Raw genomic sequence first — 57671 nt, 5'->3', positions numbered from 1 at the left:
TGCGGGTATCCTGGGCGTGGGGCTGGGCTGGCTGACGGCGGCCTTCGTCGAGAACGCGCATGTGACGCTGCTGGTCGGCGTCATCTCGCTCGCCTTCGTCGCCGACAGGTTCCGTCCCGGGCGCAGGGGAGGCGGGGCACTGCCGCATAATCTGCCCTCGGGGATCTTCTGGGGCACGTTGTCCGGCTTCACCAGCTTCGTCAGCCACACTGGCGGGCCGCCCTATCAGATCTACATGGTGCCGCGCGGCCTTGCCCCGGCGCTCTTTGCGGGCACGGCGGTCATCTTCTTCACCACCGTCAACGTGGTGAAGCTTGTTCCCTATTTCCTGCTGGGCCAGTTCGACACCACCAATCTGGCGACCGCAGCGGTGCTGCTGCCGCTGGCGCCTCTGGCAACGCTGGCCGGCTGGCGGCTGACGCGGGTTGTCCGCCCGCAGCTTTTCTACGGCGTGGTCTATGCCGTGATGGCCGTTGTTGGCACCAAGCTGGTCTGGGATGGCCTGTCTGCGCTTACTGGCGCGGGCTGATCACGGCTTGATACAGCCGCTGTTCCGGAACGGCACGGTGCCTGTCCCGGAACGGGCCTGAGAAGGGGAAAGGGAAAAGCCGGCTCTCAGCCAGCCTTGCCGAAGGCCGCGAAGATGCGGTCGATCTGCTGGGCCACCGGGTTTTCGGCCGGAACCGGCTCCGCCGGCTTTTCTTCCACCGGATAGAGCATGGCATCCAGATGCTGCACCCGCTCCTGCAGGCGCACGGAGCGCAGGATCAGGTCCTGCAGGCGCAGCGGCAGGGCATCAAAGGAGTTGCCGGAATTGGCACTGCTCAGCCGGTCGAGGCGCACGCGATTCTTGTCGGTGCTGGCCTGATCGGACGACATCTCGCCTTCGTTGACCGCGCGCTGCAGCAGCAGCCAGGAGGCGAGCTGCATGAGGCGCGTCGTCAGGCGCATGGATTCGGTCGCATAGGCGAGCGAAGCGGGACGCTCCAGCCGCTTGGATTCGCTGCGGCCGTCGCCATCCAGATAGGAGGCCGTCTCTTCAACAAGGGCCATGCCCTCGTGGAACAGCGCCTGGAACTGCTGGGATGCGGCAAGGCGGTCTGCGAAGCTGACCGTTTCCGGCACGATGCTGAGCTTCCTGGTTTCGTCCGTCATGGGTTAACGCCTTCTCATTTGACCCCGGTCCTTGTCCGGACCAGCCATCCGCTTCTGTTCCGATTTGAAACGTGCGGATTTCTTGACAGGATGAAGAGCAACTGCCGTGCCAGCCGCGTTGCCCATGGCGCTGCGGTGAACCGAATCCCTGCTTACAATGTCACGATGGCGAAAAAAAGAGCCGCGCGCGCGCGGCTCGAAGTCATTAACAGGGAGGCGTCAAACAGAGTGGACAGGAGCCACTCAGGAATCCAGATAACTGGACATACACAGTTATCGTCTGGAAGGCTTAATATCGTGTAAATGAATAAAATTTTAATTATGCCGTTCCGTTAGCCACCTTTAACGGTCTGGTGATGCTGGGATTTTTTCTCACTTCATGATGATGACGGCTTGAACAGCGCATCAGCTGCTGCGCGAACACCGCTTCTGGCGTCAATTTCCCGCTGAAGACGGACGATCTCTGCTTGCAGGTTGGTGATCTCGGTCTGCAACTCGGCCACGGACAGGCGCGAGAGATCACTGCCCGGAACAAAGACCGCCGAAGCTGCCTTTGGTGCAGCCCAGATGTTGTCGTCACTCATCAGCCTTCCCCTCTTCTTTCTGCCGTGCCTTGCAGGCGCAGTGGCACAGGCTGGCACGGCTGGTGTGGCCCATTCCGGAACAGGTCCCGATCTGAAACCCTCCCGCCGCGCGGCTGCCGGCGGACAAGAATAGGACAGGGCGCAGCGTCTGTCAGTCTTTCAGGAGAGACCTTGCATGTGAGGGGAGGGCAGCCTCGCGTGCGATTTCCGGGAAAACCGGTTTCCACTTTCGCCGGACAGACTCTACAGTGCCGGGCGAGAGTGTGAACCGCTTCAGACAGATACAGGGAGATTGCCATGTCCAGCATTCCGCCAGGCCTGCCGCAGGAAATGACCGTGATGGCGATTCCGGTTCCCGGCGGGCCGGATGTGCTGGCGCCGGAGAAGCGGCATCTGCCGGTGGCCCAAAAAGGCGAAATCCTCATCAAGGTCGAGGCGGCGGGCGTCAACCGGCCGGATGTGATGCAGCGCATGGGGCTCTATCCGGCCCCCAAGGGCGCGTCCGACCTGCCGGGCCTTGAAGTGGCCGGCACGGTGGTGGACCGTGGCCCGGGCGCTGAGCGGTTCAACATCGGTGATCAGGTGACCGCGCTTGTGGCGGGCGGCGGCTATGCCGAATACTGCAAGGTGGACGAGCGCCACGCGCTGCCGGTGCCTTCCGGTCTTTCCATCGTGGAGGCAGCGGCCCTGCCGGAGACCTTCTTCACCGTCTGGAGCAATGTGTTCGACCGCGTTGGCCTGAGGGCAGGCGAGCGGTTCCTTGTCCATGGCGGCACCTCCGGCATCGGCACCACGGCAATCCAGCTGGCCAAGGCCTTTGGCGCCGAAGTCTTCACCACCGTGGGCTCGGAGGACAAGCGCCAGGCGGTGCTGAGGCTCGGCGCGGATCACGCCATCAACTACAACACCCAGGATTTCGTCGAGGAAATCGGCCGCATCACCGGTGGGGCGGGCATTCATGTCATCCTCGACATGGTGGGCGGCGATTATGTCGAGAAAAACTGGCAGGTGGCGGCCATCGAGGGGCGCATCTGCCAGATCGCCAATCTCAACGGGGTGGCCACGGAGGTGAACTTCAACCGCCTGATGATGAAGCGCCTCATTCACACCGGATCGACCCTGCGCCCGCGTGACAATGACTTCAAGGCGGCGATTGCGGCGGCGCTTGAGGCGCATGTCTGGCCGCTGATCGCAAACGGCGCCATCCGGCCGGTGATGGATTCGACTTTTCCGCTGGAGCGGGCGGCCGATGCGCACCGGCGGATGGAAAGCTCCGGCCATATCGGCAAGATTGTCCTGACGCTGTAGGCGGTGATGGTGATGCCGTCTGACGTTGCGGCAGGAAATCTCGAGATTCTTTGAGGCAGGCGCGCTTGCGCGTTTGCCTTTTAAGCCGTCTCAGCCTATATTGAGGTCAATCTCCCATTCATTCGAACATGGAATACCGCTTTTTCGCCTTGCCGGGCGAGGAAGCCGACAGGAGGATTTTGCACCGATGTCGAACACGCCTCTCATGCCGAAGGCCACTGCTGTCTGGCTGGTGGACAACACGGCGCTGAGCTTCACTCAGATCGCCGCCTTCTGCAAACTGCACCCGCTGGAAGTGAAGGCGATCGCCGACGGTGAAGCCGCGCAGGGCATCAAGGGCCTGGATCCGGTGATGACCGGTCAGCTCAGCCGCGAGGAAATCGAGCGTGCGCAGCGTGATCCGAACTATCAGCTGAAGCTGCAGGGTTCGAAGGTCGTCGTGCCGGAAAGCAAGCGCCGCGGCCCGCGTTACACTCCGGTGTCGCGCCGTCAGGACCGCCCGAATGCGATTCTCTGGCTGGTGCGCAACCATCCGGAGCTGAAGGATGCGCAGATCATGCGCCTCGTCGGCACCACCAAGCCGACCATCGCCGCCATCCGCGAGCGCACCCACTGGAACTCGTCCAACCTGACGGCATCCGACCCGGTGACGCTGGGCCTCTGCAGCCAGCTTGAGCTGGACATGGAAGTGGAAAAGGCCGCCAAGAACGCCCCGCCGCGTCCGGAGACCGATTACACCGAACTGTTGGCTCCGGTGGAAGACACCACGAGCGAGGAAGCCATCGCCGCCGCCTTCACCCGCGACCGCCCGCAGCGCGAAGTGGAAGAAGTCATCGACGCCGATGCGGTCTTTGCCAAGCTCAATGCGCTCAAGGGCTCGAAGAAGAACGGCGACGAGGAAGAAGACGACTACCGCTTCTGAGCCGTCAGCGTTTCGCGATCATGCAAGGCCGTCCCATTGGGGCGGCCTTTGTTGTTTGGGAGCGGATAAGGCCGGATCAAGTTCTGCAGTTAGGGGGCTCGGCATGTTCTTCGGCGGCTCATCCACGCTCTCCCTGTCATCCTCACGAAGGTGAGGATCCAGTATCCCCGGTGTTATACCAAGGCTCTGAGATGCTGACGCATCACGCCTTGAAAATGCTCAAGCGCCGCAAGGGTTTGAGCAACTCTCGATGAGTTAAGCTCATCTAGAGTCGGTATTACGCCTTTAACTTGGTCAAGCCATCTGCATTGCCGGGAATACTGGATCCCGGCCTTGCCGCTGTGCGGCAAACCGGGATGACACCGGAAAGGCTTCCCGGGTTGTTGCAGGCAGTTGCGTCTGGTCAATTCGGCAACAATGAGACGGGATCTTCCTCTCCGCCCCTCACCGTTCCGTCAGCTTCAGCTCGATGCGGCGGTTGCGGGCGTTAATTTCGGGGGTATTGCCCGGCTCCAGAGGCTGGAACTCGCCGAAGCCGGCGGCCACGAGGTGCTTGGGGTCGACGCCCTTGCTGATCAGGTAGCGCACCACCGAGGTGGCGCGGGAGGAGGACAGCTCCCAGTTATCGCGCAGGCGTCCCGTGCCGGACAGCGGCACCGCATCAGTGTGGCCGTCAACGCGCAGCACCCACTGGATTTCAGCCGGGATCTGCCCCTCAAGTTCCAGCAGCGCCTCAGCCAGCTTGTCCAGTTCCACCCGGCCATTGGGATTGATTTCGTCGGAGCCGGAGGGGAACAGCACTTCCGACTGGAAGACGAAGCGGTCGCCCACCACGCGGATATCGGAGCGCTGGGACAGAAGCTCGCGCAGGCGGCCAAAGAAGTCAGAGCGGTAGCGGTTCAGCTCCTGCACCCGCTGCACCAGCGCTGCATTGAGCCGCTGGCCAAGGCTGGCGATGCGGGCCTGGCTTTCGCTTTCCTTGGCCTCGGAAGCCTCCAGCGCCGCATTGGCGGCGGCCAGCTGGCGGCGCAGGGCGGCGATCTGCTGGTTCAGCAGCTCCACCTGCGCCAGCGCGCGCTGGCTGACCTGCCGCTCCTCGTTGAGGGTGCCCTCGAGGGCTGCAAGCTCGCCGCCGGCGCTGGCGGCGGCGCCCTCGCGGTCAGACAGCAGGCCGGAGAGCCTGTCGCGCTCGCTGGTGGCTTCGCCGAGGCTGGCCTGCAGCGTGGCTACGGTTGTTTCCAGATCACGCTTGGAAGCCCGTTCCAGCGACAAAAGCTCGGTCAGCTCGCTGATCTGCGCATTCAGGCGGCTCAGCACCGAATCCCGGCCGGACAGCTGCTGGCTGAGCACGAACTGGGCGATGACGAAGATCGACAGCAGGAAGATGAGCACCAGCAGCAGCGTGGTCAGCGCATCCACGAAGCTCGGCCAGTAGTCGATGTCCTGATTGCGCCTGCGGCCGCGAAAACCCGCCATGGATCACTCCTTGGCGCGGTCGAAGGCCGCTGCGATGGAGGAGAGGAGGTTCTCCACCCGCTTCTGCTGGGCGCTCTGTGTGTCGGCCCATTCGCGCATCATCTGCTGCTCGGAGCGCACGTGCTTGACGAGGCCCTGGATGCCTTCGGCAAGGTTTGCCATGGCCTGATTGGCGGCCTTGCTGCCGCCTTCCTCCACCGCGCGCTGCAGCCGCTCGATGGCCAGTTGCAGCTTGTCCGTATCAGGGGCGGCGGCAACGGGTGCGCGCGTCTCTTCCTGCTCGATTTCGGTGACGGTGGACAGCCAGTCTTCCAGCTCCGTGTAGAAGCGGTTCTGCGCCTGTCCGGCCTGAAGATCGAGGAAGCCGAGAACCAGCGAGCCGGTGAGGCCGAAGAGCGAGGACGAGAACGCCGTGCCCATGCCGGAAAGTGGCGCCTGCAGGCCTGCCTTCAGGTCCTCGAAGATAACGCCGGTGTCGCCGGACACCACATCCAGAGACTGGATGGTGGAGCCGACGGCACTTACCGTCTGCAACAGGCCCCAGAAGGTGCCGAGCAGGCCGAGGAATACGAGCAGGCCGGTCATGTAGCGGGCAATCTCGCGCGACTCATCAAGGCGCATGCCGATGGAATCGAGAATCGAGCGTGAGGTGGTCGGCGTCAGCGCCATTTCGCCCACCTTGTTGCCCAGCAGCGAGGCCATCGGCGCCAGCAGCACCGGCGGACGGCGCACTTCGATGCCCGGATCCCCGATGCGGAAGCTGTTGACCCAGGCAATCTCGGGAAACAGCCGCACGACGCGGGCAAACGTCAGCATGATGCCGAACAGGCCGGTGAGCACAATCATCCCGTTGAGGCCGGGATTGCTCATGAAGGCTGTGGCGATCTGCTGGTTCAGGATGAAGGCGACGAAGGCAACGATCACCAGGAAGATGATCATGAACGAGAGATACGCCTTGGGACTGGACAGGCTGTAGGGATCGAAATCGCGTGCCATGAACCGTCGAGCTTCCGCCTGTTGCTGTTGGCACCAGTGATAGCGCGATTTACCGTTTGTTGAAAACCGTTAATCGCGCGTTAGCAAAAGCTTAATTGAAAAGCAGAAGGCCGGAGAGCGGTTTTGCCCTCCGGCCTTCGACGGATAAATCCCGGGTTCCCGCGCGTTCCTGGGGGCAGACTCCTGCCCCACCATCTTCGTCCTGCCATGGCTTGACCATGGCATCCACCCCGTGACTTTAAGGCTTGAAAAGCCGGACATCAGGCCTGCCCATTGCCGCCGAAGTCCGGGAGAGACAAGGGCATGGATGCCATGGTCAAGCCATGGCAAGACGGAAGGGAAATATTGGAGGTGGCAGAAAAAAACAGCGCAGAAGCATAGGGCTTCTGCGCTGCGTGTTCATGCCGGGCGGGCGTGCGGGTTGCTGTAAACGCCTGCTGTGTTACTCGGCTGCGCTCTTCAGCAGCTTCTGCAGCTGGGCCTTGATGAACTCGTTGCCAGCGACCACCGAGCCGGTCTCCAGCATCGTGTCCTTGCCGTCAATGTCGCTGACATAGCCGCCGGCTTCGCGGATCATCAGGATGCCGGCTGCAATGTCCCAGGGGTTCAGGCTGTGCTCCCAGAAGCCGTCGAGGCGGCCCGAGGCGACATAGGCAAGGTCGAGCGCGGCAGCGCCGATGCGGCGGACACCGGCGACTTCCGGCATCACGTAGCGCAGTTCCTTGAGGGCACGGCCATGGTCGCCGCGGCCAAGGAACGGCAGGCCGGTGCCGATCAGGCTGTCCGGCAGGGCGGTGCGGGCGGCAACGCGCAGGCGCCGGTCATTGACGAAGGCGCCACGGCCGCGCTCGGCCGTGTAAAGCTCGTCCATCACCGGATTGAAGATGACACCGGCAACGATCTGGCCCTGGCGCTCCAGCGCGATGGAAATGGCGAAGACCGGAATGCCGTGCAGGAAATTGGTGGTGCCGTCAAGCGGATCGACGATCCAGCGGTGCTGGCCGTCTTCGCCGGGCGTCTCGCCGGATTCTTCCATCAGCAGGCCATAGGTGGGCCGTGCCTTGGTCAGTTCGGCGCGGATGATCTCTTCGGCGCGGCGGTCGGCGGCAGACACGAAGTCGCCGGGGCCCTTGCGCGAGACCTGAAGGTTTTCGACTTCGCCGAAGTCACGCACGAGCGAACGTCCGGCCTTCATTGCTGCCTGGACCATTACGTTGAGGATTGCTGTACGTGCCATGATCTGTCTTGCCGGGTCTTTGGAATGGGGAGCCCGGCACTCCACGGGGAGCGCCGGGCGTAAGGATTTTCAGAAGTAAGATCAGTCCGCGCGGCGGACGTATTCGACCGTGCCGGTGTCGACGATGATCTTCTCGCCAGCGGTGATGAACGGGGGCACGAGCACGCGCACGCCGTTTTCCAGAATGGCCGGCTTGTAGGACGAGGACTGGGTCTGGCCCTTCACCACGGCATCGGCCTCGGTGATCTGCAGGGTGACAAACTGCGGCAGGGTGATGCCGATCGGCTTCTCTTCGTGCAGTTCCACGGTCACCATCATGCCGTCCTGCAGGAAGGCGGCGCGGTCACCGACGAAGTCCTTCTGCAGCTCAAGCTGCTCGTAGGTTTCGGTGTCCATGAAGATCAGGACGTCTTCCTGGATGTAGAGGAACTGGAAGTCCTTCTGCTCCAGACGGACGCGCTCGACCTTGTCTTCCGAACGAAAGCGCTCGTTCAGCTTGCGGCCGTCGATGAGATTCTTCATTTCCACCTGGGCGAACGCGCCACCCTTGCCGGGCTTGACGTGGTCCACCTTGACGACCGCCCAGAGCGTCTCCTGATGCTGGAGAACATTGCCGGGCTTGATCTCGTTACCGTTGATCTTCATGAAACGACCGATTGATTAGGGCGTGAAACCTGACGGTGCATCCACGCTCTGCCGGATAAGGACGGCGAGCGGGCACCAATGACGCGCCTGTCCAACACAAAACGGGCGCAAATTCAAGGAAAAACCTGCAAAGCGGTTACTTGTCAGGGGGTGGCTCTGTCCGGATCCAGCGGTTTGGGGATCAGCGTGGCGGTCAAGGCGCCTGCGCGTTCCATGGCCTTGGTCACGGTTTCCTGGTCCAGCGATCCCACGTAGCCATCCAGTTCCAGATCGGAAAGGCCAAGCGCGCGCGCCACATAGTGCCAGGCGGCGGCCTCGGTCTGATCGACGGGCCGGCCACGGCCGAAGGCATAGACGCGGGCAAGCCGGTTCATGCCCACCGGATTTCCGGCCCGCGCGGCCCGCTCGAACCAGTCTGCAGCATCCGCCTCGTCCGGTTCCACGCCGCGTCCCTGAAAGCGCAGGATGCCGTAGTAAACTTGTGCCGAGGTGTGTCCGCGCCGGGCCGCCCGGCCCAGCCAGTTGGCGCCCTTGATCGGGTCGCGAACTTTCTCGCCGCCTTCCAGGAACTGGAGGCCGAGGGCATATTGCGCTTCCACGTCATCCTTCTCAGCGGCCTGCAGCAGCAGCTGGGAGGCGCGCTCCTCGTCATAGGGGCGGCCTTCGCCTTCCTGATAGAGGATTGCCAGATTGTAGATGGCGCCCGGAATGCCCGCATCAGCGGCTTTCTGGAAGAGATCGGCCGCTCTTTTCTTGTCGGCCTCAACCCCTTCGCCCAGCAGATACATCTGCCCTAGCCGGTAGGCCGCATTGGCGTCGCCGGAATTGCTTGCGACCTGATACCAGTCCGCAGCCTTCTTCCAGTCCCGCGCCACGCCAAGGCCGGTTTCATGCATCACGCCCAGCAGGGTCTGCGCCGCCCGGTCGCCTTCCTCAGCCAGCGGGGTGGCAACGGCAAGCGCCGTCAGATACCAGCCGCGCTGGAAGACGCCATAGGCGAAATCGGCATCAATCGGCTCACCCGGTTCCATCAGCGGCGGACCCGCCTCAATCAGGCTGACAAGCGGTTCCGGCTCGTAGCGGGCAAGGGCACGTGCAGCTGCATCGGCTTCGGTGGCGGGCTCTGCGGCCGTGCCTTCAGCGCCATCCGCAGCAGCAGGAGGCTGGCCTGCTGCTGTCTCGCCTGCCGGGGCCGGGGCTGCTGGAGTTTGGGCTGCCGGAGTTTCGGCAGCTGGCGGCGCGGATTGCTCCTGTGCCGGGGCTGCAGGCGTTGCTGGAGCCGCCGTCTGGGCAAAGCTGCTGCCCGTGGCTGCGCAGAGCGCAGCCAGCGCCAGACCTGCCAAAGCCAGACCCGGTGCGCCGGGCCTCAGGCCACGGCGCAGGGGCGGGCGGGCAGATGCCTCCGCCGTTTCGGGAAACTGGCTTCCGGTCAGGGTCCGGCGCGGCAGGGTCATTCCTCGTCCTCTTCAAACGGGTGCTGATCGAGAATCGCATTGGCAAGGCGCACGGCTTGCGCCGGGCCTTCCGGATGCTGCCAGATGGCATCCTTCAGGGCAACGAAGTCGGCCTTGGTGTCCGCCGTTTCGCCGAGGGTGGCCAGATCATTGCCGCCAAGGGCAACGCAAGGCGTGGAGAACAGCTCCGCCCACCATTCGGCGCGCTCCAGCGTCTTGGCATGGGCGCCGGGCTGCTCCTCAAGGTCCAGCCGGCCGAAGAACAGATAGTCCACGCCGCTTTCGGCGATTTCCATTTCCTCGTGTTTCATCTTGGTGCCGCCCGCGCCGACAATGCGCGCCGGCTGCAGGCTTTCCATGGCCAGCTTGATGTCCTCGAAGGAGCTGTCGATATGGGCGCCGTCTGCGCCCGTGCGGCCGGTCACCTGCGTGTCGCGGTAGATCAGCGCGGCGGCTTCCGCCTTCTGGATCATGGGCACCAGCTTTGCAGCCGTGTCCTGCAGGGCCTTGGCGGTCGCCTCGGGCTGATAGATGAGCACGCAGGCCACATCCCCGCCCGACAGCGCGGCTTCAAGGCGCGGGGCAAAGGCTTCGAGATCGAAAACGGGCGGCGTAACCAGATAAAGGCGCGGGCGGTTCAAGGCGGTATCCGTCTGTTCGGCCCGGCATGCGGGCACATGGTACATACCTATGTCCCTAAAGACGGCAAAAGCACGACGCAAGCGCAGAGATGGGTTTTGTATCTATCTTGAGATTGCTAGTTTTGCCTCATCTTCGATTCCTGAGGTTGCGCATGTTTGAGCAGAAGACGGTTTTCGTTATTGGTGCCGGTGCTAGCCGTGAAGTTGGCATGCCTTTAGGAGAGGAGCTTAAAGGAAAAATATCTGAATTTCTTCGATGGGATAGATCTTATTCTGGTGGCTTTAGGGAAATGTGTGAGCGGTATGTCTCTCAACCGAACCAGTATCGTGATGCTGCTTTGTCTATTACGAGGGGGTTGCCACACGCGATATCCATAGACAATTTTCTGCACACTCATGCAGAAAATGAAGAAATAAAAACTGTCGGAAAAATGGCGATTGTCAAGTGTATTCTTGAATCGGAAAGCGTTAGTTTGCTTAGTCAATTTAAATATTCTAATACAGATACAATTAACCCACATGATTTGCCAGATTTTTCTAAATTTTGGTGTGAAGCTTTTTTTAAAATGGCGAACGAATTTGTTTCCTCAGATGATGTCGCTGACATATTTTCAAATGTAAGTATGATTGTATTCAATTATGATAGATGTATCGAGTTTTATATATGGAAGGCCTTGCAAAGGTATTTTCTTATTTCTGAAATTGATTCTTTGAATATTGTTAAATCAATGAATATTGTACATGTGTATGGATCTGTTGGGGATATTGTAGGTAACTGGGGTGGGGATACGCGATTTGGTCTAGATCTTGACTTTCATTCTTTGCAAAAAAGATCACTTGAGGTGAAGACTTTTACAGAGCAAAAAGATAGTAGAAAGTCTCAAGAGATTCAGAGTATATTGAAAAAATCTGAAGTTATTGTCTTTCTTGGTTTCTCTTTTATGGAGATAAATCTAAAAATTCTGGAAATAGACACTTCATCAAGTGCCCGTGTTTACGGAACTTCTTATGGAATTTCTGATCAAAATCAAATCTTTATAAAAAGAAAGCTGTGTGAATTATTAAAACTTTCGTCGAATCCAATTGTTAGTCTTGAAAATGAAAAATGTGGAAATTTTCTAGAGAACTATCGGAGCCCCATACTTCATGGTTGAGCGGCTTGTGTAATTTTATCGCATGTCTGGGATGCCGGACTAGATTTTTCGCCGGTGCTACGCAAAACCAAGGCCGGAGCGACGCCCCGGCCTTGGTTTGATCCTGGAGTAAGGTTCGAAAGCCTTACGAGATCTTCGGATCCAGTGCGCCGGACTTGTAGCGGGCGGCCATTTCCGTGAGGGTGAGGACGCGCTTGATCTTCGAGGCCTGACCGGCGGTGTTGAAGTCTTGCAGACGCTCTTTGCAGAGCTTGGTCATGGCATCACGGGCGGGCTTGAGATACTTGCGCGGATCGAACTCGCCCGGGTTCTCGGCAAGGATCTTGCGGATCTGGCCGGTCATCGCCATGCGGTTGTCGGTGTCGATGTTGATCTTGCGCACGCCATTCTTGATGCCGCGCTGGATTTCTTCCACCGGCACGCCCCAGGTCTGGGGCATCTTGCCGCCGTACTGGTTGATGATGTCCTGCAGGTCCTGCGGCACCGAGGAGGAGCCGTGCATCACCAGATGGGTTTCCGGCAGGCGGCGGTGGATTTCCTCGATCACGTGCATGGCCAGGATCGCGCCGTCCGGCTTGCGGGTGAACTTGTAGGCGCCGTGGCTGGTGCCCATGGCGATGGCCAGCGCGTCAACCTTGGTCTCGCGCACGAACTTCACCGCTTCTTCCGGGTCGGTCAGCAGCTGGTCGTGGCTCAGCTGGCCTTCGGCGCCATGGCCGTCTTCCGCTTCGCCCATGCCGCTCTCAAGGCTGCCGAGCACGCCCAGCTCGCCCTCGACGGAAATGCCGCCCAGATGGGACATGTCCGTCACGGCCTTGGTGACGCCGACGTTATAGGCCCAGTCAGCCGGGGTCTTGCCGTCGGCCTTCAGCGAGCCGTCCATCATCACAGAGGTGAAGCCGGCCTGGATGGCGGTCATGCAGGTGGCCGGTTCGTTGCCATGGTCGAGATGCACGCAGACCGGGATGTGCGGATAGATTTCCGTCACCGCGTCCATCATGTGCTTCAGCATGACGTCATGGGCATAGGAGCGGGCGCCGCGCGAGGCCTGGATGATGACCGGGGAATCGGTCGCATCGGCGGCTTCCATGATCGAAAGCGCCTGTTCCATATTGTTGATGTTGAAGGCCGGAACGCCATAGTCGTGTTCCGCAGCATGATCGAGCAATTGACGAAGTGTAATGCGTGCCATCGAAATCTCTCCTGTTCCAGATCCATGCGAAGCCCTGACCCGGCTCCGGACCTGCCTGCTCAAACACTGCGCGTGGTCCGCCTGTTCCATCGGTCTTGCCAATTGAACGAAGCGTTTTCCCGCGCTGGCCGTGCAACGGCGGCGTGGGCCGCAGATAAGTTTCGCACTGCGACAAAACCGTGGCCGTTCTAGCAAAATTCAGCGGTTTGGGAAGATGGGGCCGGAGCCCATAAATCAATTTAAATGCCGGTAAACGCAGGAAAATTCGAACATTTTTAATTTGATGCCCGAATTAAATAGGTGCCTTGCAGGGCTCACGGGCAAGAGGCGGCGCGCCAATACTGGACCGGCGCGCCGCAAGACTTGATGAACTGTCAGGCTCAGGCCTGCAGGGCTGTTACGCCCGGCAGATCCTTGCCTTCCAGCCACTCGAGGAACGCCCCGCCAGCGGTGGAGACATAGGAGAAGTCACCGGCTGCACCTGCGTGGTTGAGGGCAGCCACCGTGTCACCGCCGCCTGCGACGGAGAGCAGCTTGCCTTCCTTGGTGCGGCTGGCCGCATGCTGGGCAGCGGCGACGGTTGCCTTGTCGAAGGGCTCGATCTCGAAGGCGCCGAGCGGGCCGTTCCACACCAGGGTGGAAGCCCCGTCGATCTTGGCCTTCACCGTCTCGATGGAGGCTGCACCCACGTCCAGCATCATGGCATCGGCGGGGATAGCGTCGAGGCTGACGGTCTCGTTGGCAGCGCCTGCCTTGAACTCGCGTGCGACGACCGCATCCACCGGCAGCACGATCTCGCAGCCGGCCTTTTCGGCAGCAGCCAGGATCTTCAGCACGGTGGGGGCAAGGTCATGCTCGCACAGGGACTTGCCGACATTGACGCCCTTGGCGGCGAGGAAGGTGTTGGCCATGCCGCCGCCGATGACGAGCATATCGACGCGGGTGACGAGGTTTTCCAGCAGGTCGATCTTGGACGATACCTTGGCACCGCCGACAACGGCCAGAACCGGCCGCTTGGGCGAGCCAAGGGCCGCACCAAGCGCTTCCAGCTCGGCCTGCATGGAGCGGCCGGCATAGGCGGGCAGCAGCCGGGCAAGGCCCTCGGTGGAGGCATGGGCGCGGTGGGCGGCTGAGAAGGCATCGTTCACATAGAGGTCGCCATTGGCAGCCAGAGCGGCGGTGAAGTCGGCGCCGTTCTTTTCCTCGTCCTTGTGGAAACGGGTGTTCTCCAGCAGCAGCACGTCGCCGTCCTGCATGGCGGCGACGGCACCGGCCGCAGCCTCGCCAATGCAGTCGGCGCAGAAGGCGACCGGGCGGCCGATGACGGCAGCAACCGCCGGGGCCACCGGCGCAAGGCTCATCTCCGCCACCACTTCACCCTTCGGGCGGCCGAAGTGGGCCAGCAGGATGACCTTGGCACCCTTGTCCGACAGCTCGCGGATGGTGGGGGCGACGGCGCGGATGCGGGTGTCGTCGGTGATCTTGCCGTCCTTCATGGGGACGTTGAGGTCCACACGCACAAGGGCGCGCTTGCCTGCGATTTCGCCGGCATCGTCAATTGTCTTGAAGGTCATGGCTGGGCGTATCTCATCACGGTGAAAACAATGGCGCTTCCTGCTCCCCATGTGGTGAGTAGTGCAAGCGCCAGCTGAAACATTGTCGGCATTGCCGAAAGTCTGTCCGCCAGTCCGGAAAGGCGTCCCTCAATCCCTGAAAGTCTGCCATCAAGTTTGGCGGCATTAACCTCCAGGCTGGTCAGGCTTTTTCTGAAATCCTTGTTGTCCTCGGCAATCTGGCGGATTGCAGGCTCAAGTCTGGAAAGTGCCGCCTCGATACGGGAACAGGTCTCTTCGAGAGCAGCCACGCGCTGTTCCATCGTCGGTCCTCCTGATCCCCCTCCAGACTGGGGTTCCTTACCCGGTGGAAAGGGGACAATGCTTGCCATCAGGATTCACCCTTGTCCGGAAGCATGTTGATCAGAATCTTGGTCAGATGCTGCTCAATGTGCCCGCAACGCCTGCAAACAAGCGTCGTGACCGGGCGTATGCCTGCACGTTCTGAGGCCAATATTATATCCGGGACTTCACCGAAGCTGAAGCCGGGAGGCGACAGATCTTGAGACATATAAAAACCATCATGGCTGCATCGAAGACAGCGGAGATTGGGAAACCGGTCTGATATCAAATCAACCAGTTGCCTGAAGTCTTCCACCGGCTTCGATGCGTCGTCCATGACCTTACCCCTTTGGGGGAAAGTTATCAGATGTGCTTGGCGAGTGCCACAGCGGTGTCCGACATGCGGTTGGAGAAGCCCCACTCGTTGTCGTACCAGCTCATGATGCGCACCAGGGTGCCGTCCATGACCTTGGTCTGGTCCATGTGGAAGATCGAGGAGTGGCTGTCATGGTTGAAGTCCATGGACACCAGCGGCTCGTCGGTGAAGCCGAGGATGCCCTTCAGCTTGCCGTTGGCAGCGTCGCGGATGGCGCTGTTGATCTCTTCCACGGTGGTGGAACGCTTGGCGATGAACTTGAAGTCCACCACGGAGACGTTCGGGGTGGGCACGCGCACGGACACGCCGTCCAGCTTGCCGTTCAGCTCCGGCAGCACAAGGCCCACGGCCTTGGCGGCACCGGTCGAGGTCGGGATCATGGACATGGCTGCAGCGCGGGCGCGGTACAGGTCCTTGTGCATGGTGTCCAGCGTCGGCTGGTCGCCGGTGTAGGAGTGGATCGTGGTCATGAAGCCCTTCTCGATGCCGATGGCGGCATTGAGAACATAGGCAACCGGAGCCAGGCAGTTCGTGGTGCACGAGGCGTTGGAGACGACGAGGTCGGCAGCCGTCAGCGCATCGTGGTTCACGCCGTAAACGATCGTCTTGTCAGCGCCGTTGGACGGAGCGGAGACGAGAACGCGCTTGGCGCCAGCGGCGAGGTGCGCTTCAGCCTTCGGCTTGTCGGTGAAGATGCCGGTGCATTCCATGGCGACATCGACGCCCAGCTCGCCGTGCGGCAGCTCCTTCGGGTCGCGGATCGCGGTCACCTTGATCGGCTTGCCGCCGTTGATGCGGATGCTGTCGCCTTCCACGGCGACGGTCGCCGGGAACTTGCCGTGCACCGAATCATGACGCAGCAGATGCGCGTTGGTCTCCACCGGGCCGAGGTCGTTGATGGATACGACTTCGATGTCGGTGCGGCCGGACTCGACGATCGCGCGCAGCACGTTGCGGCCGATGCGGCCAAATCCATTGATCGAAACCTTGGTCACCATGTGAATAACTCCCATACATGCGTGGCGCCGTTATGGAGGACGCCTTTCGCCAGCCCAGACCGGGCCGGCCTTGCGAAAGGGCAGGAGAGGGCCTGCCCGGGCTCAGGAGCCTCCGCCGGGCGGCGGAGGCGAGAGTTCTGGTGTCTTCCGGCGGCAGCCAGGCCCCATGGCCCGCTGCACCGGGGCCGGATCAGGCGCCGAGGCGCGCCTTGGCAGCGTCCACAACCGCCGTATCGGTGATGCCGAAGTGGGCATAGAGCTCCTTGTAGGGGCCCGATGCGCCGAAGCCGTGCATGCCGACGAAGATGCCGTCGTTGCCGATGAAGCGGTCCCAGCCGAGGCGGATGCCGCTCTCGACCGCGATCTTCACCTTCGAGCTGCCGATGACGGAGGCCTTGTAGTCGTCCGACTGGGCTTCGAACAGCTCGAAGCACGGCACGGAGACGACGCGGGCGGGGATGCCGTCAGCCATCAGCTTTTCGCGGGCGTTCATGGCGATTTCGACTTCCGAGCCGGAGGCGAAGATCGTCACATCCGCAGCTTCTTCGCTGCCCGCCAGTTCATAGGCGCCGCGTGCGGAGAGGTTCTCTTCCTCGAAGGTCTTGCGCTGCGAGGGCAGGGCCTGACGGGTGAGGGCGAGCACCGACGGGGTCTTGTCGGCGGTCAGCGCAATCTGCCAGCACTCCAGCGTCTCGGTCACGTCGGCCGGGCGCAGGAAGTAGAGGTTCGGGATGGCGCGCAGGGCGGCGTAATGCTCCACCGGCTGGTGGGTCGGGCCGTCTTCGCCAAGGCCGATGGAATCGTGGGTCATCACGTGGATGACGCGCTGTTCCATCAGGGCAGCAAGGCGCAGGGCCGGGCGGCAGTAGTCCGAGAACACCAGGAAGGTGCCGGAATAGGGGATGAAACCGCCATGCAGGGCCATGCCGTTCATGGCAGCGGCCATGCCGTGCTCGCGGATGCCCCAGTGCATGTAACGGCCGGAGAAGTCATCCGGCGTCACGGCCTTGGTCTGCGGGGTCTTGGTGTTGTTGGAGCCGGTCAGGTCGGCAGAGCCGCCGATCGTCTCCGGGATCACCTCGTTGACCACGTTCAGCACATGCTCGGAGGCCTGACGGGTGGCGAGCGAGGGCTGCTCCTCGAACAGCTTGCGCTTATAGGTCAGCATCGCTTCATCGAAGCCGGCCGGCAGGTCACCGCGGTTGCGGCGCTCGAATTCGGCGCGGGTTTCCGCATCCTTGGCGGCGAAGCGCTTTTCCCAGCTCTTGTGCGCATGGGCGGAGCGCAGGCCTGCGATGCGCCAGGCGTCAAGCACGTCGCTCGGCACGACGAAGGGCTCGTGGCTCCAGTTCAGCGCCTTGCGGGTGGCGGCGATTTCGTCCGCGCCCAGCGGTGAGCCATGCACCTTGTTGGTGCCAGCCTTGGTCGGCGCACCGAAACCGATCACGGTCTTGGCGGCGATCAGCGTCGGCTTGCCGCTCTCCTGCGCCTTGCGCAGGGCATTGGCGATGGCTTCCGGATCATGGCCGTCGACGCGGCTGGTGGCCCAGCCGGAGGCTTCGAAGCGGGCGATCTGATCGGTGGAATCGGTCACATCGATCTTGCCGTCGATGGAGATGTTGTTGTCGTCCCAGATGACGATCAGCTTGTTCAGCTTCAGGTGGCCAGCGAGCGTCAGGGCTTCCTGGCTGATGCCTTCCATGAGGCAGCCGTCACCGGCCAGCACATAGGTGTAGTGATCGACGATATCCTCGCCGAAACGGGCTGCCTGCAGCTTCTCGGCAATGGCCATGCCGACAGCGTTGGCAAGACCCTGGCCCAGCGGGCCGGTGGTCGTCTCGATGCCGGCGCCATGACCGAATTCCGGATGGCCGGCCGTGCGGGCGCCGATCTGACGGAAATTCTTCAGCTGATCGAGCGGGAAATCCTCATATCCGAGCAGGTAGAGCGCGGAATAGAGCAGCATGGAGCCGTGACCGGCGGACAGCACGAAGCGGTCGCGGTCGGCCCAGTGCGGGGCGGTGGGGTTGAACTTCAGGAACTGTGTGAACAGAACCGTGGCGATGTCGGCAGTGCCCATCGGCAGGCCGGGATGGCCCGATTTGGCCTTTTCGACCGCGTCCATGGAAAGGAAGCGGATCGCATTCGCCATGCGGTGATGCTTTTCAAGATCAGTCATGTTCATCCCGTTGCTGCATGCGGCACGCCGCAGGGCTATCTGAGAATCTGTGTTTCCCCGCGCCGGAGAGGCAGGCAGCAGCCTTTGCCGTGCCTTTTGCCCCTCGCCAGCCATTCAGGGAGCCCGACAAATAACAGGAACCCTAGTGGTGTCAACAAAGGCCGCACTTGCATGAAATGACGGGATGGCGGGGGAGAAACGCCGCAGAGCCGAATGCCGCCATTGACGGCGCTTTTAACGATTGCTTAATCTTTATGCCGCGAAGGCGGTCCGGGCGAAATCCGTTAAGTGTGGTCATCCGGTTATTGCCGCCTGCTCGCAATTTGCTTTAGTTTTTGCGGCGGGCCATATGTGTCACGCCAGCGGGCGCTGGTGGTCTACGCTCAGGAAATACCCCTACGCAGGGTCCTGAAGGCGGTTTTTGAAAGTGGATGCGGTTTGATGGCAGAATTGGGCTCAGGTCATAGCCAGTCTCTGGATGCTGCCTTGACGCGCCTTGCGACTGCCATTTCCCATCTGGAAACGTCGGTTGGCCGGCGCCTGGATGGCGACCATTCCCTCAACGCCCTGCATGACGACATCCAGCGCCTTGGCGAGGACCGCTCGCAGCTGGCGATGAACCTGGACAAGGCCGAGGCCCGGGCGCAAAGCCTGGAAGAGGCCAACCGCGAAGTGTCCCGCCGACTCGTTTCCGCCATGGAGACGATCCGCTCCGTTCTCGAAGCACACGGAGGCTGAGGGCGGATGGCGCAGATTTCCGTCACCATCAACGGCAGGGCCTTCCGTATGGCCTGTGACGACGGCGAGGAGGACCGGCTGATCGGTCTTGCCGAGCGGTTTGATGGCTGCATCAACCAGTTGCGCGGCAGTTTCGGTGAGATCGGCGATCAGCGGCTCACCGTCATGGCCGGAATCATGGTGATTGACGAACTGGTCGAGCTCGAAAAGCGCGTGCAGCAGCTGGAGCAGGAGCTTTCCATGGTGCGTGATGCCCGCCAGGCGGCGCTGGAGCATATCAACCGCAATGAGGCCACCGTCGTGCTGCGCATCGACGAGGCCGCCCGCAAGATCGAAGCGCTGGCCGAAGGCCTGACCCGCAGCCTCAAGACCGATTGAGTGTAGTCCGGCGGGGGACGATGACGCCTGCGATTGCGCGAAGGGCTTTCAAATGCAGCGCTCTGGCTCTATATCTGGATCAGCAGCTGCGCTTCCCGTCAGGAAACATTATCCCCGGGGCCTTACGCATTCCCTAGGGAGCTGTCCCTGATCCGGCCCCTGGGCTGGAACAAACGGCGCCCACCTACACTGTAGGTTTCCCGGGATTGCAATTCCAACGGTCGCCGTGGCTGCACTTTACCATTCTTCTGAGGGCCGGATCTGCGGCCCGCCGCTGCCTGAAAAGGTGCGCCGGATGACAGTCCCACCGATTGCCGGACCGGTTCCCAGCGAGGTTCGATGCCCGCCACTGACACCCGCAACGCTCTCACCGGTCTTGTTCAGGCCAAACAGCAGATCCGCGCCGGGGCGCTGGCGCGCCGGGCTGCAATGGCGCCGGTGGACCGGATCGAGGGCTCCCTCGCCCTGACCGCTCACGTGGACGGGCTGAACCTGAAGCCCGGCGAAACCGTCTCCGGCTTCTGGCCGATTCGCGATGAGATCGATCCGCGTCCGCTGATGCATGAACTGGCATCCCGCGGCCATCCTCTCTGCCTGCCGGTCGTGGCAAAACCGCATCTGCTGTTCCGCAAGCTGGACCGGGAAACGAAACTGGTGCCGGCAGGTTTCGGCACGAGCGTGCCCGAGGAAACGTCTCCGCTCATGCGCCCGGACGTGATGCTGGTGCCGCTGGCAGCCTTTGATGCGCGCGGCGGGCGGCTGGGCTACGGCAAGGGGCATTACGACACGGCGATTGCGGCGCTGGAGAAAGACGGCCCGATCCTGCGCATCGGGCTTGCCTTTTCGGTCCAGGAAGTGGATCAGGTGCCCATAGAACCGCATGACCAGCTTCTCCACGGCATCCTGACTGAAACCGGGCTGCGCTGGTTTCACACACGAGAGGACCGATGAAGCTTCTGTTTCTGGGTGATCTGGTCGGCCGGGCCGGCCGCACCGCTGCCATTGAGGCTCTGCCGGGCCTGATCGAGGAAAACGGCCTCGATTTCGTCGTGGTGAATGGCGAAAACTCTGCCTCCGGCTTCGGGATCACCGAGCAGATCCTTCAGGATGTGGTGGATGCGGGCGCCGATGTGGTCACCACCGGCAACCACGTCTGGGACCAGCGCGAAACCCTCGTCTATATCGACCGGCAGCCGCGCCTGCTGCGTCCGGTCAACTTCCCGGCCGGAACGCCGGGACGCGGCGTCAACATCTATTCTGCCCGCAACGGCGCGCAGGTGGCGGTCGTCAACGTCATGGGCCGGGTCTACATGGATCCGCTGGATGATCCCTTCGCCGCCGTGGAGCGGGCCATTGCCGATTGTCCGCTCGGCCATGTGGTGGATGCCATTATCATCGACATGCATGCGGAAGCCACCAGCGAAAAGCAGGCGATGGGGCATTTCCTCGATGGCCGCGTCAGCCTTGTGGTGGGCACGCACACTCATGTGCCGACGGCCGATCACCAGATTCTGCCGGGCGGCACGGCCTATATGTCCGATGCGGGCATGTGCGGCGATTATGACAGCGTGCTGGGCATGGAAAAGGAAGAGCCGGTGCAGCGCTTCCTGCGCAAGGTGCCTTCAAACCGCTTCACCCCGGCGCTGGGCGAGGCGACCGTCTGCGGTGTTGCAGTAGAGACGGATGACCGCACGGGTCTTGCCATCGCGGTGGCTCCGTTGCGTCTGGGCGGGCGGCTGGAGCCGGTGATCCCGCACTTCTGGCGCTGACACCAACTGCCGGTGGGAATGTCTCACGGGAAGTTGGCCAAGCCCGTGCGGCGCTTGAGCTATTCCAAGGCGTGATGCGTCAGCATCTCCGCGCCTTGGCATGACAACAGTGCAGATCCGGCCCTCCGTGCGCAAGAGAAGCGGCGGGGTGTCTGGATTTTACCCGCGTCATTGCCTATAAGGCTGCCCATTCTTCATGCGCCGGAGCATTGTCTGGTCCTGACGGGCCTTGGCTCCGGCCGTCTCAACTGCCGGGAAGACCATGGCCGGACATTCACAGTTCAAGAACATCATGCATCGCAAGGGCCGCCAGGACGCTGCCCGGTCGAAGCTTTTCTCCAAATTGTCGAAGGAAATCACCGTTGCGGCCAAGCACGGCGATCCGGACCCCGCCTCCAACCCGCGCCTGCGCCTGGCCGTCCAGAACGCCAAGGCCCAGTCGATGCCCAAGGACAACATCCAGCGGGCCATCAACAAGTCGCAGAGCGGTGACGCTGAGTCCTACGACGAAATCCGCTACGAGGGCTACGGCCCCGGCGGCGTTGCCGTCATCGTCGAGGCGCTGACCGACAACCGCAACCGCACCGCCTCCAACGTGCGTTCCTATTTCACCAAGTGCGGCGGCGCCATGGGCGAAACCGGCTCGGTGTCCTTCATGTTCGACAAGGTCGGCGAGATCATCTACCCGGCCAAGGCCGGTGGTGCCGAGGCGGTTCTGGAAGCCGCCATCGAGGCGGGCGCCGAAGACGTTCAGTCAGATGAAGACAGCCACGTCATCATCTGTACCTTCGAGGATCTGGGCGAGGTGTCCAAGGCCCTGGAAGCAACGCTGGGCGAAGCGGAATCGGTGAAGATCATCTGGAAGCCGCAGAACCTGACGCCGGTGGATGCCGACAAGGCCCAGACGCTGATGAAGCTCGTCAACATGCTGGAAGATGATGATGACGTGCAGAACGTCTACGCCAACTTCGACATCGACGAGGAAACCATGGCCAGCCTTGCAGGCTGAAGGCCAGATCAAGCCCTTCATGGCGCCGGTTTGCCCGGCGCCATTTTTCTTTGGAGCCTTATCTTGCAGGAAATCTTCCGTCTCAGCCGCCTCGACCCGAAGACCCTGCAGGAGCGCACCCTGAAGCTGAGCGAGGAAGCCGGCGAGGTGGCGCAGGCGGTTCTGTCCGCCACTGGCGCGCCGGGGTCTGCCTACAAGGGGCTGACGCTGCAGGATGTGCGCGAAGAGGCCGTGGATGCAGCCATCGTCGCCCTTGCCATCCTGGCGCAGGCCTGCCCCGATGAAGAAACCTTCCACGCCGAATGGCAGCGGCTTGTGAGCGGCAAATGCGCCAAGTGGCTTGGATCGCTGCCGCAGGAGTGACCCTGCCGCTGATCAGCGCCCGAGCCAGCTGTCCAGCACAGGCAGGCTCGTGAGGGCAGCAAGGGCGATGAGGCTGTAGGCGATGCGGCGGTAGAGCTGAGGATCGGCCCGGACGAAGCCCCGGGCACCCAGATAAAGTCCGAGCCCATAGACCGCGATGCCGCCAATCGCGAGCGCCAGTACCTGGCCGTTGAACACGCCTGCAAGCAGATAGGCGAGCAGGCTTCCTGTTCCTGCCAGCGCGAAGAAGACGATGAGATTGGCGCGGATGACATGCGGAGGATGCGGGCTCGACAGCCAGAAGGCAACAACGGGCGGGCCGGAAACCTGCGAAACCCCGCCCATGATGCCGGCTGCCACGCCGACGCCTGCGGATGTGGCAGGTGAAGGTGTGCCATTGTAGCGCCAGCCCGAGATCAGCAGCCCCAGAAGAGCCAGCACCACAAGACAGATGACCCAGCGCAGGGCAAGCGGATCAGTGCTCACCAGCAGCCAGGCCCCCAGATGCACTGAGACAACTGCGGCCAGAACGGCAGGCAGCACCGTGCGCCAGTCGCACAGGCGCAAGGCGCGCGGCAACAGTGGCAGGGCAACGAAATAATCCAGCAGCAGGAAGGCCCCCGCCGCTACCGGCGGCGAGAACAGCGCAGAAGCCACCGGCATGAAGATCATGCCCGCGCCAAAACCGGCAAAGCCACGAACTACACCTCCGGTGAAAAGGACCAGAAGGCCCGTGATCAGGGTGGGCCAGCCATAGGCTGTGATCAGACTATCCATCGTCCTTCAATACCAGTTCCTGGTGAGTCTGGCACATCGGGATTGGTCAAGCCCATGCTGCAATGAAGATTTCAGGGCGCGATCTGCTGGCTTCGGGGGCTCTGTCGCCAGGGCTGTGCCTGCAGGTAATGTCTTGGCTGCCAAGTTCTTCAGGGCCGATAGATGGAGGATACCCGCCCGGCAGGCGGGAACTCCGCCGTTTCAGCTTACATATTGCTGAATCTCTCCCATTTTAAGTGTGATGTGCTTGCAAAAAATCATCGAAAATACGGCTTTCCATTTATGATTGTCTCTTTTGAACTCATTGTTCGTGTTAGTAATTTTTGTTAATATATGATTTATTCAAGTGAATATTCTTCGTTGTTCTTGGTTAAGTAAATTAATTTTGGTCAAAATAAATTATCGATATTGCTCATGCTTTTCTCCTAGTCTTTGGATGTTCTCTTTTGTTCTGGTGATGCCAAAATGCAGCAAAGTGCAGAAACCCGCTTTTCTTGCGTGTTTGATCCACGGGGAGTGATTGTGCCTCTATAGGCTTCTGTGCAAACTTCCGTTCATGTATGGGGCAAGGGGGCTGTGGGGCTCACGCCTTGATTGTATTATTTTTGATGTCTGGGGCAATGATGATGGGTAAGATAGTTGCTGTGGGTGATGTTGATTATAGTCACCTTGCCACAAAGCTGTCTGGAGGCCGCCGGTCCAGTCTGCACCAAAAGAATCTGTTACTCACATCTGCCATTGTTGCTCCACTGCGCGTGATGAGCCTGCCTGTTGCTGGCGCGATAATGGCCTTTTCGTCCGTCTACTCTCAGCCTGCAGAAGCTGCCTGCTCTGTAACTGGGACGACGGTGCTCGTATCTTGTGACGCAACCAGTGCAAGTGTGAGCATGACGGCGGGAGATGGCTCTCTGACGGTCGATAGCGAAAGTGTGGCATCTGTCATCTATGCTTCGCCGCAGACAGCCGGCACCTATAATCAGACGGTCAATCTGACCGGCACGACGTCGATCAACCGGCCGGACTACAGCGGCCTGGTCATGCAGTTCGGCACGGACAGCAGCACGCCGCCGCAGTACATTCCTGTCACTGTCAATGCGACGGTCAACATTGCTTCCGGCGTTACGGCCAGTTCGGGCGCTGCTGGCGGTTTCGGCACGATCTGGGTGAAGAACGACTTTGCCGGCAACATAGCCATCGACAACGCCGGAACGATATCGCTTCAGGCTCCGAATTCGGATGTGGCTGCCATCAGCGCCACGAGCAATCTGGGTGCCGTCACGATCACCAACAGCGGAGCCGTCACCTCCACGGGCGGGCGCGGCATCTATGCCGACGGCAACCACAACGGCACGGATCCGGCGACGATTTCGGTTACGAACACCGCAACCGGAACGGTGAATGCCACAACTGCGGCCATTCGCGTCATCGCCTATAACGGCCTTGCCAGCATCGTCAACCAAGGCGAGGTGCACTCGACCCTGTTTCAGGGTCTGATTGCCTGGTCCGCCAATGGGGACGCAACGATCACCAACACCGGCATCGTGACCAGCAACACGGACAATGCCGTCTACGCCACGACGGAGAACGGCACAGCCACCATCACCAACAGCGGCACGGTGACGGCGACTGGCGACAGTAGCCTTGATGCCGACAGAGCCGCCATCCGTGCGCCAGCCGGCTATGCAGGCCTTATCGGTTCTGCATCGACCACGGGTGATATCGTCATCACCAACGAGGCCGCTGGCGTTGTCACCGCAAACCGGGATGCGGCCATCCGTGCCGAGACGCCGCAGGGCGATATCACCATCGTCAATGCCGGCACGCTCTCCGGTCAGATGGGCATCTATGCGGACAGTGGCCAGCTCAGCGGGCACACCAATGCAACTGCCGATACGGTTGATGGCAACATCTCCGTCACGAACAGCGGCACCGTAACGGCTCAGTCGATCGGTGTTTCGCTGGACGGCACGACGAACCGGCTGGAAAACAGCGGTACCATCACGGTGACGCATCCGCACGGCACGGGAGTTGTGACCGGAAACGGCAATACCACGATCATCAACTCCGGCACGATTGCTGCCGCTTCCGCCACGGATACTGCCATCAGCATGGGCAGCGGCACGAACCGGCTTGTGCTGACGGAGACATCCTCCATCACCGGTATTGTTTCAACGTCTGGCACCAGCAGCACGCTCGAGTTGACCGGCACCGGAGCGGGAACTTTCGATGCAAGCCAGCTGTCCTCTACCGGCCAGTATCAGGGTTTCACAGATCTGGCGAAGTCGGGATCTGGAACCTGGACGCTGACCGGCTCGGGCGGCAGCGTGAGTGGTGCTCTCGCGGTAAATGATGGGACCCTTGCGCTAGGCGGTGCTTTTACGGCCGGTTCCGTGACGGTGGGCTCTTCCACCGCTGCCACGCTTTCCATCAGTGGCAATGGCGCGCTTACCAACGGCAACGGTGTCATCGGCGGGGCAGGTGGCGGCGTTGGAACCGTGCAGCTTTCCGGCGCTGCTGCAAGCTGGACCAGCACTGGTGAACTGACCGTCGGTCAGAATGGCGGGACAGGCAGCATTTCGGTTTCAGACGGCGCGAGCTTCACGTCACGCCGCTTTGCGCTCTCAACCGGCTCCTGGGAGGCAGGCTCCGGCGGCAACGGGTCCCTGACGGTCTCTGGTGCCGGGACCACCTGGACCAACACAGGCGGTGTCGATATCGCCCGGACGGCCGGTTCCTCGGGCTCCCTGACCATCTCCGGGGGTGCTTCCGCCTTTATCCGCAGCACCGGTGTCTATACCGGCGCGGGGGCTCAGATTCTGATCACGGGTCAGAACACCCGTGTGGAGATCGGCAATCCCAATGATCTGTCCCAGGCTGCCTGGCTGAGCTCGGCCGGTGGTTCGGTCACGGTGTCTGATGGTGCCTATCTTTATGCGAGCGGCATTTATGCCGGTTCGGGCGGCAGCGATCTTGTCTCCATGACAATCACTGGTGCTGGCACGGTCGTGGATGCCGCGGAACGGATCTACGTCGGCGGCCAGAACGGCAGCCGGGACGTTGATCCTGTGAATGGAAACGGCAACCTCACCATCTCCGGCGGCGCTGTGGTGACCACTTCGACGGTTGGCGTCGGCATGGACCCGAAATCGCAAGGCGTTCTGACTGTTACGGGGCAGGGCACGCAGCTCTGGGCCAAGGCGAACAACACCTACAGCGCCCTGGGCAATTTCTACGTTGGCTACAACGGCACCGCAGTCGTGACCGTTTCGGATGGAGCCGTCATCAAGGCCGACAACGAGATCCGCGTCGGATATGATTCCCAAGGTTCAGGCAAGCTGATCATCGGTGCGGATGCCGGGTCGGCTGCAGTGGCGGCTGGCAGCGTGGACACGGCACGGATCGTCTTCGGTACTGCCGGCGGGTCGCTTGTGTTCAATCACACCAGCCAGAACTACCTGATGTCTCAGGTCATCTCCGGAAATGGCTCGGTAAATGCAGCGGGTGGAACCACGTTCCTCCTTGGCAACAACACCTACACCGGTGGAACCCGCATTCAGGGCGGCACGCTCCGCTTCGTGAATGATTCAGCGCTGGGTGCGGCGTCCGGGGCGGTGACCTTCGCAGGCGGCACGCTTTCTGCAGCCGATACTGTCGCTGTCGCCCGCAATCTCGTCCTTGAAAGCGGCAGCAATACTCTCGATGTTGCCAGCGGCAAGGTGCTGACGGTGTCCGGCACGATCTCGGGCGCAGCCGGCTTCACCAAGTCGGGTACTGGCACCCTGGTTCTGACGGGCACGAACAGCTACGGCGGGGGAACGCGCATTCAGGGCGGCATGCTCAGCTTCACGAGCGACGCCGCGCTGGGCTCCGCAGCCGGTGCGATTGCTCTGGAAGGCGGCACATTGTCTGCTGGAGAGACCATCTCGACCGCGCGCGGCATTGCGCTCGAGGGCAGTCAGAATGCTCTGGACGTGACCGGCGGCAAGGTGCTGAGCCTGTCCGGCACCATTTCGGGCGCGGCAGGCTTCACCAAGTCGGGCACTGGCACGCTGGTTCTGACGGGCACGAACACTTACTCCGGTGTGACCACCATTGCTGATGGCACGCTGCAACTCGGTGACGGCGGCACCGCAGGCTCCATCGTTGGTGACGTCGTGAACAACGCAACGCTCATCTTCAACCGCTCCGACAACTACACCTTCTCGGGCTCCATCTCCGGCAATGGTGCGGTGCTGTTCCAGGGCGGCGGCAGGGTTGCCTTTGCGTCTCCCTATCAGGGAGCCGTGACGATCGATAATTCGGTTGTGACGCTGGAGCAGGGCGTACGGAGCACATCCGTCTTCACCATCGGCAATGGCGGCAAGCTGGGTGGTTCCGGCACGATTGGCGGCATTGTTGCCAATTCCGGCGCCGTCGTCGCGCCCGGCTACTCGCCCGGCACTCTGGTTGTGACTGGCGCCGTAAGCTTCCTTGGCGGCTCCGTCTATCAGGTGGATGCAACGCCTTCAGGACGGCATGACCTGATCATTGCCTCTGGCGCGGTCACGATTGAGTCCGCTGCATCCGTGCAGGTGCTCGGTGAGAACGGCTTCTACCGGCCGCAGACAACCTATGCCATCATCACCAGTGCGGATGCGGTGAACGGAACCTTCGGCAGCGTCTCGTCCAACTTTGCGCTCCTGTCGCCGGCGCTGACCTATGACGCGAAGAATGTCTATCTGACGCTGAACTACAACGGCCTCACCTTCGCTGACTTCGCCCGTACGGACAATCAGCGCAGCACTGCCCGCGCCGTGATGGGGTTGCCGGTCGGCGATACGCTTTATGATGCGCTGGCTGTTCTCTCCGGTTCGGAGATTGCTCCTGCGCTCGACCAGTTGTCCGGTGAGGCCTATGCCTCGGCAGGCACCGTCATCCAGCAGCAGTCCTCGTACCTGCGTGATGCCGTCGGCGCCCGCCTGCGTCAGGGCTTTGCAGCACATGAGGCGCTTGCATCTGCCGCAGATGCTGCCGGGCCGCGCAGGTCCAGCATGGGCGGTGAGCACGGTGTCACGATCTGGGCACAGGGCCATGGCGGCTGGGGCCGTGCGTTTGATGGCAACAATGCCGCGACCATCTCATCCAGTCTTGCTGGCTTCCTCGCTGGTGTTGATGCCGGTATCGGAGAAAACGCCCGCGCCGGTGTCGTTGCAGGCTTCAGCCAGTCCCGCTTTGATGTGACGAGCCGCAATTCCTCCGGAGACATCGACAATTACGAGGTTGGTGTCTATGGCGGGGCGCGCTTCGGCGGCGTTGCCCTGAAGGGCGGTGCGTCCTACGGCCTGCATGACGTATCGCTGGACCGCTCCATAGCCATCCGGGGCTTCTCCGCCAGCACACAGTCCGGCTACAGGCAGGAGGCTGCGCAGGTCTTCGGTGAAGCCTCCTACGGCTTCTCTGCGGGTCAGGTTGCCATCGAGCCCTTCGCAGGCCTTGCCTTCGTTCATCTGGCCGGCGCCTCGGCGCAGGAAAACGGCACTCCGGCTGCTTTGACGGTGCGCCTGGAGGATCAGAACACCTTCTACACCTCGCTGGGCATGCGGGCGGCCACCCAGGTGAACATCATGGGCCGTACCTTCACTCCGTCCGTCTCACTCGGCTGGCAGCATGCCTTCGGGGATATGGCACCGGTCGCTGCCATGCGCTTTGGCAGCAGCACGTCGCCGTTTGAAGTGAAGGGCGTTCCAGTTGCGCGCAACACGGCTCTGATTGGCCTCGGGCTGTCCCATTCCTTCACGGACCGGGCTTCGGTGCAGGTGAACTACAAGAGCCAGATTTCATCCAAGGCTGTCGAGAACGCCTTCTCGGCGCAGATGTCCCTGAAGTTCTGAGGGGGGGCGGCGGCATGAATGCCGCTTGATAAGGAAGGCTAAGATCAGTGGGGCCGGAGCGGATTTGCCGCTCCGGCCCCATGCTTTTTGAAGGTGGTTTGTCCGGAGGGCTCTGTTCAGGCGGGAAAACACAGCATCCTGACGGCACCTGAGGCCAAGCAGGCTGGCGCTGGAGCCGGAGTTTTGTTACCGGTTTGTTCTATGATGCATCCGATTCGAATCCTCGGGATTGATCCCGGCCTGCGCCGTACTGGCTGGGGTCTCATTGAGGCGCTGGGCAACCGGCTGACCTTTGTTGCCGCCGGGACCGTCACGTCGGATGACAAGCGGGAACTGGCCGCCCGGCTGGTGCAGTTGCATGACGGGCTGCAGAAGGTCATCGGCGAGAATGCGCCGCAGGAGGCCGCCGTTGAGCTGACCTTCGTCAACAAGGACGCAGGCGCGACGCTGAAGCTCGGTCAGGCGCGCGGCATTGCGCTGCTGGTGCCGTCGCTGCACGGGCTGGAAGTGGCCGAATATGCGCCCAATCTCGTGAAGAAAACCGTGGTGGGCACGGGGCATGCCGAAAAGGATCAGATCCGCCACATGGTGAAGATCCTGCTGCCCAAGGCGCAGTTTGATACGGATGATGCGGCGGATGCCCTGGCAATCGCCATCTGTCACGCGCACCATCGCAAGACCTCGGCGGTGCGGGCAAAGGCTGAGGCATTGGCACGGGGTGCAGCATGATCGGCAAGCTCAAGGGTACGGTCGACAGTTACGGTGACGACCACCTCATTCTCGATGTCCACGGCGTGGGCTATCAGGTGTTCTGCCCCTCGCGGGTGCTGCAGGGATTGCCGCGCGCCGGTGAGGCGGCGGTGCTCTTCATCGAGACCATCGTGCGTGAGGACATGATCCGGCTCTACGGTTTCTCCTCCGAGGCCGAGCGCGAGTGGTTCCGCCTGCTGATGACCGTGCAGGGCGTCGGTGCCAAGGTGGCGCTGGCCGTGCTCAGCGTGCTGAAGGCCAGCGAAGTGGCAACCGCCATTGCGCTGGGGGACAAGGCGTCGCTGGCACGTGCACCGGGCGTCGGCAAGCGGGTGGCCGAACGGCTTGTGATCGAGCTGAAGGACAAGGCGCCGGGCTATTCCAGCCTTGATGCCGACACTCTGGCGGTGGCACAGACGGTGAGCGAGAATGTCGCTGCCCGGCCAGTGGCTGAAGCGGTTTCGGCGCTCACCAATCTGGGTTATGCCCAGGCACAGGCCAGTGCGGCCGTGGCGCGCGCGGTGAAGTCTGCCGGCGAGGATGCCACGACCGAAACGCTGATCCGCCTTGGCCTGAAGGAACTGGCCCAGTAAGAAGGCGGCAAGGGAATGCCGGGACTTTGAGGCGCTGACGCATTGCGCCCCCGATCTGCTCAAGCGCCGCACGGGCTTGTGCCAATCACTCTGCCACGGGCGGGGTCTGGAGTTGAAAGCGTATGGAGAAGACCGAACGCCTCGTCACGCCGGAAATTCGCGGTGACGAAATCGACACCACCATGCGCCCGCAGGCGCTGGATGATTTCGTCGGTCAGGCGCAGGCGCGAGCCAATCTCAAGGTCTTCATCGGTGCGGCAAAAGCCCGCGGCGAAGCGCTGGATCATGTGCTGTTTGTCGGGCCTCCGGGTCTTGGCAAGACGACGCTGGCGCAGATCATGGCGCGCGAACTCGGCGTGAATTTCCGCGCTACGTCCGGCCCGGTCATCGCCAAGGCAGGCGATCTGGCGGCGCTTCTGACCAATCTGGAAGAGCGGGACGTGCTCTTCATCGACGAGATCCACCGGCTCAGCCCGGCGGTGGAGGAAGTGCTCTATCCGGCGATGGAGGATTTCCAGCTGGATCTGATCATCGGTGAGGGGCCTGCCGCCCGCTCGGTGAAGATCGATCTGGCGAAGTTCACGCTGGTGGCCGCGACCACGCGCCTCGGCCTGCTGACCACGCCGCTGCGGGACCGCTTCGGCATTCCGGTGCGGCTGGAATTCTATACGGTCGAGGAGCTGGAGCTGATCGTCAACCGGGGTGCGCGCATTCTCGGCATCGGCATGGCGCCTGATGGGGCAAGGGAAATTGCCAAGCGCGCGCGCGGCACGCCGCGTATCGCCGGGCGTCTCCTGCGCCGGGTGCGGGACTTTGCGGTCTTTGCCGGGAACGACACGGTGGACCGGGCAATGGCGGACCGGGCGCTGTCCCAGCTGGAAGTGGACGGTGCAGGGCTGGACAGTCTCGACCGGCGTTATCTCAACCAGATCGCCCTCAACTTCGGCGGCGGACCGGTAGGTATCGAGACGATTGCTGCGGCCTTGTCCGAACCGCGAGACGCCATTGAAGAAATTGTCGAGCCCTATCTCATCCAGAACGGCTTCCTGCAGCGCACGCCGCGCGGGCGTGTTCTGACGGCGCAGGCCTTCCGGCATCTCGGCCTCGCAGTGCCGCAAAGTTCTGCTGCGCCGCAACTTGGCCTGTTCGCGGATGATGCTGAAGCGTGACCTAAGGAAAAATGTCTGTCACGTTGTGTATTGTCGGGAGCTGCAATCAAAAGTGTTCATTAAGGTAGTATTTCGTCGTTGGGTATCTTATTTCCGGCGCTGATTAAGGCTTTTTTCGGGAAGTGTGCCCACGATCCTCCCAGTTCAGGGAGGAACCCCATATGATCCGTAATCGCTTGTCCAACAAGGTGGCTGCGATGTTCTTCGCAGGCGCAGCCATCATGTGCCTTGCCATTGTCATTGTCATTGCGCGGCTCGCGGGGGACGTGGCCGACAGCCAGGCGAGCAAGGCCCTTTCAAGCGCAACATTGGGCAAATACCGCACGCTGGAACTTGCCCTTGACCAGCGTGTTGATGCAGCCCGCTTTTTTGCATCTGTGTCTGATGCCAAGGATGCGGTCATGAAAATGACCGCTGGCTGGAAGGTGCTGAAGGAAAACCAGACCGCACAGCTCCGTAAGACCTTCGTCGAAGACAATCCGCATGGACCGGACGAGCGGCATCTGCTTGTGGAGTCGGGTGCGGGTAACTTCTACGCAAACAATCACAAGCCCATTCACATGGCGGTTGGCTCTTTCGTGGATCAGGGGCTGTTCAAGGACATTCAGCTCATCGATCTCGATGGCAATGTCATCTACAGCTACATGAAGGGTGAGGAATTCGCCCGCAACCTGAGTTCGCCTGAGTTGCTGGGCGGCCCGCTGACGGCTGCGGCAAAGCCAATTCTGGACACTCCAGAAAAGACGGAGACCGCGCTGCCGAAGGTCTCTTCGTCAGGGTTCCTCGTTGCGGCTGACGGCAGCGTTCTGCTGACGCTGGCAACGCCGGTCTTCTCGCATGACCGCTTTTTCGGCGTCATCGGCTACACGGTCGACATGAGCAAGCTCGCAGGCCTGATCGCGGCAAAAGGCGGCATCGGCGAAACCGAACGCGCTCTTCTGGTTGATGCAGGCGGCAATGTTGCCGTGTTCGATGGCGACAAGGCCCCGGAGGCGTTCCGCTTTGACGCGATCCGCGCCGGTGATGGCCTCGTGACGCTGGGCGGCAGCAATTTCCGTTACACCGTGACGGACGGATTGAGCGTGGACAAGCCCTTTGGTGTGGGTGCTGCGGTCGAGAGCGCCGAGCTGAATGCAGCGGCGCGCCAGATCACCTGGGGAGCGGTCATCGCGGGCATTGTCTGTCTCCTGCCGATCGTTGCCGTCATGTGGTGGCTGACCAGCCGCATGTTTGCTCCGCTGCAGTCCCTGTCCGTCACGGCCCGCCAGATTGCGGATGGCGATCTGTCGGTTGCCATCAATGCTCTGGAGCGGGGCGATGAAATCGGCCAGATGGCCCGTTGCATCGAGGTCTTCAAGGAGAACTCGCTTGAGCGCGAACGGCTCGCCGAGGAGCGCCGTGCCGGCCATGTGGCCCGTGAGCAGCGTGAGAAGCATATTGATGGCCTGATTGCCGGGTTCCGTGAGGAGGCGCAGGCCCTGCTGGCCGAGGTGGAAAGCAATCTCGCCCGTGTTGAGGAAACGTCGGCCATCCTGAGCAGCCGTTCCGACACAGCCTCTCATCGCGGGGCGCAGGCGGCCGGTGATGCGGAGAATGCCTCTTCCAACGTGCAGGCGGTTGCCAGCGCGACGGAAGAACTGAATGCCTCCATCGAGGAAATCGCACGTCAGGTGGCGACCACGGCAGATGTTGTCGGGCGCACCACGGCCAATGCGCAGTCGTCGAACCAGAAGATCGCCGGGCTTGCCAATGCTGCAAACAAGATCGGCGAAGTGGTGGACCTGATCCGTGCCATTGCCGAGCAGACGAACCTCCTCGCCCTCAACGCCACCATCGAGGCGGCACGTGCGGGCGAAGCTGGCCGGGGCTTTGCGGTCGTGGCTGCGGAAGTGAAGGAGCTGGCAACCCAGACCTCCAAGGCGACGGAAGAGATTTCCGCCCAGATTTCCGCCATCCAGAACTCCACGGCAGAAGCCGTCGAGGAGATTGCCGATGTCACCAATTCGATGGAAGAGGTGAATACCTACACGGCCTCGATTGCCGGGGCCGTGCGTGAGCAGGGTTCGGCGACGGGCGAGATTTCCCGCAATGTTGCCGAGGCAGCGCATGGCACCATGGCCGTTGCCAATGCGGTGGCTGCACTCAATGCGGATATCTCAGAGAACTCCGGCTCGGCTTCGGCCATGCAGGAAGCCACGCTCACCATGAAGCAGCAGGCCGATACGCTGCGCCGATCGGTGGAACGTTTCCTGCGCGAGGTGGCCGCCGCCTGATCTCAGAACAACGGAATACGGACCTGAAACGCCCGGTGCAGGCTGGCCCATTGCGGGCTTGCAAGCGCCGGGCGTTTCGCGCATATGCGGCCGGGCAGGGAGTTCGGAAGGCATCATGACGCAGCAAGACAGCACCACCGGTGGCCGGATCGTGGAGGGTGTGCACCTCCTTCCTGTCCGCATCTACTACGAGGACACCGATTTCAGCGGGCTTGTCTATCACGGGTCCTATGTCCGGTTCTTCGAGCGTGGCCGGACGGAACTGCTGCGGGCCTGCGGTTTGCATCATGCGGCGCTGGCAGATGGCAGCCACGGGCAGCCGATCGTCTTCGCCGTACGCGACATGACGATCCGCTTCGTGAAGCCGGCCCGTATCGACGATCTTCTTGAGGTCCGCACACGCCTCAGCGAAGCGCGCGGCGCCCGTCTGGTGCTGGAACAGGAAATCTGGTGCGGCGGTGCGCTGCTGGTTTCGGCTCAGGCCGTGGTTGCCGTGATCCTCCCTTCCGGCCGTCCTGTGCGTCTGCCGCCGGAGCTGGCAGCAAGGCTGCCGGTGCAACCGGATTAAGAAACGCCACCCGGCTTTGCGCGTCTTTTCCGGAAGCTTTTTGAGCCTTTGGCATCAAATCAATTTGTGCGACGCAACGTCATTAACACGGCAGTAACCTTAATCCTTTTGTTTAAGGGAGATTGCGTGCGTTGCGCAGTCCCAGTTTTGCCAAATTCAGCGGTCAGGAAGACCAAAAGTCCGGGAGGAAACCGAAGCCACCGGGACGCAGCAGGTTTCCTGGTGTGCTTTTAACTCACGATGACAACTCCACGGGCAAGAGGTCCCTTTTAGATGAATGAAATCGCCCAGACGACCATGGCGGCCCCGCATGGCGACATGTCGTTCATTGGCCTGTTCTGGCAGGCTCACATCATCGTCAAGCTTGTCATGTTTGGCCTGATCATTGCGTCCGTCTGGTGCTGGGCCATCATTGTCGACAAGGCGATGCTTTTCACCCGCACCAAGCGCCAGATGACGCGGTTTGAAACCGTATTCTGGTCGGGCCAGTCGCTCGAGGAACTGTACAAGACCCTGTCGAGCCGGGCCAATCACTCCATGGCCGCCCTGTTTGTGGCTGCCATGCGGGAGTGGAAACGAAGTCATGAAGGCGCCAAGCCTGCCCTGGCGAGCCTGCAGCAGCGTATCGACCGGGTGATGGACGTTACGATTGCGCGCGAGACGGAGCGCCTGGAATCCCGCCTGCTTGTTCTGGCAACGGTTGGCTCGGCGGCGCCCTTCATCGGTCTGTTCGGCACCGTCTGGGGCATTATGACGGCCTTCCAGTCCATCGCCCAGTCCGAAAACACCTCGCTGGCGGTCGTGGCTCCGGGTATCGCCGAAGCTCTGCTGGCAACCGCTCTCGGCCTGCTTGCCGCAATTCCGGCGGTTATCGCCTATAACAAGCTGCAGACCGACGTGGCCAAGCTCTCCGCCCGCATGGAAGGTTTTGCGGACGAGTTCTCGGCCATCCTGTCCCGCCAGATTGACGAACGGATCTGACCCATGGGTATGAGTGTTGGAGCGGGCGGCGGTGGCGGAGGGCGGCGCAGACGCGGCGGCCGCCGCGCAGCGCCTGTAAACGAAATCAACATCACGCCTTTCGTGGACGTGATGCTGGTGCTGCTGATCATCTTCATGGTGGCCGCACCGCTGATGACCTCCGGGGTGCCGGTGGATCTGCCGCAGACGGCCGCAAAGCCGCTGCAGGGCGACAATGAGCCGATCACGATTTCGGTCACGTCCGATGGCAAGATCTTCATCCAGAACACCGAGATCGCTCTGGACGAAGTTGTGCCGAAACTGACGGCCATTGCCGAGAACGGCTACGAGGAGCGCATTTTCGTGAAAGGTGACCAGACGGCCGCCTATGGAACGATGATGCAGATCATGGGCCGGATCAACGCTGCCGGCTTCAAGCGCCTTGGCCTTGTGACTCTTGCAGAATAGGGAACCTGACGCATCATGCGCACAGGCTTGATCGTTTCCGTCTCGGGCCATATGGCTCTTGTGCTCTGGGGGCTTGTGTCGCTTCCGGGGGCGGAACCGTTTGACACCAAGCCGATGGAGTCCCTGCCGGTTGATCTGGTGCCGATCGGTGAATTCACTCAGCTGAACAAGGGTGAAAAGACCGCAGAGCTCAAGGAGCAGCCGAACGAATCCACCGCCAAGGAAGCCAACAACAAGGCTCCCGAGCCGGACAAGACGGCAGGGGAGGCGAAGGCTGAATTGCAGACGCCGCCGACACCCCGGCCGACCAACCAGTCCGTTGCCGCGCAGGAATCATCGTCTCCGCCGCCCACGCCTGAGCCCGCTCCCGTGAAGCCCGCACCTGCCAAACCGGCTGCGGAGCCTGCGCCGAAGGCTGAGCCCGAGCCTGCGAAAGAGGCGGTGGCAGAAGCTGCGCCCGCCGAGGAGGCGCCCAAGCCGCTCATGTCCGAGCCGGTGAAGGTGACGCCACGCTCCAAGCCGACGCCGCCGAAGCCGCAGCAGCAGACGGCACAGCAGCAGCCGAAGAAGGAAGAGAAGTTCAACCCGAACGAGATCAGCGCACTGCTGAACAAGGTTGATCCCTCCGGCGGCGGCACCACCGGTGCCAAGGAAGCTGCCTCTCTCGGCAGCCGCACGGGCAACAACAACGTCAAGATGACGGTGTCGGAACTGGATGCGCTGCGTGGCCAGATCGCAAAATGCTGGAACCCGCCGGTCGGTGCTGCAGGCGCTGCAGACCTTGCCGTGCGCCTGCAATTCAACCTGAGCATGGCTGGCGAAGTGGAAGGGTCTCCCCGGGTGATCAACTCGAGCGGCAACCCCTCGTTCCGCGCAGCGTCCGACAGTGCCGTGCGCGCCGTCATGCGTTGCCAGCCCTACACGCTGCCTGCCGAGAAGTATGATTCATGGCGTGAAGTCATCATCAACTTCGACCCCAGTCAGATGCTGGGGGGGTGACGGATGAGGCGGCCAGGCGGGGTAAGGCATTCCGGGCAGGGCCTGCACCTGATGCAGATTGCATTGCTTCTCTGTGTGCTTGCCGTGCCGCAGATGGCGGAGGCGTCGGATACGCAGACGCTGACAGAACAGGAAATCTCCGGCTTGCGGGAGGTGGTCCAGCGCTGCTGGATGCCCCCTCAACTGCAAGCCGGCACCAGCGCCGAAGTGAAGGTGCGGATCAGATTAACGCCGTCCGGGGAACTGGATGGAACGCCGCAGGTTGTAGAGGCGGCAGACGGTGAGGCTGGGCAGTTGCTCGCCCAGAGCACCATCCGGGCTGTGCAGCGATGCGCGCCTTATTCGTTGCCAGAGGCCAAGTACGAGGCCTGGCGTGAGATTGTCATCAATTTTGTCCATCAATGACGGACAGATGGACCTTAGGAAAACCGGAGCCTCGATGAAGATGAGAGCCTTCCAGATTAAACGGCGCCTTGCCTCGGCCCTGCGTGCGGCCCTGGCGGTCTGCGCCATCTCGGTGTCTGGCGCGGCAATGATTGCGCCGGCCAGCGCCCTGATCGAAATCGACATCACGCAGGGCACGATCGAGCCGATGCCGATCGCCCTGCCGGATTTCTCGCCCGAAGGCGGTGATGCGCAGCTCGCGCGTCAGCTGACGGAGGTGATCTCCAACAATCTGCGCCGCTCCGGCCTGTTCCGTCCGCTCGATCCGGCAAGCTTCATCGAAAAGAACGTGAGCGCACAGACGACCCCGCGCTTCGGCGACTGGCGCACCATCGGTGCGCAGGCGCTCGTCTCCGGTTCCGTTACCCGCCAGCCGGATGGCCGCCTGCGCGCTGAGTTCCGCCTGTGGGATGTTTTCGCCGGCGAGCAGATGCTGGGCCAGCAGTTCTTCACCACGCCGGAAAACTGGCGCCGCCTCGGCCACATCATTTCCGATGCGATCTATGAGCGGCTGACCGGTGAAAAAGGCTACTTCGACACCCGCATCGTTTTCGTCGATGAAAGCGGTCCGAAGCAGAAGCGCGTCAAGCGTCTGGCCATCATGGATCAGGATGGCGCCAACCTGCGCTATCTGACCCGTGGCGATGAACTCGTGCTGACGCCGCGCTTCTCGCCGACGACGCAGGAAATCACCTACATGTCCTATACTGGGACCGATCCGAGCGTTTTCCTGCTCAACATCGAAACCGGCCAGCGCGAGATCGTCGGCAATTTCCCCGGCATGACCTTTGCGCCGCGCTTCTCGCCGGACGGACAGCGGGTGATCATGAGCCTGCAGCAGGGCGGCAACGCGAATATCTTCGTCATGGATCTGCGCTCGCGCGCCACGACCCGGCTGACCAATACGCCGGCGATTGATACGAGTCCGTCTTTCTCCCCGGATAGCCGTCAGGTGGTGTTCGAGTCCGACCGTGGCGGCACCCAGCAGCTCTACGTGATGGGTGCGGACGGCTCCAACCCGCAGCGCATCAGCTTTGGTCCGGGCCGCTACTCGACGCCGGTCTGGTCTCCGCGCGGGGATCTGATTGCCTTCACCAAGCAGAACCAGGGCCGCTTCATGATTGGCGTGATGAAGCCGGATGGCAGCGGCGAGCGTATCTTGACGGAAGGCTATCATAACGAAGGTCCGGCCTGGGCGCCAAACGGCCGGGTGCTGACGTTCTTCCGTGATACGCCGGGACCCAGTGGGGGCCCGCAGGTCTGGACCGTGGATCTGACCGGCTATAACGAGCAGCGCATCACCACGCCTGCGTTCGGGTCTGATCCGGCCTGGTCGCCCACGCTGGACTGATAAATCCGGCTGCTGCCGCCACCCGGCGGCAGCGCGCCTGTGTGCAAGAGCCGGAATTGCAGAAAAACGTGAGTGCCCGGCACTTTCTTATGTGATAGGGCTGGCCGCCAACTGGTTGTTAACCACTGTTGTAGAGAATGCGTTCACCTTGCCGGGACCGGCGGGACGAGGAGTTATCGAATGTTGAATACGGCTATGATGGCGCGCGGTGCGCGCATGGCGGCTGTCATTGGTTTTGCGCTGACCTTGGCTGCCTGCTCCAACACCAATACCGACGGGCTTGATGGCAGCGCCAACGCCACCCCGGGCTCGAGCCAGGACTTTGTTGTCAATGTCGGCGACCGCGTGTTCTTCTCGAACGACCAGTCGACCCTGAGCGGTCAGGCACAGGCGACCCTCGACAAGCAGGCACAGTGGCTGAACAACTACAGCCGCTACACCATCACGATGGAAGGCCATGCGGATGAGCGCGGCACCCGTCAGTACAACATTGCACTGGGCGCCCGCCGTGCAAATGCGGCTCGCGATTATCTGGTTTCGCGCGGCATTTCGGCAGCGCGCATCCGCACCATCTCCTATGGCAAGGAGCGTCCGGTGGCTGTGTGTGACGACGAGAGCTGCTGGTCCCAGAACCGCCGCGCTGTGACTGTTCTGAACAGCGCCGGCAGCTGATCTGACCTGCCAGTGAAGATTTTGACAGGCGCGGAGGCTCCCTCCGCGCCTGTTTTCGTATGAACTGGTGGTTGAACGGTGTTTCCGTCAAATTTTGGCCGAAGTCGGCGCGCCCTGTGCTATCCATCGGATGCCATGAAGGCAGACCGGAGGTAAAGCATGGTGAAATGGAAGACGCTTCTCGCGGCCCTGGCCGCCATTTGCATGATGGCATCAGCCGTGCCGTCCGCAAATGCGCAGCTTTTCGGCGGTGGTGGCGGTAACGATGCGCAGGTGCGCCTCAACGAAGTGGAAGACCAGATGCGCCGCCTGAACGGTCAGGTGGAGCAGCTGAGCTACCAGCTGCGTGAGTTGCAGGACCAGCTGCGCCGGATGCAGGAAGACAACGAGTACCGCTTCCAGCAGCTGGAAGGCGCGCAGAAGCAGCCGGGCAAGCGCTCTGATGCTGGCCCTGCCGCGCCTGCACAGCAGCCGCAGCACGCGAACAACAATGCAGCAACTGCGGGTGCCGGTCTGGCACCCGCAGAGGGCACTCTGGGGCAGATGCCCGCAGGCAGCAATACGGCGGGTGGCTCCGGTGATGCCGAATTCGCCGATGGCGGCGGATATCAGGACGGGGTTTACCAGGAGGGCGCGCCTTCCGGCAGCGGCCCGCTGGATCTGTCGGCGCTGGCGCGTGGCCAGTTCGGCCAGCCCCAGCAGCAGCCTGCCGCACAGGGTGGCACGCCTCCGGGTGTCAACAGCGGTGCAAACCAGCTCCCCGGGCAGCCTTCGGGCCAGATTGCCAGTCTCGGCATGACGGGCGATCCCAGAACCGACTACGACAACGCCTACAATTTCGCTCTTCAGGGTGACTATGTCTCCGCCGAACAGGGCTTCCGCTCTTTCCTTGAAGCCTATCCGCAGAGCGACCAGGTGCCCAATGCGCAGTACTGGCTTGGCGAAAGCCTGTATGGCCAAGGGGATTTCCGCGGTGCTGCCGACGCTTTCCTGAAGACCTATACCGAGCATCCGAAGAACACGAAGGCACCTGACAGCCTGCTGAAACTCGGGCTTTCCCTCAAGGGCCTCGGCGAAACGGGCGCGGCCTGCGCGACCTATGCCGAGCTTCTGACGAAATATCCCAATGCGGCGAAGGCGGTGCGTGATCAGGCCCGCGCCGAACAGCAGCGTGCCCGCTGCTCCTGATTTTTCCAGCGTATTGCCGGTCTCAGATGACGAGGCCGCACGTCTTCTGGCGCCGCTGGAGCGGTTTTCTTCGCTTGCGCTGGCCGTCTCGGGAGGCGGCGACTCGCTTGCCCTCCTGCATCTGACCGCCGGCTGGGCGCGTGCACGGCACTCTGCCGGGCTTCCGGCACCACGCCTTCTGGTTCTGACCGTCGATCATGGGCTGCGGCCGGAGGCTGCGTCCGAGGCCCGTTTTGTCCGGCAGCAGGCGGAAGCCCTGCAACTTCCAGCGAAAATCCTCACCTGGCAGGCACCGCAGGGCCTCGCCAATCTGCAGGCCGAAGCCCGCATGGCCCGCTACAGTCTGCTGGCCGATGCCATGGATCTGTCCGGCGTCGAGGCGCTGGTGCTGGCGCATCATCTCGATGACCAGATCGAAACATTCTTCGACCGCCTGACCCGCGGCAGCGGAGTTTATGGATTGGCGGCCATGGCGGCGGATCAGTGCGGTGGCCCCTTCGGCCTGCGTCTTCTGCGGCCTTTCCTGACGGTTCCCGGCGCCCGCCTCAAGGCTTCCCTTGTTGCCCGTGGCCTCTCCTGGGTGGATGATCCTTCCAACAGCAATCCCGCCTACAAGCGTGTGCGCCTGCGCCAGCTTCAGGCAGGGCTGCTGCTTGAGGGGCTTGATCCCTCGCGGATCGGCTCGACGATCCGCCGGATGGCGCGGGCGGCGCAGGCCATAGATGCGGCTGCGGATGTTCTGCTGAAGGATGCGTGTGCCGGAGATGTGCCGGATTTTGCCCGTCTTGACCTTGCGCGCCTGACGCCGCTGCCCGAAGAGGTGCGCCTGCGGCTGCTGGCCCGGCTGGCGCAGCATGTCGGCGGCAATCTGCATCCGCCCCGTCTCGACCGCCTGGAGACGCTGGATGCCCGCCTTCTTGCCGGTGGCCCGTTGCGGGTGACGCTGGCGGGGGTGGTTTTTGATCTTTTTGCGGGCGGGCGCCTCCGGCTCTGGCCGGAACCGGGCCGGTCCTTGCCGGACACGGTGGAGCTTCTGCCGGGACAATGCGTCCACTGGGACGGGCGTTACCGCATCTGCCTCAAACCGGATGCCGGGGGGAGCCTCAGGATCGCGCCAGTGGCGCGGCTGCGGCAAGATGAAGCGCTGCGCGAAGACGTCCGCGTCCTTGCCAGTGCCAGCGGCTTTCCCGCCGCTGCCTTCGCCCGCCTTCCGGCCGTCATGCGTCTTTACGATGGCGGCAGAAGCGGCTTGGCTTGCCTTGCATGGACCTTGCCAAGGGAGCCCGGACTGGTCCTGCGGCGCACCGCAGACCAGGTGATGCCGGCGGCAATGGCGGATAATTGACGTTCTGTGCAAAGAGTGAGGGGCGGTGCGTCATTGCGCCTGCAGGCAACATGCCCTAAGGGAGGCTTATGTTGCTGAAAACCGGCGCGGGCTTAATAAAAAAGTGAGCTGATCCGCGCAACACTGCGGCTACTCCTTGGCAGGGGCACTATGCCGACCTATCTTGTGAGGCAGTAGCCGGCAACCCCTCGACGTTGATGGACGCCTGATGGCGGACAAGGGATCGAAATGAACGCAAATTTCCGCAATCTTGCCCTCTGGGTGATCATCGCGCTCCTGCTGATCGCGTTGTTCCAGCTGTTTCAGGGCTCTTCCCAGAGAACATCGACCAATGACATTCCGTTCTCGCAGTTCCTGAACCAGGCCGATCAGGGCGAGATCCGGGACGTGACGATCCAGGATCAGCTGATCACCGGCAACTTCACCAATGGCGGCCAGTTCCAGACCTATGCGCCGAACGGCACCCAGTATGTGGACGAGCTGCGCAACAAGGGCGTGCTGATCAAGGCCCGCCCGCCTTCAGAGAATTTCTCGCTCGCCGGTGCGCTGATTTCCTGGCTGCCGATGATCATCATTCTCGGCGTCTGGATCTTCCTCATGCGCCAGATGCAGGGCGGTGCCGGCGGCAAGGCGATGGGCTTTGGCAAGTCCAAGGCCAAGCTGCTGACCGAAGCCCATGGCCGCGTGACCTTTGACGACGTGGCCGGCATCGATGAAGCCAAGGAAGACCTCCAGGAAATCGTGGAATTCCTGCGTGATCCGCAGAAGTTCCAGCGCCTCGGCGGCCGCATTCCGCGCGGTGTGCTGCTCGTCGGCCCTCCGGGTACCGGCAAGACCCTGACCGCCCGTGCGGTGGCAGGCGAGGCCAATGTGCCGTTCTTCACCATCTCCGGTTCGGATTTCGTCGAAATGTTTGTCGGTGTCGGTGCATCCCGCGTGCGCGACATGTTCGAACAGGCGAAGAAAAACGCGCCCTGCATCATCTTCATCGACGAAATCGATGCGGTCGGCCGTCATCGCGGCGCCGGTCTGGGCGGTGGCAATGACGAGCGCGAGCAGACGCTGAACCAGCTCCTCGTGGAGATGGACGGTTTTGAGCCGAACGAAGGCATCATCATCATCGCCGCGACCAACCGTCCGGACGTTCTCGACCCTGCGCTGCTGCGTCCGGGCCGCTTCGACCGCCAGATCGTCGTGCCGAACCCGGATGTGACCGGCCGTGAGAAGATCCTCAAGGTGCACATGCGCAAGGTTCCGCTGGCACCGGATGTGGACGTGAAGGTTCTGGCACGCGGCACCCCCGGCTTCTCCGGTGCGGATCTGATGAACCTTGTCAACGAGGCAGCCCTTCTGGCGGCCCGCCGTTCCAAGCGCCTCGTGACCATGGCGGAGTTCGAAGACGCCAAGGACAAGGTGATGATGGGCGCCGAGCGCCGCACGCTGGTCATGACCGAAGAGGAAAAGCGCTGCACCGCCTATCATGAGGCTGGCCACGCCCTCGTTGCGCTCAGCGTGCCGAAGGCTCATCCGGTTCACAAGGCAACCATCATCCCGCGCGGCCGTGCGCTTGGCATGGTGATGCAGCTGCCCGAGCGTGACGAAATCTCCATGAGCTACACCCAGATGACCTCGCGCCTTGCGATCATCATGGGCGGGCGCGTGGCGGAAGAGTTGATCTTCGGCCTTGAGAATGTCACCTCCGGTGCGTCCTCGGACATTCAGCAGGCCACCCGTCTCGCCCGTGCCATGGTTACCCAGTGGGGTTACTCCGACAAGCTCGGCAAGGTGGCCTATGGCGACAACCAGGAAGAGGTGTTCCTCGGCCATTCCGTTGCCCGTCAGCAGAATGTCTCCGAAGAGACGGCGCGCATCATTGACGCCGAAGTGCGCCGGTTTGTGGAGGATGGCTTCAACGAAGCCCGCCGGATCCTGACCGAACGTGCCAACGATCTTGAAACGCTCGCCAAGGGCCTGATCGAGTACGAAACCCTGTCGGGCGAAGAGATCAAGAACCTGCTCGCAGGCAAGCCGCCGGTTCGCGACGAGGATGATGACCAGCCCGTGGGCCGCAGCTCCGCAGTTCCCTCCGCCGGTGCCAAGCGCGGCGGCGAGGGCGGTGCGCCCTCCGGCATGGAGCCGCAGCCACTCGCCTGAGCTGCATTTCCTTCTTGATAACCTGACGCCCGGTCTTTACAGGCCGGGCGTTTTTCATCGTAACAGTCGATCACAAATTTTGACCGGCCTTCTGCGGCGGAACGCTGTATGAGGGACGCACAAGACCAATCGCAAAGGCAGTGATTCACCCATGCGCAAGTATTTCGGAACCGACGGCATTCGCGGCAAGGCGAACACCCATCCGATGACGGCGGAAGTGGCACTCAAGGTCGCCATGGCGGCGGGCCTCATGTTCCGCAATGGCCATCACCGCAGCCGTGTCGTGATCGGCAAGGATACGCGTCTGTCCGGCTACATGCTGGAAAATGCCATGGTGGCGGGCTTCACCTCCGTGGGCCTCGAAGTGTTTCTGCTTGGACCGATGCCCACGCCGGCTGTTGCCATGCTGACGCGCTCGCTGCGCGCAGATCTCGGCGTCATGATTTCGGCGTCGCACAATCCGTTTGCCGACAATGGCATCAAGTTCTTCGGGCCGGACGGGTTCAAGCTCAGTGATGAGATCGAGCTCGAAATCGAGCGTCTCGTGGACAGCGATCTGACGCCGCGTCTTGCCAGCGCCGATCAGTTGGGCCGTGCCAAGCGCATTGACGGCGTCCACGACCGTTACATCGAATTTGCCAAGCGCACCCTGCCGCGCGACATGAGCCTGGAAGGCCTGCGCATCGTCGTCGATTGCGCCAATGGCGCAGCCTACAAGGTGGCACCGGCAGTGCTGTGGGAGCTGGGCGCGGAAGTCATTTCCATCGGCGTCAATCCGGACGGCTACAACATCAACCAGGACTGCGGCTCCACCTCCACCGATGCACTGGCGCGCAAGGTGCACGAAGTGCGGGCCGATATCGGCATTGCGCTGGATGGTGACGCGGACCGGGTGATCATCGTCGATGAGCGCGGTCAGGTGGTGGATGGCGACCAGCTGATGGCAACCGTTGCCGAGAGCTGGCATGCGGCGGGCAAGCTCTCGGGCCCCGGTATCGTGGCGACGGTCATGTCCAACCTCGGGCTGGAGCGTTTCCTGGGAGCGCGCGGGCTGGAGCTGGCCCGCACCAAGGTGGGTGACCGCTATGTGGTCGAACACATGCGCGCCCATGGCTTCAACGTGGGCGGCGAGCAGTCCGGCCATCTGGTGCTGTCCGACTTTGCCACGACAGGCGATGGTCTGATCGCCGCCCTGCAGATCCTTGCCTGTGTGCGCGAGCAGGACCGCCCGGTCTCGGAAGTCTGTTCCAAGTTCGTGCCGGTTCCGCAGGTGCTGAAGAACGTGCGCTACAAGAGCGGCAAGCCGCTGGAGAGTGACATAGTCAAATCGGCCATAGATGCCGGACGCGAGCGTCTTGGCAGCAGCGGCCGTCTGGTCATCCGCCCGTCCGGGACCGAGCCGCTGATCCGCGTCATGGCCGAAGGGGATGACGCCTCTCTCGTCAATGACGTGGTGGACGAAATCGCCGGCGTCGTCGCGCGCTCCGCAGCCTGAGTTCTGCAGCGCCGGGGGCTCTGATGCTCTCCAGCGCCCGCTGGCAGTCAAAGGCACTGCAAGTGGCTGACTGGCAGGCGGGAAGGCAAGCTCATTGCTGTAAGATAAAAGCACAAGGCATCTGCCGCCGAGGCAGATGCCTTTTTTGTTAACGAATTCCTAAAGCGGCTTCTCTTGTTTACCTTGGGTTAAGGTAAAAAATTCTGGTAAAAAATTACGGTTAAGCACCCTTTAAATCTTTTGCCCTAGATTTAAGACATGTTCCAAAGCGCGCCCCGCAGCCTGGCTGGTGCGGACGCTTGTTTCAAAGGACGAGGACATGGGCAGCGTTTTCAAGCAGTTGTCTTTGGCGAGCTGTGTGATCTTCATCTCGCAGGCAGCACTGGCTGCGGATTTGTCGATGGATCTGCCGGCTCCTGTGATCGAGCATATCCCGGAAGTCCCGGCCACGGGCGGCTGGTATCTGCGCGGCGATATCGGCTACAAGATTTATCAGGCGCCGAAGGGCAGCTTCAAGGATCCCGTCATCGGTGATCTGCGTTTTAACCGCAACAACATGAACGACACGGTCGTCGTTGGTGCCGGTGTCGGTTACAAGTTCAACGACTATCTGCGTTCCGACCTGACGGTGGATTACGAGCCGTCGGCGAAATACACCGGCTACGCTCCGTGTAACCTCTGCACCGGCCCGAATTCCTCGCGTGAGACATCCAGCATTGATGTCTGGACGCTGATGCTCAATGGCTATCTTGATGTCGGCACCTGGAATGGCTTCACGCCCTATGTGGGTGCCGGTGTCGGCGCGGCTTATGTCAATGTGCACGACACCAAGTCCTTCAACCCGAATGGCGTGAACACGTCTTACGACGGGTCGAGCGGCAAGTGGAACTTTGCCTGGGCGCTGATGGCCGGTACGTCCTATGCGGTGACGCCGAACTGGGACATCGACCTTGGCTACCGCTACAAGAACCTGGGTGATGCCCGTTCCGTTCGTCTGAACAATGTCGGCACCGGTCAGAGCCGGATCAAGTACAAGGACCTGGCGGCCCACGAAATCCGGCTTGGCGTACGCTACAACTTCAATACGGCTGGCCCGGTCAACCGTCCGATGGTCTATTCGGGCAACGCGATCTCTGCCCGCTATTGATCCTCTTCCCTGCGGCTCATGTCTGGGGCCGGTGCCGCAAGCACCGGCCTTTTGCTTTGCAGCCTTGCGGCGTCCTATCCGGCTTGACCGGCCCGCCGGAAGGGCATATCCATTTCAGCGGGACACTCCTCCCCAACGAGGAGCGCCTATCTGAGAGGATAGCATATGACAGCGACTGCAAAGCCGGCACAGCGCCCGGCCAATCCCCATTTTTCGTCTGGTCCTTGCGCCAAGCGCCCCGGCTGGTCTGCCGCCGCGCTGGACGTGAAGTCCCTTGGCCGCTCCCACCGCGCCAAGATCGGCAAGACCCGTCTTGAACTCGCCATCGACAAGACCCGTGAGATCCTTGAGGTGCCTGCGGACTACCGCATCGGTATCGTTCCGGCCTCGGACACGGGCGCGGTCGAGATGGCCCTGTGGTCGCTGCTCGGCGAGCGCGGCGTCGACATGCTCGCCTGGGAGAGCTTCGGCTCCACCTGGGTGACCGATGTGGTCAAGCAGCTGAAGCTGGATGCCCGCACCATCGAAGCGCCCTATGGCGCGCTGCCGGATCTTGGCAGCGTTGATTTCAGCCGCGACGTGGTCTTCACCTGGAACGGCACCACCTCGGGCGTGCGCGTGCCGGATGCCAACTGGATCCCGGCAGACCGGGAAGGCCTCGTCATCTGCGATGCCACCTCCGCCGCTTTCGCGCAGAACCTGGACTTCGCCAAGCTCGATGTGGTCACCTTCTCCTGGCAGAAAGCGCTCGGCGGTGAAGGTGCGCATGGCATGCTGATCCTCAGCCCGCGCGCCGTTGCCCGGCTGGAGAGCTACACCCCCGCCTGGCCGCTGCCGAAGATTTTCCGCCTGACCTCCAAGGGCAAGCTGATCGAAGGCATCTTCAAGGGTGAGACGATCAACACCCCGTCCATGCTCTGCGTCGAGGACTATATCGACGCGCTGGAATGGGCATCCTCCATCGGCGGTCTGAAGGCCCTGATCGGCCGCGCCGACACCAGCGCCGGGCATATCGCCCGCTGGGTGGAAGAGACGCCGTGGGTGGACTTCCTTGCCGTTGATCCGGCCACACGCTCCAACACCTCCGTCTGCCTGAAGATCGTTGATCCGGCGGTGACGGCGCTGGACGATGCGGGGCAGGCGGCATTCGCCAAGGCCATGGCCTCCGCACTGGAAGCCGAAGATGTTGCCTATGACATCGGCTCCTACCGCGATGCCCCGACGGGCTTCCGGATCTGGTGCGGCGCAACGGTGGACCCGGACAGCGTCGCGGCCCTGTTGCCGTGGCTCGACTGGGCCTTTGCCGCCCAGAAGGCCCGCCTGCAGGCAGCCGCCTGATGCGATGGCCCGGTGACCTGATGTCTCCGGGCCCTGCACTTCACCCGGATATTGCGCCCTCGTGAGGCGCCTGCTGCGGTTCTCCGGTTGAACCGCAGACGGTGCAGCCTTGCCTGAAGCGCGCTGAATGAAGGAGAGTTTTATGGCTCCCAGAGTGCTCATTTCGGATCAGCTGTCGGAAGCAGCCATCCAGATCTTCAAGAACCGTGGCATCGACGTGGATTTCCGCCCGGAGCTGGGCAAGGACAAGGACGCGCTGCTGGCCGTGATCGGCGAGTATGACGGCCTTGCCATCCGTTCGGCCACCAAGGTCACCGAAAAGGTGATTGCCGCCGCGACGCGCCTCAAGGTGATCGGCCGTGCGGGCATTGGCGTCGACAATGTCGATATCCCGGCCGCCACCGCCAAGGGCATCATCGTGATGAACACGCCCTTCGGCAACGCCATCACCACGGCGGAACATGCCATTGCGATGATGTTCTCGCTCGCCCGGCAGATCCCGGCAGCCGATGCCTCGACGCAGGCCGGCAAGTGGGAGAAGTCCCGCTTCATGGGTGTGGAAATCACCGGCAAGACGCTGGGTCTCATCGGCTGCGGCAACATCGGCTCGATCGTCGCCGACCGGGCCATCGGCCTGAAGATGAAGGTCCTGGCCTTCGACCCGTTCCTCTCCGCAGAGCGGGCAAGGGATCTGGGCGTTGAGAAAGTTGAGCTGGACACGCTGCTGGCGCGGGCCGATTTCATCACCCTGCACACGCCGCTGACGGACAAGACCCGCAACATCATCTCCGCCGATGCGCTGATGAAGACCAAACGTGGCGTCTACATCATCAACTGCGCCCGCGGCGGGCTGGTTGATGAGGTGGCCCTGCGGGCGGCACTTGATACGGGCCATGTGGCCGGGGCCGGGTTTGACGTGTTCGTCGAGGAGCCTGCGAAGGAAAACGTCCTCTTCGGCGCGCCGAACATGGTCTGCACCCCGCATCTGGGCGCGTCGACGGAAGAGGCGCAGGAGAACGTTGCCCTGCAGGTGGCCGAGCAGATCTCGGACTATCTGATGAGCGGTGCCGTCATCAACGCGCTTAACATGCCGTCGATCTCGGCGGAAGAAGCGCCGCGCCTGACGCCCTTCGTGCGGCTGGCCGAGCAGCTGGGTTCCTTCGCGGGCCAGCTCACGGAAACGGGCATCCGCAAGATCCGCATCGAATATGAAGGCACGATTGCCGACATGAACACCCGCGCCCTGACGGCGGCGGCGCTGACCGGCGTGCTGACGCCGGTGCTGCAGACCGTCAACATGGTGTCGGCCCCTGCCATCGCCCGCGAGCGGGATATTCAGGTGGAAGAGGTGCGGCGCGGCCAGATGGGCGCCTACGAGACCTACATGCGCCTGACCATCGTCACCGACCGGCAGGAGCGTTCCGTCGCAGGCACGGTGTTTGCCGACGGCAAGCCGCGCATCATCCAGGTGAAGGGCATCAACATGGAAGCCGGTTTCGGCCCCTACATGCTCTACATCACCAACGAGGACAAGCCGGGCTTCATCGGCAAGTTTGGCAGCCTTCTGGGTGAGGCCGGCATCAACATTGCCACCTTCAACCTCGGCCGCACGGAGCCGGGGGGCGACGCGATTGCCCTGCTGGAGGTGGATGGTGAAGTGCCTGCCGCCACGCTGACAGCCATCGAATCGCTGCCGCTGGTGAAACAGGCCAAGGCGCTGAAGTTCTAAAAAGCATGATGAGCGGCATCCGGCAGGGTGCCGCTCTTTTATTTTACCGGCGCAGCAGTTTCAGCGCCCGCCCGTCGAGCAGCACGAGGCCGCCGAGCAGAATGGCGAGCCCGGCGAATTGCACCGGGTAGAGCCTTTCGCCCAGCAGCAGATATCCGAAGCCGAGGGCGCAGACGGGGACCAGCAGGGTGACTGTCGAGGTGTTGGTTGCCCCTGCCTCGCCCAGGAGCCGGAAGAAGATCATGTAGCCAAGCGCCGTCGCGAGCACGGCAAGCGCCAGCACATTGCCCCAGACCAGCAGGCTGACATCCGCTGGCGACCAGCTTCCCACCGAAAAGAGCGCAAGCGGCAGCATCAGCAAGGTCGAGCCGGTGATCTGGCCGGTTGCGGTGACGAGCGGCGGCGTGCCCTTGAAGCGGCGGCCGAAAGCGCCGGCGCAGCCATAGGAGAGGGCGGCACCCAGGCAGGCGGCCTGCGCCCAAAGCGGATCGGAACTCAGCCCGGCAAGGCTGGAGGACAGCATCAGCACCACGCCCGATAAGCCTAGCAATACGCCAGCGATGCGGTTGGCCGTCACCGGTTCCTGGTGCAGCACCACGGCGGCGATCAGGAAGGTGAAGATTGGCGTCGTGGCATTGAGAATCGAGGCAAGGCCTGCTGCGATGCCCGTCTGGCCCCAGAAAATCAGGGAGAAGGGAATCGCATTGTTGAGCAGACCCATGACAAGGAAGCTTGCCAGCATCTTCGGATCACGCGGAAACCGGTGCGGAGTAAAGCGCAGCACCACATGCAGCACGGCGGCGGCAATCAGCACCCTGAGGAACACCAGCATCAGCGGCGGAATCTCGGCCACCGCCACCTTGGCAAAGAGGAACGAGCCGCCCCACAGGGCACTGAGGAAAAACAGCAGCAGCCAGGCGGCTAATGACATGATTGTGTCCGGATGTTTGAGGCGGGGCTTGCGCCTTCGGGGGAGTGCGAGCTGTATCACCTGACGGGATTGCTGCGCCACCCGGAATGCGAGGCTCCCTTCCGTCAATTTCTTCTGTTTCGGGCTCGCAACTCTTGGCGGAAGTGGCTATAGTCCGCGCGTTTGCCCCGGCCATGTACCGGGGTTTTGTGTGCTGGTGCCCGGAAAAGCGGCCCCGGCAGATGGTTCCTTTTGAGAAGGGTATGGCACCCATGGCCAATGTTGTTGTCGTCGGTTCGCAATGGGGCGATGAAGGCAAGGGCAAGATCGTCGACTGGCTCTCGGAGCAGGCCGATGTGATTGTCCGTTTCCAGGGCGGGCATAATGCCGGCCATACGCTCGTGATCGACGGCGTCAGCTACAAGCTGTCCCTGTTGCCCTCCGGCGTCGTGCGCCCGGGCAAGCTGTCGGTGATCGGCAACGGCGTGGTGCTGGATCCGCATGCGCTTGTGGCGGAAATCGGCCGCCTGCGCGATCAGGGCGTGACCGTCAATCCGCAAACCCTGCGTATCGCCGAAAACGTGACGCTGATCCTGTCGCTGCACCGCGAACTGGATGCCCTGCGCGAGAACTCCAGCACCGGCACGCGCATCGGCACCACGGGCCGCGGCATTGGCCCGGCCTATGAGGACAAGGTGGGCCGCCGCGCCATCCGCCTGATGGACCTTGCCAACATGGAGACGCTGCCAGCCAAGATCGACCGGCTGCTGGCCCATCACAACCCGCTGCGCCGGGGCCTCGGTCAGAGCGAAATCTCCGCAGAAGCCATCTTCCAGGAACTGTCCTCCGTGGCCGGCACCGTTCTGCCTTACATGGATTCGGTGTGGAAGCTGCTCGACGGCCAGCGCCGCGAAGGCAAGCGCCTGCTGTTTGAAGGCGCACAGGGCGCGCTGCTGGACATCGATCACGGCACCTATCCCTTCGTCACCTCGTCCAACACGGTTGCCGGTCAGGCCGCCACCGGCTCGGGCCTTGGCCCCAATGCCGTCGGCTACGTGTTGGGTATCACCAAGGCCTACACCACCCGCGTGGGCGAAGGCCCGTTCCCGACCGAGCAGCAAAACGAAGTCGGCGAATTCCTCGGCACCCGCGGCCATGAATTCGGCACCGTCACGGGCCGCAAGCGCCGCTGCGGCTGGTTCGATGCGGTTCTGGTGCGTCAGACGGTCTGCACCTCCGGCATCACCGGCATCGCGCTGACCAAGCTGGACGTGCTGGACGGCCTTGAGGAGCTGAAGATCTGCGTCGGCTATGAGCTGGACGGCAAGCGGATCGATTATCTGCCGGCATCCCAGGGTGCACAGGCCCGTGTGGTCCCGATCTATGAGACCCTGCCGGGCTGGCAGGAATCCACCAAGGGTGCCCGCAGCTGGGCTGATCTTCCGGCGCAGGCCGTGAAGTATGTCCGTCACGTTGAGGAACTGATCGGCGCACCGGTGGCGCTGCTTTCCACCAGCCCGGAGCGTGACGACACCATCCTGGTGCAGAATCCGTTCCAGGACTGACGTGAAATTTATCGGGCGGAATGCTCCCCATTCCGCCCGAAAGTCATGTAAAAACCTGATTGCACATCCTATCTTTGCCGAACACCTCTTGCGCCCGCCGGTGTTGAGCCTACAAATGGGATGGCATGAATACGGAGCTTCCGGTGCGCCGGGTTCAGGCTGGCACCCCTCACGAGCGAGCCAATGGCTGATTACTATTCGATTTTGAAGAAAACGATTGCGTCCCTGCCGGAGAACAACGGTTCTGCGCGCCGCAACGTCTACAGCCGCGCCCGAAACGCGATTGTCAGTCAGCTCAAGGCCTATGAGCCGCCGCTTTCCCCGTCCGAGATTACGGCCGAGCAGTTGCGCCTCGAGGAGGCTATCCGCAAGGTTGAGGCCGAGGCGGCGCGCGAAACGCTGATGGCGACGCGCCCGGCGCCTGCTGCGCCTGCGCCCATGGCCCCTGCTGCGGGCGCCAGCGCTCCGGCCGCTCCCCGTTCTGAGCCCTATCCGCCGTCTTCTCCCGCGCCGCGCGGGCCGCTCGGCTCTGCCGTGCAGGAAGCCGAAAGGCTGGGAGATGCGTCGTCGAGCGCGTTGCAGACCGCCCGCGATGCTTTCCGCAGCGACAGCGCTCCGGCAGAGCCGCCGGTTGAGCGCAGCCAGCCGCGCATGGAGCCCGCTTTCGGAGCGGCGCCCGCAAAGCCGTCCGTTGAACCGGCAGCCCCCGCGCCGTCGTCCTACGCCCTTCCCGCGCCGAGCCCACGGCCAGCGCCTGCGGGTGACAGTCTGCGCCCGGATCCGTCTGCACCTGCGCCCGCCGGCACAGGAGGCATGAATGCTGCAGTTGACCGGCTTGCGGCTGACGAGCCGCGCAAGGTCCGGACACGCGCCCCGCGCCGTGCTGCCAAGTCTGGCGGCAACTCGCCCCTGATGTCCTACGTGTTCCTGGGCGGATTTGTGCTGGTGCTGATCGGCATCGGCGCCTTTATCTATTCCCAGCGCTCGCTGATTGCGGGGATTTTCTCCTCCAGCGAGGAAACGGCCGCAACGGCCGCTCCGGCCCCCGAGGCAGGAGCACCGGCGGGCGAGACGGCTGCAAATGGCGAGAATGGCGGCAAGAACACCGACCGCCTGCTGACCGATACGGGTGAGCCTGCGGTTGCCCCCGATGCGCGGACCGTGACGACGACACTCATCACGCCTTCCACGCCGCCGCAGGAAGCGCCTGCTGCCGTGCCTGAGGCAGCTGCCCCGCCCGCCAGCACAGCGCCGGCCCAGACGGCCGAAACGCCCGGCGCAATCGTTGCGCAGAAGGCTTTCCTCTATGAGGAGGGCGAAGATGCCAGCGGCTCCGGCACCGCTTCTGCGGGCAACGTGGCCTGGTCGGTTTCCGAGGAGAATGGCTCCGGCGGACAGGCCGAAACGGTGCTCGTGGCGCAGGCCCAGATTCCGGACCGGAACATCAATGTGACGCTCCGAATCAAGCCGAACACCGATTCCTCTCTGCCCGCGAGCCATCTGGTCGAGATCCAGTTCCAGCTTCCGGAAGGCTTCTCCGGCGGAGACGTCTCCAATGTGCCGGGCCTCGTGATGAAGCCGACCGAGGAAGCGCGCGGAGATGCTCTCCTGGGCGCTTCGGTGAAGGTCGCTCCGGGTTACTTCTGGATTGCGCTGTCGAGCGTTGACAGCGAGCGGGACCGCAACCTTGCCCTGATGCGTGAGCGTGGCTGGATCGATATTCCAATGCTCTACGAAAACGGCAAGCGTGCCATCTTCACCATCGAGAAGGGCACCCCTGGCGCCCGCGCTCTGGAACAGGCGATTGCCGCCTGGCAGCGCGGCTGATCCCGGCGGTTCTGCCCGGTTCCGGTTAAGCTTCAATGCCCCGGCTGTCCATGGGTGACAGCCGGGGCCTTCGGCTTTTGTGACAGGGTGCCGCAAGTTTTGCTTGCCAAGACGGCATTCAGACTGCATGTTTCAGGCTGGTCCGAGGGGTGCTCCGATGTGAGCTGAGATGGCGCAAAGCTGAACCCTTAGAACCTGATCCGGGTCATGCCGGCGAAGGGACGGAAACCTTTAGCCATATCCCGGATCTCCAATGTCTTGACCGGCTTGCCGGTGACGGGAGATCCCTTTGTGTCGATAGAACTTCTTTCGGGAAGGCAACCCCTTCCATCTGCGAGCCCCGTCCGGAATGCGTTTCCGGCCCGTGCAGCCTCTGTCCTGCGCAGCATTGCGCCGGGCGTGACGGTCAGCCTGTCCCTGTTGCTGATCTGGGATCAGGCGGTGCGGCTCCTCGAAATCCCGCCCTACATGCTACCCGGTCCGCTGAAAGTGCTGGAGGCCTTCCAGCGCCAGAGTGGCTTCCTGCTTTATCACGCCAGCATCACCTTGAGCGAAACTCTGCTGGGCTTTGTTTTCGGCATTGCCGCCGGGGTCATGCTGGCCTTCGTCATGTGGCTGTCGCCGCTGGCACGGCGCGGGCTGCTGCCGGTGGTTCTGGTGACGCAGGCGCTGCCGGTCTTTGCCATTGCCCCCATTCTGGTGCTGTGGCTCGGCTTCGGCCTTGCCTCCAAGATCGTGATGGCGGTGCTGGTCATCTTCTTTGCCGTCACCTCCACCTTCTTTGACGGCCTCAGGCGGATGGACCAGGGCCTGGTCGATCTGGCGCTGCTCTACCGCGTCAACCGCTGGCAGGAACTGCGCTATTTCCGCCTGCCGTCTGCCATGCCCGCGCTTGCCTCCGGTGTCCGGATTGCAGCTGTCTTCGCCCCCATCGGTGCCATTGTGGGCGAATGGGTCGGGGCCAAGGGCGGGCTTGCCTTCATCATGCTGCAGAGCAATGCCCGGATGCAGACGGACACCATGTTTGCCGCTCTTGCCTTGCTTGCCGCCATGGTTCTGGTCCTGCGCTTCGTTGTCGAGCGCCTGACCCGCCGCATGGTGCCCTGGCAGCGCGAGGACTGAGCCCCGCGCCTGCATCTGCCGGCCGGGCTGAGGCTGGACCGGCTCAGACTTCATCCAACATCTGTCTATCGGGAGACCCGCATGAAACGCATTCTCGCGCTGTCGCTGGCCGCTGTTTTGGCCACTGCTGCCCCCGCCTCGGCGGCGGACAAGCTGACCGTTCTGCTCGACTGGTTCGTCAACCCGGACCACGCGCCTCTGGTGGTGGCCAAGCAGAAGGGCTTCTTCGAGGCCGAAGGGCTTGATGTGGAACTGATCGAGCCGGCCGATCCGGCCATGCCGCCGAAGCTGGTGGCGGCCGGGCAGGGGGATATTGCCGTGTCCTACCAGCCGACGCTCCATGCCCAGATCAGCGAAGGCATGCCGCTGAAGTGGATCGGCACGCTGGTGGAGACACCGCTTAACACGCTGATCGTGCTGGAGGATGGCCCCATCAAGACGCTGGCTGACCTCAAGGGCAAGAAGATCGGCTTCTCCGTGTCCGGCTTCGAGGATGCGATGCTCGGCCAGATGCTCCGCTCGCAGGGGCTTTCGATCGAGGATGTGGAGCTCATCAACGTCAACTTCGCCCTGTCGCCGTCCCTGATGACGGGTCAGGTGGATGCGGTGATCGGCGGCTACCGCAATTTCGAGCTCACCCAGATTGAGCTGGAGGGCAAGAAGGGCAAGGCCTTCTACCCGGAAGAAAACGGCGTGCCCATCTTCGACGAGCTGATCTACGTGGCGGCGAAGGACAAGACCGGGGACCCGCGCTATGTCCGTTTCCTCGCTGCGGTTGAGAGGGCAACAGTTTATCTGACCAACCATCCGGACGACTCGTGGGAGGCCTTCATTGCGGCCTATCCGAACCTCGATGACGAGCTGAACCGCCGCGCCTGGGGCGACACGCTGCCGCGTTTTGCCAAGCGCCCGGCAGCTCTGGATGCCGGCCGCTATCAGCGCTTTGCCGAGTTCCTGCATGAAAACAAGCTGATCACCAGCGTGCCGCCGGTGGAGGACTATACGGCCGAGCTGCGGTGATATGTGAAAGGGGGCCCTGTGCGGATATTCGCAGGGCCTTCCACCCTTGCTGGGCCGTCCCGGCCTTGTGCCGGGACCTGTAAGGAAGCTTGTGCCTTTATCAAGCCTTCCGGTGCTGACGCATCACGCCTTGAAATTGCTAAAGCGCCGTACAGGCTGACCCAACCCCCGGAGTCAATCTCATTGAGTGTTGGTTATGCCGGGGCCGCCTGACAGGCCCCGGCACATGGCCGGGGCGGCGCGGGGTGTGGATCTGGCGGCATTGACCGGTTTGTACCCGCCAAACCTTCCCGCAGTTCACGCCGCCGCTGTTTCGAGCTGTTGGGCCCGCTCCGTCAGCCGGTCGTAGAAGGCGATGAGTTCCGGGGGGGCAGTCTCGCGGCAGTCGGCAAGGGCGGCAGCGGCGGCTTCCGGTTTGCGGTTGTCGAGGGCATCCATCAGCTTCATGTGATGCAGCTCGAGTGTCCGGAAGGCCTCGCTGCGCCGCAGTTCCTGATCGCCGATCAGCGCGAAGAGCTTCACGGGCCGGGACTTGCCCTTGAGCGGGATGGCGCCAGCCTCCAGATAGGCAAGGTCAGGGGCCTGCGTGCGTGTGTCTTCCGAGACGACGAGATCGGCGCCGACGCTCTTGCAGCTAGACTCAATCCGGCTTGCCACGTTCACCGCGTCACCAATCACCGAGTAGTTGAAGCGCTGTGAGGAGCCCATGTTGCCGACGCAGGCCTCGCCCGTGTTGAGACCAATGCCGATCTGCACGGTCTGGGTCTTGAAATTGCGGGCCTTGAAGCCGAAGGCATCTTCCGCATTTAATTGGTCCACCACGTCCAGCATCTTCAGGCTGGCCGCGCAGGCCATGGCCGCATGGTTTTCCACCCGGACGGGCGCGTTCCAGAAGGCCATGATGCTGTCGCCGATATATTTGTCGATGGTGCCGCCATAGGCCTGGATGGCATCGCTGAGCGGGGACAGCAGTGTATTGAGAAAATGCACCAGCTCCGTCGGCGTCAGCTGCTCTGAAATGGGCGTAAAGCCGCGCACATCCATGAAGAGGATGGTCATCGGCCGCAGTTCCCCGCCCAGCACCAGCTGGTCCGGCTGCTGTTCCAACTGGCTGACCAGCTCCGGCGAGAGATACTGGCTGAAGGCCTGGCGCACGAAGCGTTTCTCCCGGTCCGTCATCACATAGAGCATGGAGGTGCCGATGGCGAAGACGACGAAGGCGGTGATCGAGGGATAGAGCCCGTCGATCAGAAGGCCGTTCTGGACGAAAAGCAGAAGGGAGCCGCCGAACATCAGGACGGTGAGACAAACGGCAGCAGCGCCGGTGATGAGCCCGCCGGTCAGCGGCAGAAGCGCGACAAGGACGAGGCCGGCGAGCAGAACGGCAATGATTTCCGCGCCCTCCGCCCAGTCCGGACGGGCGAGGAAGTTGCCGGAGATGATCTGCTCTGCGGCCTGCGCGTGGATC

Annotated in this window: 50 protein-coding genes, 1 other RNA gene and 1 riboswitch (2 of these 52 cut by a window edge); of the genes, 34 read left to right on the top strand and 17 right to left on the bottom strand. The window is 62.4% G+C overall.

Annotated features, from left to right (window positions below):
- Positions 1–529: the 3' portion of a sulfite exporter TauE/SafE family protein gene (locus H163_RS0113520; RefSeq protein WP_019965131.1), read on the top strand. Its footprint begins 248 nt before the window's first position; 529 of the gene's 777 nt are visible here — the last part of the coding sequence; the start codon falls outside the window, past its left edge; it ends in the stop codon at positions 527–529.
- Between the two features lie 86 nt (positions 530–615).
- Here H163_RS0113520 and rcdA read toward each other — a convergent pair whose 3' ends face one another.
- Entirely contained in the window at positions 616–1155 is a 540-nt protein-coding gene (rcdA, locus tag H163_RS0113515) for a protease adaptor protein RcdA (RefSeq protein ID WP_019965130.1), read from the bottom strand.
- A 377-nt stretch (positions 1156–1532) separates the two neighbouring features.
- Entirely contained in the window at positions 1533–1739 is a 207-nt protein-coding gene (locus tag H163_RS0113510; RefSeq protein WP_019965129.1) for a DUF1192 domain-containing protein, read from the bottom strand.
- A gap of 297 nt (positions 1740–2036) precedes the next feature.
- Here H163_RS0113510 and H163_RS0113505 point away from each other — a divergent pair, with 297 nt between their 5' ends.
- Together H163_RS0113505 and H163_RS0113500 are read left to right on the top strand one after the other, a co-directional pair.
- Positions 2037–3047: an NAD(P)H-quinone oxidoreductase gene (locus tag H163_RS0113505; RefSeq protein WP_019965128.1), complete on the top strand. Its 1011-nt coding sequence runs from the start codon at positions 2037–2039 to the stop codon at positions 3045–3047.
- Between the two features lie 187 nt (positions 3048–3234).
- The gene (locus tag H163_RS0113500) at positions 3235–3969 is read left to right on the top strand and encodes a DUF1013 domain-containing protein (protein WP_019965127.1); all 735 of its coding nucleotides are present in this window, start codon (positions 3235–3237) and stop codon (positions 3967–3969) included.
- A gap of 444 nt (positions 3970–4413) precedes the next feature.
- On the opposite strand, the gene H163_RS0113495 is transcribed toward H163_RS0113500, so the two are convergent.
- From H163_RS0113495 to H163_RS0113470, 6 genes are all read right to left on the bottom strand, one after another.
- On the bottom strand, positions 4414–5445 hold the full coding sequence (locus H163_RS0113495; protein WP_019965126.1) for a peptidoglycan -binding protein: 1032 nt from the start codon (positions 5443–5445) through the stop codon (positions 4414–4416).
- A 3-nt stretch (positions 5446–5448) separates the two neighbouring features.
- The gene (locus tag H163_RS0113490; protein WP_019965125.1) at positions 5449–6441 is read right to left on the bottom strand and encodes a flagellar motor protein MotA; all 993 of its coding nucleotides are present in this window, start codon (positions 6439–6441) and stop codon (positions 5449–5451) included.
- 442 nt (positions 6442–6883) lie between these two features.
- On the bottom strand, positions 6884–7678 hold the full coding sequence (locus tag H163_RS0113485; RefSeq protein WP_026355825.1) for an inositol monophosphatase family protein: 795 nt from the start codon (positions 7676–7678) through the stop codon (positions 6884–6886).
- A gap of 81 nt (positions 7679–7759) precedes the next feature.
- Entirely contained in the window at positions 7760–8323 is a 564-nt protein-coding gene (gene efp, locus H163_RS0113480; protein ID WP_019965123.1) for an elongation factor P, read from the bottom strand.
- Positions 8324–8466: 143 nt separating this feature from the next.
- Entirely contained in the window at positions 8467–9777 is a 1311-nt protein-coding gene (locus tag H163_RS22810; RefSeq protein WP_019965122.1) for a tetratricopeptide repeat protein, read from the bottom strand.
- Positions 9774–10418, bottom strand: coding sequence for a thiamine phosphate synthase (locus H163_RS0113470; protein WP_026355824.1), 645 nt, complete (start codon positions 10416–10418; stop codon positions 9774–9776). The genes H163_RS22810 and H163_RS0113470 overlap by 4 nt, the downstream gene beginning before the upstream one ends.
- Positions 10419–10570: 152 nt before the next feature.
- Here H163_RS0113470 and H163_RS24400 point away from each other — a divergent pair, with 152 nt between their 5' ends.
- On the top strand, positions 10571–11572 hold the full coding sequence (locus tag H163_RS24400) for a hypothetical protein (protein ID WP_147290458.1): 1002 nt from the start codon (positions 10571–10573) through the stop codon (positions 11570–11572).
- A 124-nt stretch (positions 11573–11696) separates the two neighbouring features.
- Here the strand turns inward: H163_RS24400 and fba are convergent, their stop codons facing one another.
- The 6 genes from fba to tkt form a co-directional block, all read right to left on the bottom strand.
- Positions 11697–12764 (bottom strand): class II fructose-bisphosphate aldolase, encoded by a 1068-nt coding sequence (gene fba, locus H163_RS0113465; RefSeq protein ID WP_026355823.1) that lies wholly within the window; start codon positions 12762–12764, stop codon positions 11697–11699.
- A 380-nt stretch (positions 12765–13144) separates the two neighbouring features.
- On the bottom strand, positions 13145–14338 hold the full coding sequence (locus H163_RS0113460) for a phosphoglycerate kinase (RefSeq protein ID WP_019965119.1): 1194 nt from the start codon (positions 14336–14338) through the stop codon (positions 13145–13147).
- Entirely contained in the window at positions 14335–14640 is a 306-nt protein-coding gene (locus H163_RS0113455; RefSeq protein ID WP_019965118.1) for a hypothetical protein, read from the bottom strand. Before H163_RS0113455 ends, H163_RS0113460 begins: the two co-directional genes overlap by 4 nt.
- Positions 14641–14708: 68 nt before the next feature.
- The gene (locus H163_RS24395; protein ID WP_147290457.1) at positions 14709–14996 is read right to left on the bottom strand and encodes a hypothetical protein; all 288 of its coding nucleotides are present in this window, start codon (positions 14994–14996) and stop codon (positions 14709–14711) included.
- A 26-nt stretch (positions 14997–15022) separates the two neighbouring features.
- Entirely contained in the window at positions 15023–16033 is a 1011-nt protein-coding gene (gene gap / locus H163_RS0113450; protein WP_019965116.1) for a type I glyceraldehyde-3-phosphate dehydrogenase, read from the bottom strand.
- Positions 16034–16223: 190 nt separating this feature from the next.
- Positions 16224–18212 carry a transketolase gene (gene tkt / locus H163_RS0113445; RefSeq protein WP_026355822.1) on the bottom strand — a complete coding sequence of 663 codons (1989 nt, stop codon included), beginning with the start codon at positions 18210–18212 and terminating at the stop codon, positions 16224–16226.
- Between the two features lie 441 nt (positions 18213–18653).
- Here tkt and H163_RS0113440 point away from each other — a divergent pair, with 441 nt between their 5' ends.
- The 7 genes from H163_RS0113440 (at position 18654) to H163_RS0113410 (ending at position 22469) form a co-directional block, all read left to right on the top strand.
- Positions 18654–18950: a DUF4164 domain-containing protein gene (locus H163_RS0113440; protein ID WP_019965114.1), complete on the top strand. Its 297-nt coding sequence runs from the start codon at positions 18654–18656 to the stop codon at positions 18948–18950.
- A gap of 6 nt (positions 18951–18956) precedes the next feature.
- A complete protein-coding gene (locus H163_RS0113435; protein WP_019965113.1) occupies positions 18957–19328 on the top strand; it encodes a cell division protein ZapA in 372 nt (123 codons plus the stop codon).
- Between the two features lie 80 nt (positions 19329–19408).
- Positions 19409–19565, top strand: a non-coding RNA gene (gene ssrS / locus H163_RS24000) — 6S RNA.
- Between the two features lie 102 nt (positions 19566–19667).
- A complete protein-coding gene (locus tag H163_RS0113430; protein WP_019965112.1) occupies positions 19668–20279 on the top strand; it encodes a 5-formyltetrahydrofolate cyclo-ligase in 612 nt (203 codons plus the stop codon).
- Entirely contained in the window at positions 20276–21097 is an 822-nt protein-coding gene (locus tag H163_RS0113425) for a TIGR00282 family metallophosphoesterase (protein WP_019965111.1), read from the top strand. Before H163_RS0113430 ends, H163_RS0113425 begins: the two co-directional genes overlap by 4 nt.
- A gap of 262 nt (positions 21098–21359) precedes the next feature.
- Positions 21360–22106, top strand: coding sequence for a YebC/PmpR family DNA-binding transcriptional regulator (locus H163_RS0113415; protein WP_019965109.1), 747 nt, complete (start codon positions 21360–21362; stop codon positions 22104–22106).
- Positions 22107–22169: 63 nt separating this feature from the next.
- On the top strand, positions 22170–22469 hold the full coding sequence (locus tag H163_RS0113410; protein ID WP_019965108.1) for a MazG-like family protein: 300 nt from the start codon (positions 22170–22172) through the stop codon (positions 22467–22469).
- A gap of 12 nt (positions 22470–22481) precedes the next feature.
- On the opposite strand, the gene H163_RS0113405 is transcribed toward H163_RS0113410, so the two are convergent.
- Complete coding sequence (locus tag H163_RS0113405; protein ID WP_019965107.1) at positions 22482–23246, bottom strand: sulfite exporter TauE/SafE family protein; 765 nt, start codon at positions 23244–23246, stop codon at positions 22482–22484.
- An 887-nt stretch (positions 23247–24133) separates the two neighbouring features.
- On the opposite strand from H163_RS0113405, the gene H163_RS0113400 reads away from it, so the two are divergent.
- From H163_RS0113400 to serA, 19 genes are all read left to right on the top strand, one after another.
- Positions 24134–29116 carry an autotransporter domain-containing protein gene (locus H163_RS0113400; protein WP_019965106.1) on the top strand — a complete coding sequence of 1661 codons (4983 nt, stop codon included), beginning with the start codon at positions 24134–24136 and terminating at the stop codon, positions 29114–29116.
- A 201-nt stretch (positions 29117–29317) separates the two neighbouring features.
- Complete coding sequence (ruvC, locus tag H163_RS0113395; RefSeq protein WP_019965105.1) at positions 29318–29845, top strand: crossover junction endodeoxyribonuclease RuvC; 528 nt, start codon at positions 29318–29320, stop codon at positions 29843–29845.
- Positions 29842–30459, top strand: coding sequence for a Holliday junction branch migration protein RuvA (ruvA, locus tag H163_RS0113390; protein WP_019965104.1), 618 nt, complete (start codon positions 29842–29844; stop codon positions 30457–30459). The genes ruvC and ruvA overlap by 4 nt, the downstream gene beginning before the upstream one ends.
- 122 nt (positions 30460–30581) lie before the next feature.
- The gene (ruvB, locus tag H163_RS0113385; RefSeq protein ID WP_019965103.1) at positions 30582–31628 is read left to right on the top strand and encodes a Holliday junction branch migration DNA helicase RuvB; all 1047 of its coding nucleotides are present in this window, start codon (positions 30582–30584) and stop codon (positions 31626–31628) included.
- Between the two features lie 161 nt (positions 31629–31789).
- Positions 31790–33901, top strand: coding sequence for a methyl-accepting chemotaxis protein (locus H163_RS0113380; protein ID WP_040678865.1), 2112 nt, complete (start codon positions 31790–31792; stop codon positions 33899–33901).
- Between the two features lie 115 nt (positions 33902–34016).
- Complete coding sequence (gene ybgC / locus H163_RS0113375) at positions 34017–34469, top strand: tol-pal system-associated acyl-CoA thioesterase (RefSeq protein WP_019965101.1); 453 nt, start codon at positions 34017–34019, stop codon at positions 34467–34469.
- Positions 34470–34742: 273 nt separating this feature from the next.
- The gene (tolQ, locus tag H163_RS0113370; RefSeq protein ID WP_019965100.1) at positions 34743–35450 is read left to right on the top strand and encodes a protein TolQ; all 708 of its coding nucleotides are present in this window, start codon (positions 34743–34745) and stop codon (positions 35448–35450) included.
- Between the two features lie 3 nt (positions 35451–35453).
- On the top strand, positions 35454–35897 hold the full coding sequence (gene tolR, locus H163_RS0113365; RefSeq protein ID WP_026355820.1) for a protein TolR: 444 nt from the start codon (positions 35454–35456) through the stop codon (positions 35895–35897).
- Positions 35898–35912: 15 nt separating this feature from the next.
- Entirely contained in the window at positions 35913–36896 is a 984-nt protein-coding gene (locus H163_RS0113360) for an energy transducer TonB (protein ID WP_019965098.1), read from the top strand.
- Between the two features lie 51 nt (positions 36897–36947).
- The gene (locus tag H163_RS0113355) at positions 36948–37301 is read left to right on the top strand and encodes an energy transducer TonB (protein ID WP_026355819.1); all 354 of its coding nucleotides are present in this window, start codon (positions 36948–36950) and stop codon (positions 37299–37301) included.
- 34 nt (positions 37302–37335) lie between these two features.
- A complete protein-coding gene (tolB, locus tag H163_RS0113350; protein WP_019965096.1) occupies positions 37336–38691 on the top strand; it encodes a Tol-Pal system beta propeller repeat protein TolB in 1356 nt (451 codons plus the stop codon).
- A 180-nt stretch (positions 38692–38871) separates the two neighbouring features.
- Positions 38872–39363, top strand: coding sequence for a peptidoglycan-associated lipoprotein Pal (gene pal / locus H163_RS0113345; protein ID WP_026355818.1), 492 nt, complete (start codon positions 38872–38874; stop codon positions 39361–39363).
- A 159-nt stretch (positions 39364–39522) separates the two neighbouring features.
- Positions 39523–40551: a tol-pal system protein YbgF gene (gene ybgF, locus H163_RS0113340; RefSeq protein ID WP_019965094.1), complete on the top strand. Its 1029-nt coding sequence runs from the start codon at positions 39523–39525 to the stop codon at positions 40549–40551.
- Positions 40508–41896: a tRNA lysidine(34) synthetase TilS gene (gene tilS / locus H163_RS22805; RefSeq protein WP_160118278.1), complete on the top strand. Its 1389-nt coding sequence runs from the start codon at positions 40508–40510 to the stop codon at positions 41894–41896. The genes ybgF and tilS overlap by 44 nt, the downstream gene beginning before the upstream one ends.
- A gap of 228 nt (positions 41897–42124) precedes the next feature.
- Positions 42125–44050 carry an ATP-dependent zinc metalloprotease FtsH gene (gene ftsH / locus H163_RS0113330; protein WP_019965092.1) on the top strand — a complete coding sequence of 642 codons (1926 nt, stop codon included), beginning with the start codon at positions 42125–42127 and terminating at the stop codon, positions 44048–44050.
- A gap of 151 nt (positions 44051–44201) precedes the next feature.
- Positions 44202–45545, top strand: a complete 1344-nt coding sequence (glmM, locus tag H163_RS0113325) for a phosphoglucosamine mutase (RefSeq protein ID WP_019965091.1) — start codon at positions 44202–44204, stop codon at positions 45543–45545.
- Between the two features lie 319 nt (positions 45546–45864).
- Entirely contained in the window at positions 45865–46692 is an 828-nt protein-coding gene (locus tag H163_RS22800) for an outer membrane protein (RefSeq protein ID WP_019965090.1), read from the top strand.
- A 165-nt stretch (positions 46693–46857) separates the two neighbouring features.
- Complete coding sequence (locus H163_RS0113315) at positions 46858–48030, top strand: phosphoserine transaminase (protein WP_019965089.1); 1173 nt, start codon at positions 46858–46860, stop codon at positions 48028–48030.
- Positions 48031–48172: 142 nt separating this feature from the next.
- On the top strand, positions 48173–49759 hold the full coding sequence (serA, locus tag H163_RS0113310) for a phosphoglycerate dehydrogenase (RefSeq protein ID WP_026355817.1): 1587 nt from the start codon (positions 48173–48175) through the stop codon (positions 49757–49759).
- A gap of 43 nt (positions 49760–49802) precedes the next feature.
- Here serA and H163_RS0113305 read toward each other — a convergent pair whose 3' ends face one another.
- Positions 49803–50690 carry a DMT family transporter gene (locus H163_RS0113305; protein ID WP_019965087.1) on the bottom strand — a complete coding sequence of 296 codons (888 nt, stop codon included), beginning with the start codon at positions 50688–50690 and terminating at the stop codon, positions 49803–49805.
- Positions 50691–50941: 251 nt separating this feature from the next.
- Here H163_RS0113305 and H163_RS0113300 point away from each other — a divergent pair, with 251 nt between their 5' ends.
- From H163_RS0113300 to H163_RS0113285, 4 genes are all read left to right on the top strand, one after another.
- Complete coding sequence (locus tag H163_RS0113300; RefSeq protein WP_019965086.1) at positions 50942–52234, top strand: adenylosuccinate synthase; 1293 nt, start codon at positions 50942–50944, stop codon at positions 52232–52234.
- Positions 52235–52417: 183 nt separating this feature from the next.
- A complete protein-coding gene (locus tag H163_RS0113295) occupies positions 52418–54061 on the top strand; it encodes a hypothetical protein (RefSeq protein WP_019965085.1) in 1644 nt (547 codons plus the stop codon).
- 135 nt (positions 54062–54196) lie between these two features.
- Positions 54197–54300: riboswitch (TPP riboswitch) on the top strand.
- A gap of 160 nt (positions 54301–54460) precedes the next feature.
- Positions 54461–55183 carry an ABC transporter permease gene (locus H163_RS0113290; RefSeq protein ID WP_019965084.1) on the top strand — a complete coding sequence of 241 codons (723 nt, stop codon included), beginning with the start codon at positions 54461–54463 and terminating at the stop codon, positions 55181–55183.
- 81 nt (positions 55184–55264) lie between these two features.
- Entirely contained in the window at positions 55265–56203 is a 939-nt protein-coding gene (locus H163_RS0113285; protein ID WP_019965083.1) for an ABC transporter substrate-binding protein, read from the top strand.
- Between the two features lie 297 nt (positions 56204–56500).
- Here the strand turns inward: H163_RS0113285 and H163_RS22795 are convergent, their stop codons facing one another.
- Positions 56501–57671, bottom strand: partial view of a CHASE2 domain-containing protein gene (locus tag H163_RS22795; protein WP_115336494.1) — the 3' portion only. The gene runs 1022 nt beyond the window's last position; the window shows 1171 of its 2193 coding nt (coding positions 1023–2193); its start codon lies beyond the right edge, outside the window; the stop codon is at positions 56501–56503.

Origin of the sequence: Pannonibacter phragmitetus DSM 14782 (assembly GCF_000382365.1) — a bacterium.
GTDB classification, from domain to species: domain Bacteria; phylum Pseudomonadota; class Alphaproteobacteria; order Rhizobiales; family Stappiaceae; genus Pannonibacter; species Pannonibacter phragmitetus.
The sequence above is the reverse complement of the archived record's forward strand: the minus strand, read 5'-3'. Positions and strand labels throughout refer to the sequence as shown.

Bases quoted from the DNA above. Each gene is read 5' to 3' on its own strand.
- rcdA (WP_019965130.1), bottom strand. From the start codon at position 1,155: ATGACGGACGAAACCAGGAAGCTCAGCATCGTGCCGGAAACGGTCAGC.
- H163_RS0113510 (WP_019965129.1), bottom strand. From the start codon at position 1,739: ATGAGTGACGACAACATCTGGGCTGCACCAAAGGCAGCTTCGGCGGTC.
- H163_RS0113505 (WP_019965128.1), top strand. From the start codon at position 2,037: ATGTCCAGCATTCCGCCAGGCCTGCCGCAGGAAATGACCGTGATGGCG.
- H163_RS0113500 (WP_019965127.1), top strand. From the start codon at position 3,235: ATGTCGAACACGCCTCTCATGCCGAAGGCCACTGCTGTCTGGCTGGTG.
- H163_RS0113495 (WP_019965126.1), bottom strand. From the start codon at position 5,445: ATGGCGGGTTTTCGCGGCCGCAGGCGCAATCAGGACATCGACTACTGG.
- H163_RS0113490 (WP_019965125.1), bottom strand. From the start codon at position 6,441: ATGGCACGCGATTTCGATCCCTACAGCCTGTCCAGTCCCAAGGCGTAT.
- H163_RS0113485 (WP_026355825.1), bottom strand. From the start codon at position 7,678: ATGGCACGTACAGCAATCCTCAACGTAATGGTCCAGGCAGCAATGAAG.
- efp (WP_019965123.1), bottom strand. From the start codon at position 8,323: ATGAAGATCAACGGTAACGAGATCAAGCCCGGCAATGTTCTCCAGCAT.
- H163_RS22810 (WP_019965122.1), bottom strand. From the start codon at position 9,777: ATGACCCTGCCGCGCCGGACCCTGACCGGAAGCCAGTTTCCCGAAACG.
- H163_RS24400 (WP_147290458.1), top strand. From the start codon at position 10,571: ATGTTTGAGCAGAAGACGGTTTTCGTTATTGGTGCCGGTGCTAGCCGT.
- fba (WP_026355823.1), bottom strand. From the start codon at position 12,764: ATGGCACGCATTACACTTCGTCAATTGCTCGATCATGCTGCGGAACAC.
- H163_RS0113460 (WP_019965119.1), bottom strand. From the start codon at position 14,338: ATGACCTTCAAGACAATTGACGATGCCGGCGAAATCGCAGGCAAGCGC.
- H163_RS0113455 (WP_019965118.1), bottom strand. From the start codon at position 14,640: ATGGAACAGCGCGTGGCTGCTCTCGAAGAGACCTGTTCCCGTATCGAG.
- H163_RS24395 (WP_147290457.1), bottom strand. From the start codon at position 14,996: ATGGACGACGCATCGAAGCCGGTGGAAGACTTCAGGCAACTGGTTGAT.
- gap (WP_019965116.1), bottom strand. From the start codon at position 16,033: ATGGTGACCAAGGTTTCGATCAATGGATTTGGCCGCATCGGCCGCAAC.
- tkt (WP_026355822.1), bottom strand. From the start codon at position 18,212: ATGACTGATCTTGAAAAGCATCACCGCATGGCGAATGCGATCCGCTTC.
- H163_RS0113440 (WP_019965114.1), top strand. From the start codon at position 18,654: ATGGCAGAATTGGGCTCAGGTCATAGCCAGTCTCTGGATGCTGCCTTG.
- H163_RS0113435 (WP_019965113.1), top strand. From the start codon at position 18,957: ATGGCGCAGATTTCCGTCACCATCAACGGCAGGGCCTTCCGTATGGCC.
- H163_RS0113430 (WP_019965112.1), top strand. From the start codon at position 19,668: ATGCCCGCCACTGACACCCGCAACGCTCTCACCGGTCTTGTTCAGGCC.
- H163_RS0113425 (WP_019965111.1), top strand. From the start codon at position 20,276: ATGAAGCTTCTGTTTCTGGGTGATCTGGTCGGCCGGGCCGGCCGCACC.
- H163_RS0113415 (WP_019965109.1), top strand. From the start codon at position 21,360: ATGGCCGGACATTCACAGTTCAAGAACATCATGCATCGCAAGGGCCGC.
- H163_RS0113405 (WP_019965107.1), bottom strand. From the start codon at position 23,246: ATGGATAGTCTGATCACAGCCTATGGCTGGCCCACCCTGATCACGGGC.
- H163_RS0113400 (WP_019965106.1), top strand. From the start codon at position 24,134: ATGACGGCGGGAGATGGCTCTCTGACGGTCGATAGCGAAAGTGTGGCA.
- ruvC (WP_019965105.1), top strand. From the start codon at position 29,318: ATGATGCATCCGATTCGAATCCTCGGGATTGATCCCGGCCTGCGCCGT.
- ruvA (WP_019965104.1), top strand. From the start codon at position 29,842: ATGATCGGCAAGCTCAAGGGTACGGTCGACAGTTACGGTGACGACCAC.
- ruvB (WP_019965103.1), top strand. From the start codon at position 30,582: ATGGAGAAGACCGAACGCCTCGTCACGCCGGAAATTCGCGGTGACGAA.
- H163_RS0113380 (WP_040678865.1), top strand. From the start codon at position 31,790: ATGATCCGTAATCGCTTGTCCAACAAGGTGGCTGCGATGTTCTTCGCA.
- ybgC (WP_019965101.1), top strand. From the start codon at position 34,017: ATGACGCAGCAAGACAGCACCACCGGTGGCCGGATCGTGGAGGGTGTG.
- tolQ (WP_019965100.1), top strand. From the start codon at position 34,743: ATGAATGAAATCGCCCAGACGACCATGGCGGCCCCGCATGGCGACATG.
- tolR (WP_026355820.1), top strand. From the start codon at position 35,454: ATGGGTATGAGTGTTGGAGCGGGCGGCGGTGGCGGAGGGCGGCGCAGA.
- H163_RS0113360 (WP_019965098.1), top strand. From the start codon at position 35,913: ATGCGCACAGGCTTGATCGTTTCCGTCTCGGGCCATATGGCTCTTGTG.
- H163_RS0113355 (WP_026355819.1), top strand. From the start codon at position 36,948: ATGCAGATTGCATTGCTTCTCTGTGTGCTTGCCGTGCCGCAGATGGCG.
- tolB (WP_019965096.1), top strand. From the start codon at position 37,336: ATGAAGATGAGAGCCTTCCAGATTAAACGGCGCCTTGCCTCGGCCCTG.
- pal (WP_026355818.1), top strand. From the start codon at position 38,872: ATGTTGAATACGGCTATGATGGCGCGCGGTGCGCGCATGGCGGCTGTC.
- ybgF (WP_019965094.1), top strand. From the start codon at position 39,523: ATGGTGAAATGGAAGACGCTTCTCGCGGCCCTGGCCGCCATTTGCATG.
- ftsH (WP_019965092.1), top strand. From the start codon at position 42,125: ATGAACGCAAATTTCCGCAATCTTGCCCTCTGGGTGATCATCGCGCTC.
- glmM (WP_019965091.1), top strand. From the start codon at position 44,202: ATGCGCAAGTATTTCGGAACCGACGGCATTCGCGGCAAGGCGAACACC.
- H163_RS22800 (WP_019965090.1), top strand. From the start codon at position 45,865: ATGGGCAGCGTTTTCAAGCAGTTGTCTTTGGCGAGCTGTGTGATCTTC.
- H163_RS0113315 (WP_019965089.1), top strand. From the start codon at position 46,858: ATGACAGCGACTGCAAAGCCGGCACAGCGCCCGGCCAATCCCCATTTT.
- serA (WP_026355817.1), top strand. From the start codon at position 48,173: ATGGCTCCCAGAGTGCTCATTTCGGATCAGCTGTCGGAAGCAGCCATC.
- H163_RS0113305 (WP_019965087.1), bottom strand. From the start codon at position 50,690: ATGTCATTAGCCGCCTGGCTGCTGCTGTTTTTCCTCAGTGCCCTGTGG.
- H163_RS0113300 (WP_019965086.1), top strand. From the start codon at position 50,942: ATGGCCAATGTTGTTGTCGTCGGTTCGCAATGGGGCGATGAAGGCAAG.
- H163_RS0113295 (WP_019965085.1), top strand. From the start codon at position 52,418: ATGGCTGATTACTATTCGATTTTGAAGAAAACGATTGCGTCCCTGCCG.
- H163_RS0113285 (WP_019965083.1), top strand. From the start codon at position 55,265: ATGAAACGCATTCTCGCGCTGTCGCTGGCCGCTGTTTTGGCCACTGCT.